Origin of the sequence: Pseudoalteromonas phenolica (genome assembly GCF_005876835.1) — a bacterium.
Lineage (GTDB): Bacteria > Pseudomonadota > Gammaproteobacteria > Enterobacterales > Alteromonadaceae > Pseudoalteromonas > Pseudoalteromonas phenolica_B.
Window position 1 is genome coordinate 1 of sequence record NZ_PPSW01000045.1, and the last position, 42,762, is coordinate 42,762.

General features: G+C 41.1%; 31 protein-coding genes and 1 tRNA gene. 26 read left to right on the forward strand and 6 right to left on the reverse strand.

What is annotated here, in order from left to right:
• Positions 1–37: 37 nt before the first annotated feature.
• The 5 genes from C1E24_RS19490 (at position 38) to C1E24_RS19510 (ending at position 15,378) form a co-directional block, all read left to right on the forward strand.
• Entirely contained in the window at positions 38–7,099 is a 7,062-nt protein-coding gene (locus C1E24_RS19490; protein ID WP_206078147.1) for an SdrD B-like domain-containing protein, read from the forward strand.
• Positions 7,092–11,168 (forward strand): OmpA family protein, encoded by a 4,077-nt coding sequence (locus C1E24_RS19495; protein ID WP_138484378.1) that lies wholly within the window; start codon positions 7,092–7,094, stop codon positions 11,166–11,168. The genes C1E24_RS19490 and C1E24_RS19495 overlap by 8 nt, the downstream gene beginning before the upstream one ends.
• 592 nt (positions 11,169–11,760) lie before the next feature.
• Positions 11,761–14,307 (forward strand): ribonuclease R, encoded by a 2,547-nt coding sequence (gene rnr, locus C1E24_RS19500; RefSeq protein WP_138484380.1) that lies wholly within the window; start codon positions 11,761–11,763, stop codon positions 14,305–14,307.
• A 5-nt stretch (positions 14,308–14,312) separates the two neighbouring features.
• On the forward strand, positions 14,313–15,050 hold the full coding sequence (rlmB, locus tag C1E24_RS19505; protein WP_058028683.1) for a 23S rRNA (guanosine(2251)-2'-O)-methyltransferase RlmB: 738 nt from the start codon (positions 14,313–14,315) through the stop codon (positions 15,048–15,050).
• A gap of 49 nt (positions 15,051–15,099) precedes the next feature.
• Complete coding sequence (locus C1E24_RS19510; protein WP_138484382.1) at positions 15,100–15,378, forward strand: hypothetical protein; 279 nt, start codon at positions 15,100–15,102, stop codon at positions 15,376–15,378.
• 57 nt (positions 15,379–15,435) lie between these two features.
• On the opposite strand, the gene yjjG is transcribed toward C1E24_RS19510, so the two are convergent.
• From yjjG to C1E24_RS19525, 3 genes are all read right to left on the reverse strand, one after another.
• Complete coding sequence (gene yjjG, locus C1E24_RS19515; protein ID WP_138484384.1) at positions 15,436–16,122, reverse strand: pyrimidine 5'-nucleotidase; 687 nt, start codon at positions 16,120–16,122, stop codon at positions 15,436–15,438.
• Between the two features lie 7 nt (positions 16,123–16,129).
• Positions 16,130–16,666 (reverse strand): inosine/xanthosine triphosphatase, encoded by a 537-nt coding sequence (yjjX, locus tag C1E24_RS19520; protein WP_138484386.1) that lies wholly within the window; start codon positions 16,664–16,666, stop codon positions 16,130–16,132.
• A 101-nt stretch (positions 16,667–16,767) separates the two neighbouring features.
• A complete protein-coding gene (locus tag C1E24_RS19525) occupies positions 16,768–17,667 on the reverse strand; it encodes a phosphoribulokinase (protein WP_138484389.1) in 900 nt (299 codons plus the stop codon).
• 224 nt (positions 17,668–17,891) lie between these two features.
• Between C1E24_RS19525 and C1E24_RS19530 the strand changes: the two genes are divergently transcribed.
• The 9 genes from C1E24_RS19530 (at position 17,892) to C1E24_RS19570 (ending at position 25,141) form a co-directional block, all read left to right on the forward strand.
• On the forward strand, positions 17,892–18,758 hold the full coding sequence (locus C1E24_RS19530) for a hypothetical protein (protein ID WP_240722059.1): 867 nt from the start codon (positions 17,892–17,894) through the stop codon (positions 18,756–18,758).
• A 77-nt stretch (positions 18,759–18,835) separates the two neighbouring features.
• Positions 18,836–19,846 carry a UDP-glucose 4-epimerase GalE gene (galE, locus tag C1E24_RS19535; protein WP_138484391.1) on the forward strand — a complete coding sequence of 337 codons (1,011 nt, stop codon included), beginning with the start codon at positions 18,836–18,838 and terminating at the stop codon, positions 19,844–19,846.
• Between the two features lie 177 nt (positions 19,847–20,023).
• Entirely contained in the window at positions 20,024–21,001 is a 978-nt protein-coding gene (dusA, locus tag C1E24_RS19540; RefSeq protein WP_138484392.1) for a tRNA dihydrouridine(20/20a) synthase DusA, read from the forward strand.
• 467 nt (positions 21,002–21,468) lie between these two features.
• Positions 21,469–22,158, forward strand: a complete 690-nt coding sequence (locus C1E24_RS19545; protein WP_138484394.1) for a PspA/IM30 family protein — start codon at positions 21,469–21,471, stop codon at positions 22,156–22,158.
• Between the two features lie 78 nt (positions 22,159–22,236).
• Entirely contained in the window at positions 22,237–22,437 is a 201-nt protein-coding gene (locus C1E24_RS19550) for a PspC domain-containing protein (RefSeq protein ID WP_138484396.1), read from the forward strand.
• 38 nt (positions 22,438–22,475) lie between these two features.
• Positions 22,476–22,799, forward strand: coding sequence for a hypothetical protein (locus C1E24_RS19555; RefSeq protein WP_058028692.1), 324 nt, complete (start codon positions 22,476–22,478; stop codon positions 22,797–22,799).
• Positions 22,800–22,876: 77 nt separating this feature from the next.
• Complete coding sequence (locus C1E24_RS19560) at positions 22,877–23,380, forward strand: copper chaperone PCu(A)C (protein WP_138484398.1); 504 nt, start codon at positions 22,877–22,879, stop codon at positions 23,378–23,380.
• 9 nt (positions 23,381–23,389) lie between these two features.
• Positions 23,390–24,376, forward strand: a complete 987-nt coding sequence (locus C1E24_RS19565; RefSeq protein WP_138484400.1) for a DUF2333 family protein — start codon at positions 23,390–23,392, stop codon at positions 24,374–24,376.
• 3 nt (positions 24,377–24,379) lie between these two features.
• On the forward strand, positions 24,380–25,141 hold the full coding sequence (locus C1E24_RS19570; protein ID WP_138484402.1) for a TIGR04219 family outer membrane beta-barrel protein: 762 nt from the start codon (positions 24,380–24,382) through the stop codon (positions 25,139–25,141).
• A 372-nt stretch (positions 25,142–25,513) separates the two neighbouring features.
• On the opposite strand, the gene C1E24_RS19575 is transcribed toward C1E24_RS19570, so the two are convergent.
• Entirely contained in the window at positions 25,514–26,389 is an 876-nt protein-coding gene (locus C1E24_RS19575) for a TIGR03899 family protein (protein WP_138484404.1), read from the reverse strand.
• The gene (locus tag C1E24_RS19580; protein WP_138484406.1) at positions 26,386–26,880 is read right to left on the reverse strand and encodes a hypothetical protein; all 495 of its coding nucleotides are present in this window, start codon (positions 26,878–26,880) and stop codon (positions 26,386–26,388) included. The genes C1E24_RS19575 and C1E24_RS19580 overlap by 4 nt, the downstream gene beginning before the upstream one ends.
• A 547-nt stretch (positions 26,881–27,427) precedes the next feature.
• Here C1E24_RS19580 and C1E24_RS19585 point away from each other — a divergent pair.
• A complete protein-coding gene (locus C1E24_RS19585) occupies positions 27,428–29,620 on the forward strand; it encodes a bifunctional diguanylate cyclase/phosphodiesterase (RefSeq protein ID WP_138484408.1) in 2,193 nt (730 codons plus the stop codon).
• Positions 29,621–30,056: 436 nt separating this feature from the next.
• Here C1E24_RS19585 and C1E24_RS19590 read toward each other — a convergent pair.
• Positions 30,057–30,132, reverse strand: a tRNA-His gene (locus C1E24_RS19590).
• A gap of 176 nt (positions 30,133–30,308) precedes the next feature.
• On the opposite strand from C1E24_RS19590, the gene C1E24_RS19595 reads away from it, so the two are divergent.
• From C1E24_RS19595 to C1E24_RS19645, 11 genes are all read left to right on the forward strand, one after another.
• Positions 30,309–31,124 carry a mechanosensitive ion channel family protein gene (locus C1E24_RS19595; RefSeq protein ID WP_138484410.1) on the forward strand — a complete coding sequence of 272 codons (816 nt, stop codon included), beginning with the start codon at positions 30,309–30,311 and terminating at the stop codon, positions 31,122–31,124.
• An 18-nt stretch (positions 31,125–31,142) separates the two neighbouring features.
• Positions 31,143–31,919 (forward strand): DUF481 domain-containing protein, encoded by a 777-nt coding sequence (locus C1E24_RS19600; RefSeq protein WP_138484412.1) that lies wholly within the window; start codon positions 31,143–31,145, stop codon positions 31,917–31,919.
• A 125-nt stretch (positions 31,920–32,044) separates the two neighbouring features.
• Positions 32,045–34,627 carry a polysaccharide biosynthesis/export family protein gene (locus C1E24_RS19605; RefSeq protein WP_138484431.1) on the forward strand — a complete coding sequence of 861 codons (2,583 nt, stop codon included), beginning with the start codon at positions 32,045–32,047 and terminating at the stop codon, positions 34,625–34,627.
• 13 nt (positions 34,628–34,640) lie between these two features.
• Positions 34,641–35,558, forward strand: a complete 918-nt coding sequence (locus C1E24_RS19610; RefSeq protein ID WP_138484414.1) for a Wzz/FepE/Etk N-terminal domain-containing protein — start codon at positions 34,641–34,643, stop codon at positions 35,556–35,558.
• A 35-nt stretch (positions 35,559–35,593) separates the two neighbouring features.
• A complete protein-coding gene (gene wecA / locus C1E24_RS19615) occupies positions 35,594–36,631 on the forward strand; it encodes a UDP-N-acetylglucosamine--undecaprenyl-phosphate N-acetylglucosaminephosphotransferase (protein WP_138484416.1) in 1,038 nt (345 codons plus the stop codon).
• Positions 36,632–36,712: 81 nt separating this feature from the next.
• Complete coding sequence (locus C1E24_RS19620) at positions 36,713–37,789, forward strand: glycosyltransferase family 4 protein (protein ID WP_138484418.1); 1,077 nt, start codon at positions 36,713–36,715, stop codon at positions 37,787–37,789.
• Positions 37,790–37,791: 2 nt separating this feature from the next.
• Positions 37,792–38,853 (forward strand): glycosyltransferase, encoded by a 1,062-nt coding sequence (locus C1E24_RS19625; RefSeq protein ID WP_138484420.1) that lies wholly within the window; start codon positions 37,792–37,794, stop codon positions 38,851–38,853.
• Positions 38,850–39,566: a WecB/TagA/CpsF family glycosyltransferase gene (locus C1E24_RS19630; RefSeq protein WP_138484422.1), complete on the forward strand. Its 717-nt coding sequence runs from the start codon at positions 38,850–38,852 to the stop codon at positions 39,564–39,566. The genes C1E24_RS19625 and C1E24_RS19630 overlap by 4 nt, the downstream gene beginning before the upstream one ends.
• Positions 39,560–40,855: a hypothetical protein gene (locus tag C1E24_RS19635; RefSeq protein ID WP_138484424.1), complete on the forward strand. Its 1,296-nt coding sequence runs from the start codon at positions 39,560–39,562 to the stop codon at positions 40,853–40,855. The genes C1E24_RS19630 and C1E24_RS19635 overlap by 7 nt, the downstream gene beginning before the upstream one ends.
• An 80-nt stretch (positions 40,856–40,935) precedes the next feature.
• Positions 40,936–41,790 (forward strand): hypothetical protein, encoded by an 855-nt coding sequence (locus C1E24_RS19640; RefSeq protein WP_138484425.1) that lies wholly within the window; start codon positions 40,936–40,938, stop codon positions 41,788–41,790.
• A 273-nt stretch (positions 41,791–42,063) separates the two neighbouring features.
• Positions 42,064–42,762: nucleotide sugar dehydrogenase (locus tag C1E24_RS19645; RefSeq protein WP_138484427.1), on the forward strand; the 699-nt coding region annotated here is incomplete at its 3' end.

The following is a 42,762-nucleotide window of genomic DNA, read 5'->3' on the forward strand; positions in this document are numbered from 1 at the left end:
GTCAGGTCTGACAAATCATTTAGACGGTAAAGAGTATTTGATTGTTGGTGCAAATCGCACTGGATCGCAAACTGCAAACAATACGGTTGTGGTTGATTTAACTGCAAATACACGTTCAGCAATTGTGGACTTCACAGAGCAACTAGGCACAATTCCTTATTCGATCTCAGGTAGCGTATTCCTAGATACGTTACAAGATGGTGAACTAGAAGCCGCTGAGCTTGATAAAGCTTTAGAAAACATCACAGTAACTTTAACGGGTAAAGACAAGTTCGGTCGTGCGGTGTCACTAACACGCACCACAGATATCAATGGTCAGTACATTTTTGCAGACTTAACAGAAGCAAACAAAGATGGCTATTCAGTCATAGCTACATTCTCAGGTAGTGCAGCGCATAAAGTTGGTAAATACTATATTGCCATTGGCACAAATCGCACTGGCTCAAACGTTGATAGTAGTACTGTAAACGTCGATCTTAGTGGCGCGAACAAGTCAGTGATCGTAGATTTTACTGAAAAACTGAAACCAGTTAATTACGAAGTATCTGGCCGTGTCTTCCTTGATACCTTGCAAGACGGTGAATTAGAAGCAGCCGAGTTAGATGAGGCTATTAAAGACATCGCTGTCACGTTAACTGGTCAAGATATCTTTGGCCGCGCAGTGTCGCTCACCCGAACCACAGATGTGAACGGCTTGTATGCATTCGATAACCTAGTCGAAGCCAATGCTGATGGTTATACCGTATCAGCTGCATTCTCTGGCAATGCGTTGAATGAAAATGGTCAAGACTATCTAAGCATTGGTGCTACTCGAACCAAGTCGAATACGGCAAACAGTATCGTCAAAGTTGATCTAACGGGGGCCAACAAATCAGCAACCATAGATTTTACTGAAAAACTTAAGCCAGTTAGTTACGAAGTATCAGGTCGCATATTCCTAGATACTTTACAAGACGGTGAACTTGAAACGGCTGAGTTAGACAAAGCACTTGAAAACATCACAGTCACGCTGACTGGTAAAGACAAATTCGGTCGCGATGTATCACTGACGCGCACAACAGATGTTAATGGCCAGTACACGTTTGCTGATTTAACCGAAGCGAATGCTGATGGTTACAGCGTGACAGCGACACAGTCAGGTCTGACAAATCACCTAGACGGTAAAGACTACTTGGTTGTTGGTGCAAATCGCACTGGATCACAAACGGTAAGCAATACAGTTGTGGTTGATCTAACGGCCAATACACGCTCAGCAACCGTAGACTTCACTGAGCAGCTAGACACAATTGCTTATTCGATCCCAGGTCGCGTATTCCTTGATACCTTGCAGGATGGCGAACTTGAAGTTAATGAACTAGATAAAGCGCTTGAAAACATCACAGTGACCCTGACAGGTAAAGACAAGTTTGGTCGCGCGGTGTCACTTACACGCACTACTGATGTTAATGGTCAGTACACGTTTGCAGATTTAACCGAAGCGAATGCTGATGGTTACAGCGTGACAGCAACACAGTCAGGCCTGACAAATCATTTAGACGGTAAAGACTACTTGGTTGTAGGTGCAAGTCGCACTGAATCGCAAACAGTAAGCAATACAGTTGTGGTTGATCTAACAGCCAATAAACGCTCAGCAACCGTAGACTTCACCGAGCAACTTGAACCAGAGCAACGCAGCATATCTGGTCGTGTGTTCTTAGATACTCAACAAGACGGTGAGCTTGAAGCGGCAGAGCTTGATAAAGCCCTTGAAAACATCACTATAACGCTGACAGGTAAAGACAAGTTTGGTCGTGCAGTTTCGCACACTCAAGCAACCAAAGTTGACGGTACTTACTCGTTCACTGGTTTAACAGCTGCAAATGATGCGGGTTATCAAGTTGCTGCGGTTGCTGCGGGCTTTATAAATGGTAAAGACTACCTCACCATTGCGGGTGCGACGGTGGTATCAGAAACAGCAAATAACACTGTTTTAGTGCAACTAAATGGCTCGAATGAGCAAGCAAGAGTTGATTTCACCGAGGCACCAAATGTGGGCGAAGGTCAAATCACAGGTCGTGTATTCTTTGATGCTCAGCAAGATGGTGAGTTAGAAGCTGCTGAATTAGATAAACCGCTATCGGCTGTGTCAATCTCACTTGTAGGTACAGATATTTATGGTCGTACCGTAACGTTCCAGACGCAAACCAATGAGCTAGGTCAATTTAACTTCACCAACTTAACTGCTGCGAATAATGCTGGCTACTTAGTTACAGCGGGATCTGGTGGCTTTAGCAATGGTCTTGATTACTTAACCATCGCAAGGTCAACAACCCAGCTAGATGCAGGGAATAACGCCATTGTAGTGAAGCTAACTGAAACAACGCTGACAGCAAATATTGATTTCACAGAGCAACCTAACGATGGCGCTAAAACGATCCGTGGCTCTGTGTTTGTTGATACCGAGCAAGATGGTCAATTAGAGGCTGCTAAAGGCGATGCCGCATTAGCACAGGTGATTGTGACTCTTACAGGTCGAGATCAATATGGTCGTGACGTCAATCAAACTGCGCAAACTGATGTCCAAGGTAGCTTTGAATTTACCCGCTTACATGAAGCAGATAGCGCAGGTTATGTGATCACACATGCACTTGTGTCGCCATATCGTGATGGTTTTGATTACCAAGATGGCGCACGCACAGCGAAACAGCCTGACACTGAGCATACCCATGGCATCCGTTTTGAGTCACAAGAGACGGTTGTGTATGACATGACAGAGCGCTTACCTGCCAATGAAGCGGTTATTTCTGGGCAATTGATTGTCGATATTGATCAGAACGGTCGTTTCGATGAACAGGATATCGCCATTGCTGATGCTCAGATCACCTTAACGGGTAAAGATCTATTAGCGCGTGATGTGTCTCTATCGGTGCAAACAGATGCACAAGGGCGTTTTGAATTTACGCAATTATTTGCATCGAATAGCCAAGGTTATCAACTCGTGCATCAGCAAGTTGCGCCTTACTTAGACGGGCTTGATTATCTTGACGGTAAGCAAGTTGCAACAGTGGATGATGTGATTGCAAATATTACCATCACTGCGGCGTCACGTACGTCATTGTTACTAACCGAGCAGTTGCCTGAAAACACCGCTAAGATATCGGGTCGCGTGTTTGTGGATATTGCTCAAAATGGTGTATTTGAAGCACAAGACGTCGTGTTACCTCAAGTAACCATAGAACTGTCAGGTCAAAATGTATTAGGTCAAAGCGTATCGCTTACTACCCAGACTGATGAGCAAGGTGACTTTAACTTCGAGCAGTTGTATGCATCTGATGCTAAGGGTTATCAAGTAAGCCAAGTACAGCCAGCACAGTATATTGATGGTGCTGACTACTTAAATACGCAACGTATTTCAGAGCAAAATGATTTGATCTCTGATCTGGTTCTGAATGCGGGTCAGCAGCAAACGTCGCTGATTTTCACTGAGCAATTTAATGAATTAGGCAGCATTGCTGCACAGGTTTATTTAGATGCGGATCAGAATGGTGTACCAAGTGACAGTGAACTGGGCCTACCGGCTGTTACTGTGACATTAGTCGGGACTGATATTTATGGTCGTGAGGTTTCGCTTGAACAGTCAACAAATGAGCAAGGTATTGTTAAGTTCGAAGGGCTTGCTGCCAGTGACACGCAAGGTTATGTATTAACTCAGTCTCAACCAGAAGGTTACTTTGATGGTAAAGAGTCTGATCAAGGCGAAGTACTTGCTGAAAACAACGATCAGATCAGTATCACACTTGCGTCTGAACAACAAAAAGCTGGGCTTGCCTTTGCTGAGCTTGAAGCGGGTAGCATTGCCGGTCATGTTTATGTCGATAGTGATAACAGCGGTACATTTGCAAGTGATGCAGATCGTGCAATTGCTTATGTGGCATTAACGCTAAAAGGTAGTGACTTATTTGGTCAGCCGCTAGAGCGTCAGGTTCAAACTGATATTGATGGCGCATACCAGTTTACTGGGTTACCACCAAGTGATGGCAACGGGTATCAGATAAGCCAAGCGCAACCTGAGTTCTACCTCGATGGCTTAGATTATATTGCTGGCGCCTTAGTTGAAAACTCAGCGCAAACAGATGTTATTTATGTTGGCGTATTAAAATCAGCACAGCAGATCAACAACATAGACTTCACAGAAACGTATGGTCTTACGGTGATGGGTTATGTGTTTGTTGATAAACAAGACCAAGGTGTTTTAACACTAGCAGACGATATGTCAGAGATTGCAATTGCCAACAGTGAAATCACGCTAATAGGCTATGACTACCGTGGTAAGTCGATTGAAATGACCACCATCACCGACGAAAACGGTCAGTATCGTTTTGAAAAACTTGCACCGAGTGATGAGCAAGGTTATGCGATTTCGCAGACCACTCAGCCAAGCGATTACATCGATGGTTCTGAGTCACTTAACGAAGAAGTGTTTGCCAACTCGAAAGGCCGCGACGACATCTTTACGGTTGAGCTAAAAGAGTTACAAACCTTCGGTATGTATAATTTTGCTGAGCTACCTCGAGCTTCATTAGCTGGCGCCGTATACGTTGATAGCAACGAAGACGGTGTGCTTAATGATTCTGAGCAGCTACGTGTTGGTAATGTTGAGATCATCTTAGAGGGCACAACCTTAGAGGGTGAAGCAGTGAACCTGACAGTGCGCACTGATGAGCAAGGTGAATACTTGTTCGACTACCTTCGTCCTGGCCAATACAGCATTACTCAAACTCAACCATCAGCATGGCTAGACGGCGAAGAGCAACTTGGTTCATTAGGCGGCGAAGTCGGTCAGGATACCTTCACAAACATCAATCTTGAGCTTGGCGTAAAAGGAGCTGGCTACTACTTTGCTGAACGTGGTAGTCATTTAAGCGGTACGGTTTATGTCGATTTAAATGACAATGGTACTCAAGAAAGTAATGAGCTGGGTCTTGCGAATACACAGCTAGTCATTTCGGGGACCGACTTAGACGGTCAACCAGTGCAACGTGAAGTACTGACTGACGGGTATGGTCGTTATCAGTTTAAGCAACTGCCACTGAGTGGTAGCGAAGGCTTTACTATCACCGAAACGCAACCTGAGAATACTCAAGATGGTCTAGACAGCATCGGTAGTATTGGCGGTGTACAAGAGCAAAATGACGAACTAAAGCACATTCAGATCACCGAGCATGTCACCCATGCCGTAGACTATAACTTCGGTGAGCAACTGATGGACCCTGCAAGTATCAGTGGCCTAGTCTGGCTCGATAAAAATCATAACCGCGCCAAAGACGACAACAACGGTCAATCTGGTTGGATAGTCGAGCTATTACTAGATCCGCAAACGGGTGAAGCAAATCCACTTGATGCTGAGCCACTGGCGACAACAACCTCAGATGAAAATGGTCGCTACACGTTTGCAGGCCTACCAGTTGGTACCTATGAAATTCGTTTCCGCCACCCTCAAGGTGGGGTTATTTACGGCACGCCAGTGACTGATGACCCTGACGCATCGAGCGAAAAAGGCACCATCTTAAACCTTCGTTTAAGTGCCGGAGAAGAGGTCGACAACCAGTCATTACCTATTGACCCATCGGGTGTAGTGTACGATGCGCAAACGCGTAAGCCAATTCAAGGTGCGATCGTGAAGATCATCGGCCCTGCAGGCTTTGAACCAGATCTACACTTGGTTGGTGGCAGTGCGAACGTTGAACAGACGACCGCAGAAGATGGTTTCTATCAGTTCTTATTCTTCGCGCAAGCACCAACGGGTATTTACCGTTTAGAAGTCACCGAGCCGGTTGGTTACTTAGCGGGAGGATCGACACAGATCCCTGTATGTGAAAACACCTTAACCGCAGGTGCGAGTGAGCTACCTATATTGGTGCATTTTGAAGAGTTGGTACCACAGTTAGATGCCCCAATTCATGATCCGAGCGCGTGTGTGGCACATTCAGATCAGATCACTCAAAACAACACCAGTACTCAATACTATATGAGTTTCTATATTGACCCTACGTTGCCATCTGGCAATGTGGTGAATAACCATATTCCGCTCGACCCGTACGGCGATGACATGGTGCAGGTAAGTAAAACCGCATTAAAACAAGATGTGGTGATTGGTGAGCTAGTGCCTTATCAGATCAGCTACAAGAACCGCTCTAGTGAGACATTAGCGCCACTTTCTTTAATCGACCAACTACCAGCTGGCCTGAAATATGTGCCGGGTAGTGCTCGTGTTGATGGTTTTGCCAAAGAACCTGAAGTACTTGGTCGCGTACTACGTTGGCACAGTTACAGCCTGGCTCCTGAGCAAGTGATAAACATCGAGCTGATGGTTGTGGTGGGTAGTGGTGTAAGCCAAGGCACTTATATTAACCAAGCATGGAGCGAGTTTATTGGCGGTCAGCATTCACTCGATAGCGGCTGGCGTATTTCAAATATTGCCACTGCGGCTGTGCGCGTTATTCCAGATCCGGTCTTCGATTGTAGTGACTTAAGCGGTAAGGTGTTTAATGACCTTAACCGTAATGGCTACCAAGACGGCAATGAAAAAGGCCTGCCAGCGGTGCGTCTAGCCACGGCACAAGGCTTGTGGATCACCACCGACGAGCATGGCCGTTATCACTTAGCCTGTGCCGATATTCCAAATGCGGTACGTGGTAGCAACTTCATCGTTAAAGTCGATGAGCGTAGCTTACCGTCTGGTGTACGTATTGTGTCTGAAAACCCACGCGTAGTGCGTTTAACGCGTGGTAAATCACAGCAAGTTGATTTTGCTGCCAATATTCACCGAGTGGCGCGTATTCAACTGACACCAAGCGCGTTTGTTGAAAACCAACTTGCTGATAATTACGAAACACGTTTAGTGGCATTACTTGATGCGCTAGATACGCGTCCAACGGTGATCCGCATGGCTTATCAAGCCAAGCCATCACTACAGACAGATCAAAAACTGAACAACTTAAAGCACTGGCTAAGCGAACAAGCTGAGCTCAGAGAATTACAGCTAACCATAGAAACAGAAATGACCCCAGTAGCAATTCCTACCTTGTCTTCTAAAACGCAGGAGACAAGCCATGACTAAATACCCTTCATTGAGCCCAATTATGCTTGGGCTAGTTTTGGGCCTGCCAGCTTATGTGCAGGCTGAGGAAGCGCAACCCGTACTACCTAAAGCTGGGGTGGCGAAAAACACCGAGCAAGTGTTAGTACAAAAGCACTTTGTATTTCATGGTCTAGCCGCACCGACCCCTAAAACGGTGCAAGAAGATTACACTGAGCAAAGCGATCATAAAGCGGAGTTTATAAAAGAGTCGGCCATTCGCTTCGTATCGGGTAAGCATTACTTAACCGGCTCAACACGTCGTGAAATGAATCGTATTGTGGATTTTTTACGTGGTAAAAAGCAGCTGCGTATTCATTTTATTGGTCATGCCGATTCACAGCGCTTAAGTCCGAGAGCGAAAAAGATCTATAAAACCAACCAAGGTCTGTCTGAACACCGAGCGAAAATTGTGTCGGAGTTCTTCCGTCAGCAGTTAGAACTCGATCCTTCGGTGATCACCACAGAAGGTCGCTCGAACCACGAGCCAGTCGCAGATAACGGCACCCTTGAGGGGATGGCGAGAAACCGTCGCGTAGAAGTCATTGCCGTCTACATTGAAGAAAAAACCAAAACCCGTGAAGTAATGGGCGCAATGCCGAGTCGTGATCTGGTTTGTCAGGGCGCGCTTGCTAATGCAGCACCTATGATGATCACATTAGATGGTGAAGCGTTTTCTGATCAAGACAGCAGTAATAACGCTGATGAACAGCGTTGTGCTGACGTTGCATTAGCCAACATGCAACTGCAACTGAAATACGACCCAATTAATCTTATTCCGCGTTTGAGTGTGCAGCATGCACTCACTAAGTCGGGCAATACCCTGATGATGCACTTGCGTGGTTACAGCAACTATGATGCATTTATTGATTATGCCGAAGTGCAGATCATGGCGCCGGATGGTCGTTCAATTCTAACCAAGGTTAAATTAGACAAAAATCACAATGGCAAATGGCGACTACCGGGCAATTTGTTAGGCATGAGTTTGCAGTATCGCCTGCGTGTATACGACAAACACGGTCGCTACGACGATACACAAATGCAGCAAGTGGACTTTAGACCGCGCTTTGCGGTCGAAGCTGACAAAGTCGATGGCTACTTGATGACCGCCTACGGCGAGTCGCAGATTGCACAAAAGAATATCAAGCTCAATGGCGGCATGTTGACTCTGTACGGTGAGCAAGTGCCAGATCGCCATAACGTGTATTTCTTAGGGCGCACCGTTGCCATTACCCGTGAGCGTAAGTTTGTGCATCAACAAATTGTCCATACCGGTTTCCATCGTGCCGAAGTTGCGGTACTTGATGGTGACGGTAACGGCCATTTAATTCACCGCGACTTGGAGCTGCCAGAAAGCGATTGGTTTTATGTGGCGATGGCTGATCTGACACTGGGTCAAAACAGTCACAATGGGCCTGTTGAGCTACTTTCTAGCGATCACAATAAAGATGACAATTTATTCGCAACGGGTCGTTTAGCCGGTTACATCACAGGTAAATGGCGCGACGAATACAAGGTCACTGCTCGGATCGACACCCAAGAGCAGCCAGTCAATAAACTGCTATCTGGGTTACATGAAAAAGATCCAAATAGCCTGTTCCGTCGCTTAGAAGAAGAGCAACACCCAGCCGAATATGGCGACGATTCAGTAGTGCAAGATGATGCGCCTTCAAACGGTAAAGTGTATTTAAAAATCGCCAAAGATGACTCGCACCTGATGTGGGGTAACTTCTTTACTAAGATCCAAGATACCGAGCTGGCGCGAGTTGAGCGCGGCTTATACGGTTTACAAACTCAGTATCAGAGCGAAGCAAAAACCAGTTTTATGGATGCAAGCACCCAAGCGCAAGTGTTTGTAGCCCAAGCCGAAACCATGCCTGCGTTTGAGTCTCATCGCGCGACAGGCGGCTCACTCTATTACTTACAGCATCAAGATATTGTGCGCGGCTCTGAGCAGCTTGCCATTGAAGTACGTGACAAAACCTCAGGCTTAGTACTCGTAAGACGCTCGTTGATGGCAGGGCAAGATTACGACATTGATGCGTTGCAAGGCCGAGTGATTCTTAATCGTCCGCTGTCTTCATTTGAACAAGACGATCTGGTGGTGCGCGCCGCAGCCATGGATGCCAATCCGGTATTCTTAACGGCGCAATACGAATTTACCCCAGGTTTTGATGAGCTCGACAACCTCTCTTACGGTGCGCGTGTTAGTCATTGGCTAACCGAGCAAGTGAAAGTGGGCGCGACACTGAGCGAACAGCAACTCGATAGTCATGATGACAGCTTATATGCCCTAGATGCCACTTATCGACTGAGCGAGCACAGCTATGTAAAAGTTGAAGTAGCGCAGTCAGAGGGTATTGGCGAAACACTGAACTCATTTAATGGCGGCATGAATTTTAATCCGGTGCAATCGGGCATGTTACCTGTAAAAGCCAATGCGCAGCGCATTGAAGCGGCATTCTCTCTGGCCGACTTATTTACTCAAAATAATGATGAGGCAGAAGAGGCATCGCGTCTGCAATTCTATTGGCAAAAAATGCAAGCTGGCTTCTCGGGTGTGGGCCAAACCAGTCGCACCGATACTACACTTGCGGGTATTAAAGGCGAGTTTGAGCTCAGTGATGACACTCAGTTAATCGTCAAAGCCGATCAAAATAAACAACAAGCCCTTGAACAGCGTCAAGCAGTAGAAGTGAATTTTGCTCATCAGGTGAGTGACAATTGGCAAGCAACCGCGGGGATTCGTCATGACGATAGAGAGCCATTACAGGTGCTTGCTAATTCAACACCTTCGCCGCTCAACCTAGATCAAGGCGCGCGCACCGATGCTGTTGTGCAACTCGACTACCAAGGTGCGACAGATTGGCAGGCCTATGGCTTTGTGCAAGCTACTTTGAATAGTGAGTCGAGCAGGTTGAGTAATAATCGTGTCGGTCTAGGTGGTGAAATTCAGTTGACTGAAAAGCTGGCTCTTAATGGTGAAATCTCTGACGGTAACTTGGGCTTGGCTGGAAAAGTCGGTGTCAGCTATGACTATGCGCCAGAAAGTAACCTTTATGTAGATTTTAGTGATGACCCTGATGGCGGCATTATTACTCAAGGCAAGCAGAAAAATTGGGTAACGGGGGCTAAGCATCGTTTTAACGACAGTACCAGCATGTATGCCGAGCAGTTATGGCAATCACAAGCGCAACAACAGGGGCTAACTCACGCTTATGGTATTGATCATCAAATTAATAGTCGTTGGCTGGTGGGGGTGAACTTTGAGACGGGTGAGCTAGAAAGTGATACCAGCAAAGTGCAGCGCGATGGCACAGGACTGTCACTTAGTTATACCTCGCCGATTTTTCAGTGGCGCAGTGCCATTGAATATCGTGAAGATCAAGACAGCACACAAACTCGTACGTCTTGGTTAACGCGTCAAAACTTACGTGCCAACTTAAACGAAGATTGGCGCGCACAATTGCGCTTTGATTGGGCGAAGAGTGATTCATCTCAACAAGCCGAAGTGGGCGCGTTGAATAGCGACTTTACTGAAGCACAGTTTGGAGTTGCATATCGACCATTAAAAGCGAGCCCTTGGTCGGGACTTGCGTCAGTGACCTATCTTGAAGATTTAGCTCCCGCTGGCCAGTTAAATGGTATTGGTCTTGATAATACACCACAGCAACGCAGCCGAGTTTGGGCGGTGGACGTGAATTATCAGCTCACATCTAAATGGCGTTTTGGCACTAAACTCGCTGAGCGTCATGGTGAAATGCGTATGCGTGATGGCAACAGTCCATGGTTCGACTCAACTGCATCACTCCAAGTGTTTAGAGCCGACTACCATTTACAGCATAACTGGGATGCTACATTAGAATGGCGCCGCCTAGCCGTAGACTTGGCACAAGATCAACGCGAAGGCGCGTTAATTGGTATTCATCGCCACATTGGTGAACACATGAAGTTAGGTGTGGGCTACAACTTTACCGACTTCTCTGATGATCTCACCGATTTAGATTACGACTCAAAAGGTTGGTTTATCAACATAGTGGGTAAATTCTAAGTTTTGAGCGTGGCATAAAGCCAAGCCTACAGGCTTTTAACTGAGTTTGGCGTGTAGGCGCGATTTTACATCGCGCATTTGTAGGTCGTCGTTTACGGCGACAATTTGAATTTATGTTCTCTGTTTTGTTGGGCTAAAGCCACGACCTATAGTTAAAACACGCACTTGAATTGTAGGCGCGATTTTACATCGCGCATTTGTAGGTCGTCGTTTACGGCGACAATTTGAATTTATGTTCTCTGTTTTGTTGGGCTAAAGCCACGACCTATAGTTAAAACACGCACTTGAATTGTAGGCGCGATTCTACATCGCGCATTTGTAGGTCGTCGTTCACGGCGACAATTTAAATTTAGGTTCTGTGCTTTGTCGGGCTAAAGCCACGACCTACAGTTAAAACAAGCACTTGAATTGTAGGCGCGATTTTATATCGCGCATTTGTAGGTCGCCGTTGACGGCGACAACCGATTTCATGACAAAAGCCTATTTATTTTCGCTTCAAACTAAATTGTTTATAAAAGCTTCATCTTGATAGTTAGGTCATTATTCAGAAGTGCGTTAGAATAGAGGTAACTTTATTCGAAAATAGCAGTGAATGACAAAACAGGATCCCCATCTCCAACGAGAGCAAGAAAAATACGATAACCCGGTACCAAGCCGCGAGTTTATTTTAGAGCACATCAAAAAAGCCCCAGCGAAAGCCACGACGTTTAGCCATCTTTGTAGCAGTCTTAATGTATTTGAAGAAGACCGACAAATTGCATTTAAGCGTCGCTTGCGTGCAATGGAGCGTGACGGTCAGCTGCATTTTAATAAATTTAAGCGCTACGTGATCCCAACTGACGATGGATTAGTGAAAGGTCGTGTGATTGGGCATCGTGATGGTTTTGGCTTTTTAGTCGTTGAAGGTGAGCCAAAAGATTGGTTTATTGCTAAACACCAGATGAACTCGGTATTACACGGTGATATCGTACTTGCAAAGGCGGCCAGTCGCGGCAGTGGCGGTAAAGTCGAAGCGCGTATTGTTCGTGTGCTTGAAAGTGAGCGCGCGCCGATTATAGGCCGTTACTTCGTCGAGTATGGCTCTGCGGTGGTGGTGCCAGAAGATCCAAGGATCACGCAAGATATTATTATTCTGCCAGGCTCCGAAGGTGGTGCGCGTCACAACCAAATGGTGCAAGTGGAGATCACACAGCGTCCAAGTCGTCAAATGAATGCAGTGGGTCGTGTGACTGATGTACTGGGTGACCATATGGCACCGGGCATGGAAATTGAAGTGGCACTTCGCAACCATGATATTCCCCATGAATGGCCTGACAAAGTCGTTGACCAAGTTGCAAAGCATGGCGAATTTGTAGAAGAAGCAGATAAAAAAGGGCGTGTCGATTTACGTCACTTACCGCTAGTGACCATAGACGGTGAAGATGCCCGAGATTTTGACGATGCAGTTTACTGTGAGCGCAAAAAGTCAGGTGGCTGGCGTTTATGGGTCGCGATTGCTGATGTCTCGCACTATGTGCCAAAAGGCAGTCCGCTTGATAAAGAAGCGATAGAGCGCGGTAACTCAGTATATTTCCCTGAGCAAGTGATCCCTATGCTGCCAAAAGTGTTATCAAATGGCCTGTGTTCACTGAATCCGAAAGTAGACCGCCTATGTATGGTGGCAGAAATAACTGTGTCAGAAGCCGGTAATTTATCGGGTTATCGTTTTTACGAAGCGGTGATGAATTCACATGCACGACTAACTTACACCAAAGTACACAGCATTTTGCAAGGCGATGAAGTGCTACGTGAGCAATATGTAGAGCAAGTGCTTCATCTCACTGATTTGCACCAAATGTATATGGCGCTTAAGTCTTCTCGCCAGCAGCGCGGGGCGATTGAGTTTGAAACGGTTGAAACACGTTTTGTGTTTAACGCACATCGTAAGATTGAATCAATCGTACCTGTTGTTCGTAACGATGCACACAAACTCATTGAAGAGTGTATGATCTTAGCAAACGTCGCTGCGGCTAAACTGCTTGAAAAGCATGAAGCGCCAGCACTGTACCGTGTGCATGACGAGCCTGATCAAGAGAAGCTGAGCCACTTTAGACAGTTCTTAAATGACTTGGGTATTGAAAGTAATCTTGCTAACGACCCATCTCCATTAGAGTTGACCGAAGCACTTGCACAATTGGGTGAGCGTCCAGAGCAAGAGCTGATTCAAACCATGTTGCTCCGCTCAATGAAACAAGCGGTTTATCAGCCTGATAACATTGGTCACTATGGTTTGGCGTTAAAAGCCTATGCGCATTTTACTTCACCAATCCGACGCTATCCTGATCTGGTTGTGCACCGTGCGATCAAAGCTATTTTAGCATCACAAGGTCAACAAACATCTGGCGAATATGCCTATGAAAATGATGAAGCCGATCAGTTAGGCGAACAGTGTTCAATGACTGAGCGTCGTGCAGACGATGCGACTCGCGAAGTAGCCGACTGGCTGAAATGTGAGTTTATGCAAGATCATGTTGGCAGTGAGTTTAGCGGTGTTGTTTCATCGGTGACTAACTTTGGTTTATTTGTACGACTAGACGAGTTACAAATCGATGGCATGATCCATGTGTCGACACTGGGCAATGAGTTCTTCCATTTTGATGGTGCGAAACATTGCCTTGTGGGTGAGCACAGTCATCAGGTTTATCGTTTAGGCGACAAGTTACAAGTGCAAGTGTCGTCAGTCAGTTTAGACGAACGCCGTATCAATCTGGTGCTTGCGGGTGAGTTAGTGCAAGACCGCTATGCGCGCCGAAGAGCTAAGCCTTCAACAAGTCGCTCGACAGATAAACCGAGTCGTAAACCAAGCGTGCGAGAGCAGCTTAAAGCAGGTAAAATCCCGGGTAAATCGACTAAGTCGGGTGAGCAAGCGAGTGAAACTCGAGGCGAGAGCCATGATGCCAAGCGCAGCTCAAAACGTAACGAACAAGGTAAAAAGCCTAAAAAAGGCAAAAAGACGACGCCTAAAGGCAAACTAAAAAAAGCCAAGAAGGCAGCACTTGATAACCCAACGGGTGCTAAAAAGTCTAAAAAGACCAAAGCAAAGAAAACGCGTCCAGGTAAAAATGCCCGCAAACGCACGAAACCGAGCGCAGGAGAATAAAGACAGTGAGCAGTGAATTAATTTTTGGTTTTCATTCTATCGAAGCAATTTTAGCGAATGAACCTGAGCGCTTTTTAGAGATCTTTGCATTAAAAGGTCGTGAAGATAAGCGTTTGAACCCTGTAATTAATGAAGCGCGTAAATTTGGCATTTCAGTACAATTTATGCAGCGTAAAGCGTTAGATAATAAAGCCAATGGTGAGCAGCACCAAGGCATCATGGCACGTGTAAAACCTGCGCGTCAGTACAGCGAAAAAGATCTTGATGAGATCATTGCCCGTGAAGCAACACCTTTCTTCTTAGTATTAGACGGTGTTACTGATCCACATAATTTAGGTGCATGTTTGCGTAGTGCAGATGCGGCTGGAGTACATGGCGTGATTGTGCCAAAAGATAAGTCTGCAAAGCTTAATGGTACAGCCCGTAAAGTTGCTTGTGGCGCAGCGGAAACCGTACCACTTATTCAAGTAACTAACCTAGCGCGTACATTACGTGACATTAAAGAAGCCGGTGTATGGGTTGTTGGTACCGCTGGTGAAACGGATACCCATGTGTTCGATGCGAATCTAACAGGCCCGATGGCCATTGTTATGGGTGCTGAAGGTGACGGTATGCGCCGCTTAACACGCGAGCATTGCGACGTGTTAGTTAAAATCCCAATGGTTGGTACGGTATCAAGCTTGAACGTATCAGTAGCAACGGGCATTTGTTTATTTGAAGTGCTACGACAGCGTAGCCTTTAAGAAATAAGATAAATATATGAAAAAGCACGATTGATATCGTGCTTTTTTTGTGTCTGCGCGTGGCATAAAGCCAAGCCCACAGATAGTTGTCAGCTTTGGAATTGTAGGCGCGATTTTATATCGCGCTTATGTTTCTATGCGTGGCATAAAGCCAAGCCTACAGATAGTTGTCAGCTTTGGAATTGTAGGCGCGATTTTATATCGCGCTTATGTTTCTGTGCGTGGCATAAAACCAAGCCTACAAATAGTTTTCAGCTTTGGATTTGTAGGCGCGATTTTACATCGCGCTTATGTTTCTGTGCGTGGCATAAGCCAAGCCTACAGATAGTTTTCAGCTGTGGGTTTATAGGCGCGATTTTATATCGCGCAATGTTTAAATCTTTACCTACGCAGCAATTTTATCAGCTAATAACTCTGCTAACTCATACAAGGAGCTAACCGTATAGGTTGGCTCAACCCCGTTTTTACCTTCAACACCCTCGTGTTGTAACCAACAGCTATCAATGCCAAAACGACTTGCACCTAACACATCGCTTTCTAAGGTATCACCCACCATCAGCACCTTACTTTTATCTGGATTCCCCAGTTTTGCTAATGCTGCTTCGAAAGGTTCAGGTGCCGGTTTTGCTTTACCAATTTGCTCTGAAATGATCAAAGCTTCAAAGTAATCTGCAAAGCCGGTATGGGCTAAACGTTTTTGCTGCAATTTGGTAAAACCATTGGTGATGATCCCAAGTTTTACTTTGCCATGCAGTGATTCAAGCAGGGCTTTAGCGCCTAGCAATGGCTGACAGATCTCTGCCATGGCATCCAAAAATGCGTCGTTTAACTCTTGTGGTTTGACGTTGAGCTCTTCCGCTAACTTTGTGAAGCGAGTGACTTGCAACGTTTCAGCATTAATCTCACCATTTTGATATTGCACCCAAAGCGCTGCGTTATCGTCTTTATATCCTTGATAATCTTGCTCACTGAATTCAACACCATAGTTTAATAACATGGTTTTCAAACCTAGATAGGCGTTAAAGCTAAATAGGGTTTCGTCTGCATCAAATAAAATATGTGTGTACTGCATCGTGCTATCACTTATTGTAGAGTTCAGGGTGATTAAATGGCGCCATCGCAAGTAATAAAGCTTGTGTATAGCTACTTTCACGGGTTGCTAGATGATTGGTTAGTAAACCAATTGCACCGCCTTTTTGTTTGATGTTTTCGGTATTGAATAAATCATCCATCACATGGCCCAACTCCTCACCCGCCAGCAATTTATCATAAACCGATTGTGGTAGCGGCAAGTTGCAACTACGACCTATGCTGGTGTGTTTTCCGTTTGAAATTACCACGAAGGCAAAAGTGGCTGGACCATAGCTGAACTGATTTGCACCGCCTTCCATTGCGCAGTAAAAATCTGCCTGATGATGTTTTATAAGATGTTTAACGCGGTTTTCAGCACCGATACGAGTATCGTCTTCTCCTAAAGGCTGATCGGGCACGCCACTTGGGGCATGCATACCTTGGCAATCAAGCGTGTGCTCAGGAAAGTACTGTGTGAAAATTTCTTTGGCAGCGGCCACTTTGACCAGATTTTGTGAGCCAACAAGTATTTTTAAAGAAGGCATTATCCCGTGCTCCTTTTATCAGTTGAGCAACTAGTCTAATGTTTTATGAGCGACTTAACTATGTTTTAAATGTTAGAAATAATGAATCGTTGAATTGCTCTCTAAATGGGTAAATCAACCGGTGCCATATTTTCCAGCGCCCGTTTTTTTACCAGCAGATCTTTTATCAGCGGGGTTAATACAAGCTCCATCGCGAGACCCATCTTTCCTCCTGGAACAACCAAAGTATTGACTCGAGACATAAAGCTGCCATCGATCATTTGCAGGTAATAAGGAAAGTCCACGTTATCGATACCACGAAAGCGAATAACCACAAAGCTTTCATCGAGAGAAGGGATATCTTTGGCGCTAAATGGATTTGAGGTATCAACGGTTGGTACGCGCTGAAAGTTAATGTGTGTGCGAGAAAACTGTGGCGTAATATGGGTAATGTAATCATCCATACTTCGAACAATAGAGGTCATCACAGCTTCACGAGAATGGCCACGCTCATTAGTATCGCGGATCATTTTTTGGATCCACTCAAGGTTAACAATAGGTACCATGCCAATCAGTAAATCAACATGCTTAGCAACGTCGTGTTCATCAGTTACCACACCACCATGTAACCCTTCATAAAACAACATGTCAGAGTTAGGCTCTAAATCTTGATAGGGGGTGAAGGTGCCGGGGAGTTGGTTATAAGGCACGGCTTCATCAAAGGTGTGTAAATAGCGCCTTAGTTTACCCATGCCATGCTCACCATATTCTGCAAACAAGGTTTCAAGACCGGCAAAGTCATTGGCCTCTTGGCCAAAGTAACTGATATGCTTGCCTTCTTGCAGCGCTTCTCGTTTTAATTTGTCCATTTCTGGGCGGGTGAAACGATGAAAACTATCGCCCTCTACAAAAGCAGCATTCGCCTCAAGGCTGCGAAAAATATGTTTAATCGCATTGGTGGTAGTGGTAGTGCCGGCACCTGAGCTACCTGTTATCGCAATGATCGGGTGTTTTTGAGACATATTAACCTGCTAATGATTGTAATTATAAGCGCAAATAGGTGATTTACCCGTTTGATGTTACCTGAAGGTTAAGAGATAGCAAGCATTTCAAATTCAGTGCTCTTAGAGTGCTTTGGTTGTGTTTTGTTTTTGGTGAAATGCAAAAGCCTCGCTATGATAGAGACATATTTCCGCTCATTTGCTAAAAAGAGCAATAAAAAAGCATGACCAATTAAGGGATTTCCATGTATAAAAAAATGGCTTTAGCTGTCAGTTGCAGTTTAGTTTTCACTGGTTCAGTACTTGCAAATACGTTCCCTAGTAGCCAGATTTATTTGGCGACAGAACTTGAAAATGGCATTAAGGTGAAACCAATCACGGGTGCAAAGGGTTATCACAATCAACCCTTAGTGACAGAAGACGGCATCTATTTTACGCAATCAGTCGGTGACGGTGATAAAAGCCAGATGGACTTATTCTTTTACGATTTTAATAAAACCAGCGCTGAGAATTTAACGAACTCGCCGGTTTCTGAGTACTCACCGACGTTATATCCCCATGAGGCGGGTTTATCTAGCATTGTTGTTGAAGCTGATGGTAAGCAGAAGCTATGGTTTTATCCATTCGATAAAAGCAAAGCACCAAAACGCATTTTTGACCATATTGAGCCGGTTGGTTACCACGCATGGGGTAAGACAGAAGATTTAGTGATGTTTATCCTAGGTGAGCCACATACACTGCAATACACAGATTTAACCGGTCATTTACCGAAAGTAGTTGCGGGTGATATTGGCAGGAGTTTGGCGTATAACGAAAAACGTTCGCTTTACTCGTTCACATATCAAGAAGGTAACCAGCACTGGTTTGCGACTTTCTCGCCTAAAACGCAGCAAATTAAACAACACTTTGTGATGCCAAAGCAAGTACGAGATTACACCTGGGTTGATTCAGATACCGTTGCTTATGCCATTGATAACCGTATTTATACACGCAATATTGAGCAGCCTAAACAAGTGTCTCAGTGGCATAACTTTACTTCGTATTGTGATTCACAAATTACCCGATTAAGTTATAAGCAAGGAAAAATGGCATTTGTTTGTCAAAAATTGTAATTCTCAAAGCAATCTTTTTTGATGTTAGTTACAATTAACCCATTATATTTAGGACAAACAGTTTTTAGGAGCTAGTGATGGCAATTTTAGTAACAGGTGGTGCGGGTTATATTGGTTCACACACGGTTTTAGAACTATTAAATCAAGGCGACGAAGTGATAGTTGTCGATAACTTAAGTAATTCATCGTCAGAATCATTGAAGCGTGTTGCTGAGATCACAGGTAAAGAAGCAAGTTTTTACCAAGGTGATATTTTAGATAAAGCATTCTTAGATTCGGTATTTGCAAAGCACGGTGTAGAACAAGTGATCCACTTCGCTGGCTTAAAAGCGGTCGGTGAGTCAGTTCAAAAGCCAATTGAGTACTACCAAAATAACGTACAAGGTACGCTCAGTTTACTTGATGCCATGCGTGATGCGGGTGTATTTAAGTTGGTATTTAGCTCATCGGCTACGGTTTATGGTGACCCAGCAAGCTTACCTATTCGTGAAGATTTCCCGGTGGGTGGTACAACTAACCCATATGGTACATCTAAGCTGATGGTTGAAATGGTACTGCAAGATGTTGCTAAATCTGACCCGCGTTGGGCGTTTGCAATTTTACGCTACTTCAACCCTGTCGGCGCACATAATTCTGGCCGTATTGGTGAAGATCCAAATGGTATTCCTAATAACTTACTACCTTACATTTCACAGGTAGCGGTAGGTAAATTAGCGCAACTAGGTGTTTTTGGTGACGACTACGATACCAAAGACGGCACTGGTGTTCGTGATTATATTCATGTTGTCGATTTAGCTATTGGTCATTTAAAGGCATTAAATAAAATCAACGCAGAAGCAGGCGCACATATCTACAACCTGGGTACAGGTAACGGCTATTCAGTATTCGAAATGGTCACCGCTTTTGAGAAAGCGGCTAATAAGCCAGTTCCTTACGAAGTTAAACCGCGTCGCCCTGGTGACATCGCAGCGTGTTACGCAGCACCAGAAAAAGCACTTAACGAGCTAGGTTGGCAAGCAGAGCGCGGTATCGATGAAATGATGGAAGATACTTGGCGCTGGCAAAGCAATAATCCGAACGGATATTAATGTTTTGCTATAGTTAGCTTTCTACCTAAGTAGAAGTGGCCACATTATGTGGCCGTTTTTATATCTAATAATGAATGGTATAATTTCCCGCTAATTTTAGGCTATGCCTAATTCAAACCCTATACAATCAGAGCAGCTAAATGCTTTGCATTAAGATCATATAGTTAGAGGTAATTTGTGACGACTCAAGCACTAGACCGCCGTTTTTCTGTTGCCCCAATGTTGGATTGGACTGACCGTCATTGCAGAACTTTCCATAGAAAACTGTCTAAACATGCGGTGCTGTATACAGAAATGATCACGACCGGTGCCATTTTGTTTGGTAAAGGCGATTATTTGGCATTTGGTGAGCATGAATTACCTGTGGCGCTGCAGCTAGGTGGCTCAGACCCTGAAGCATTGGCAAAGTGCGCGAAGAAAGCCGATGAATATGGTTATAGCGAGATTAACCTAAATGTAGGCTGCCCGTCTGATCGTGTACAAAACGGTCGTTTTGGTGCGTGTTTAATGGCTGAGCCGCAGCTGGTGGCTGAGTGTATTGCAGCGATGAAAGCGCAAACGAATGTACCAGTCACGGTAAAAACACGTATTGGTATTGATGAGCAAGATAGCTACGAGTTTTTAACCACGCTGATTGAAGCGGTTAAAGATGTGGGTTGTGATGACTTTATCATTCATGCGCGTAAGGCTTGGTTACAGGGGCTAAGTCCGAAAGAAAACCGTGAGATCCCACCGCTTGATTACCCGCGTGTATACCAGTTGAAAAAAGATTACCCAGATTTACATATCAGTATTAATGGTGGCGTTAAAACCATTGAAGAGTGTCAGCATCACTTAACGCATATTGATGGTGTTATGGTCGGTCGTGAAGCTTACAGCAACCCATTTATGTTATCGCAGGTCGATGAGCTTTTGTACGGTGGTGAAGCGTTTACACAAACGCGTCATGAAGTGGTCCGCAGTATGTATGATTACTTTGAAGCGCAAATGAGCGAAGGTGCAAACTTCTGGCATATTGCTCGCCACATGTTAGGTATTTTCCAAAACCAACCGGGTGCGCGAGGGTATCGACGTCACTTATCAGAGAATGGACATAAAAAAGGTTCTGGTATTGAGGTAATGGAAAAAGCACTGACGTTCGTGCCTGAACTGTAAATTTTTAGAGTTTAAAAATGCCTTTGAAGCCGCTTACCTAAGCGGCTTCTTTGTTTTCATATGTGATGACTCTTAGTCTCGTGTAAAAATACGCGGGGTAAACCCGCGCCTACATATCTGGGCTTTGCTGTTGTTGTATTGTCGCCGTAAACAATAACAATACTGTCATCCTGACGAAGGTCAGGATTCATTATTGTTAAAATAGACCCTGAAATAAATTCAGGGTGACGAAGGATTTGGCTTATCCTGATAACTCGCAACTCGCAACTCGCAACTCGCAACTCGCTAATTACTACCTGTTAACTAAATTGACTACTTTTTAGTTTATTTAACGAAATCATGAAATTTGTCTCTTCTATAAAAACTCCTGTAAAACTTTAAGTGCTTGTTTTAATTTGACTTTATCTTTTGGCACAAAGATTGGAATAGCTCTAGTAACCCAATTGCCAAATGCATAGGAGCAGAACATGGCCTTAATCGACAGAATTGAAGATCTTATTAAATCAGAAATTAATGCGTTTTTAGACAAAGCAGAAGATCCACAAAAAATGACTGCGCAGATTGAGAGTGAGTTACAAGATGCCTTGGCTGAATGCCGTTCAACTGCTGCACAGATCATCGCAGAGCAAAAAAGCTTATCTCGCCAGCATGATGACTTTGCAAAAGGTATCGAACGTTGGCAGCAGCAAGCAGAGCTAGCGATAAGTAAAGGTCGTGATGATCTAGCAAAATCGGCACTTATCGAAAAGCAAAAGCTTGTAGACGCTCAGGAAGACAACCAAAAGCAAGCGGCACAATTAGAAGATGCGCTGCACAAGCTGAATGAAGATGCCGCTAGGCTAAGTAATAAAATTGCTGAGGTAAAAGCAAAACAGCAGCAATTTTACAGAGCACAAAATAGTGCAGTAGCAAGATTAAAAGTTCGTAGCACGTTAAATAGTGAAGAAGTACAAAATGTTTGCGCACGCTTTTCACAACTAGAACAGAAAGTGGAGCGCATCGAAGCACAAGTTGAAAGCTACGATATTGGTAAAAATGATGTTTATCAAGAATTCCAACAAATGGAGCAAGACGAAAAGCTAAGTGAAGAGCTTGCTGCACTTAAGCAAAAAGTGTCAGGTAAGCAGGCTTCAGAAGCATCAACTTCTGCGCAGTAAGCAAAGTTTCTAGGTATTAATTCGTTTTGACAGGCTCGGCGCAACGAGGCGCCTCCCTAATTTTTCAGGAGTAAGGTTATGAATATGCAACAAACAACGAAAACATGTCGTCGTATTTTAGCGAGAAAGAAAATTGCAGGTGTATGTGCTGGGCTAGCAGAACGTTTTGATTTACCAGTATGGCTAACTCGAGTATTAACTTTGTTGGTATTTTTGAAGTTCCCAATGATAACGGTGATGGCATATGGATTATGCGCTGTACTGTGGCCAAAGCAGTAATTGCTAGATATTAAGTTGTAAAGACGTAGGAGGTAATTATGAAAACAGCATTGATTTTATTAGCTGCATTACTATTTATTAGCGCATTAAGCTGGGTTCAAACACCTGTTATGTTCTTTGCGATGCCTGAATTTATTTGGGAAATAAGCTGGGTCGGTATCGAGTTATTCGCGCTCTTAGCAGGCATTATCGCTGTGATCGCGCTGGTGGCATTAGTGAGTGTCGGAGTAATTGGACTGGTGTTAGTTGTGCTCATTGGGCTAGTGTTAGCATTATTATTTAATTCCATCTTTATTGCTTTGCCATTGCTTATGTTAGTTGGATTAGCTTGGTTACTTAAGGAAGAGTCTCCAGCATATTAGATCTCTACCAGATCAAAGGGTTTCTTGATTTTTCATGCTATGATGTTGCAAGTTAAACTTTTTTCAAAGGAATAAGCATGTTATTAAGAACCCTTTCTCTGGCGGCGGCACTATTACTTTCTGGTTTATCGCAGGCACATGAAGGTCACAGTCACGACCATAGTCACGTACAAAAAGAACTCATGGTGACAGACGCACAAATTCGCACATTCTTACCAGCGGCAAAATCAACAGCAGCTTATTTCACTATTCATAACCCAATGGACAAATCAGTTTTTCTAAAGAAAGCAACGATTCGTGGTATTGGGCGTGTTGAGATCCATGAGCATGTGCACAAGAATGGCATGATGCGCATGCAAAGAGTCGAGTCAGTTGAACTGCCAGCGAATCAACAAATCGTGTTTCAGCCAGGTGGTTTTCATTTAATGGCTTTTGAGCCTGAGCATAAATTAAAAGTCGGTGAAAAGCGTAAGTTGACGTTATATTTTGATAACGGCGACAGGCTGTATAGTTTTGTAGAAGTCGTATCTTTGAAAGATACTTTTGAAAAGCCAAAAAATTCTCATCATAGCCACCATTAAGGAGGGTTTATGCAACAGCATTTAGGAAAAATTATAAGCGGGTTAGCCGGTTTAGTTGTAATCGGCTATTTAATCGCGGTTTACTGGAGTTTTGAGCCTGCGGCATTCAATGTCGTTGAAAAGGCTAAGCAAACTGCTGAGCAGCAACAAGTTAAATTAGTACCTGGTTATGTTACGTCAACAGCGCTTATTGAAGTGAGCGAAACCTTACTGAATAAGCCTGGTGGGTATTTATCAAATGATAAAATGCCACCTAGTGTGTTAATGGATGATATGCCAGCATGGGAATATGGTGCCCTTGAAATGGTGCGTGACTTGGCTCTGTCGATGCGAAAAGACTTCAGCCGCTCTCAATCTCAATCTACAGAACATCCTGCGCTAAAAAAAGCCCAGCCGCAATTTAATATCAGTTCTACAGCATGGTTATGGCCAAGTGCTGAAGGCGAGTATCAAGTGGGGATTGAGCAGCTAAAGTTGTATCGCGCACAAATTGCTAATCCCCAAGACAGAGAGAGCCAGTTTTATGCTCGTGCAGATAATCTACGCGGCTGGTTAAAAGAAGCTGAAAAACGTTTAGGTAGTTTAAGTCAAAGGTTAAGTGCTAGTGTAGGGCAAGATAGAGTTAATACAGATCTCGCTGGTGATTCTGCTGCAAACCAAGCTACTAGTGTACCTAGTCATCATGTAGTGAAAACATCATGGTGGAAAATTGACGATGTTTTTTATGAGTCGCGCGGCGCAACTTGGGCATTATTACACTTTTTAAAAGCAGTAGAACATGATTTTGCTGATGTACTTGAGAAAAAGAATGCTAAAGTTAGTTTACAGCAAATTATTCGCGAGCTTGAGTCAACGCAAGAATCCGTGTGGAGTCCAATGATTTTAAACGGTAATGGCTTTGGTTTTGTTGCTAACCACTCGCTGGTAATGGCAAACTATATATCAAGAGCAAATGCAGCTCTTATTGAACTCAGTGAACTTCTAGCGCAAGGATAAAAAATGAAAAAGTACTGTTTAGCTGCAGCATTATCAATGGCTTTCTTAGCACCCGTTGCAAAAGCAGATATGTTGTTAGGTTTATACGTAGGGGCTGACGGCTGGCAGAGTGAAAACTCAGGTAGTTTTGCTGGTAAAGGTCAGGCAGAAAATTTCAACTTTGAAGATAAGACATTCTCAAGCTACTATGCAGCGTTCGAGCACCCAGTGCCGTTAATTCCAAATATTAAGCTGAAGTACACACAATTAGAGTTAGACGGTAAAACAACTCTAAATGAAACATTTGAGTTCGATGGTCAAGACTTCACAGTGGGCACTGAAGCAAATCTGATGACAGATTTCAGCCATATGGATTACACGCTTTATTATGAGTTATTTGATAACGATTTAGTGTCTTTTGATTTTGGTGTAACGGTAAAGCATTTTGATGGTGATGCAACAGTACAAGGTACGGTTGCAGGTCAGTCAAGAACGGAGTCGATTGATTTCTCAGCGCCAATTCCACTAGGTTACTTACGTGGTGAAGTAGGCTTACCATTAACTGGCTTGAGCGTTTTCGCGGAAGGCAATCTATTGGCAATAGATGATAGCAAAATTCAAGATTACCAAGTAGGTATCGCTTGGGAAGTGATTGACAATCTAGCGGTTGATGTGGCGATCCGTGCAGGTTATCGTTCATTTATCATTGAGCTAGATGATGTAGACGACATCAGCACTGATTTAGAAGCATCTGGCCCATTTGCGGGTATTCAGGTTCACTTCTAAGGTTTGAAAGCCAAAAGTAACGAGTTAGCGAGTTAAAAGTTAGCGAGTTACGAGCAGTTAATATATGTAGGCGCGGGTTTATCCCGCGCTTTTTTGTGCGTGACATAAAGTCAGCGCCTACAATCGTGCAAAATATACGTTGCGAAGCAAGGTTACTTTTGCGCAAGGTGAAATGAGCAATTTTAGCGGCCGCAATGAAGTGCTCTATTTGTAGTTTTGTAGGACGTTATTTATGGTGTCAATTTAAAAACTTTGTTGCGCTGAAGCACAACCTACAGGAGAGTGAGTTTAGTGTTTTATCAGCCGCTATTTATAGTGAACTTTAAAATCATAATTTGACTCGCAACTCGTATTCTATTATTTGCTTACCGCTTATGCCCACTCAAAGCTAAACTCTTCCTGCATCGCTTGCTCTAATAACAGCTTATACTGCTTATTTAACGGTGCGGTGATCAGGCGTTTTAGCTCTTCCCCTGTTTGAGTCAGTTTGTAATAACTTAAAACCAGCTCATTGCTCTTGGCTGTCAGCGTTAATTTTTGACCTTGAAAGCTTAAACTAAAACTCTGTCCTTGCTTCAGGCTAGGGGACTCTATTTCTTTTCTGTACATCAAACCAATATCCATCAAAGTGAGAATGTTGGGAAAGCTCAAACCTGATTGGGCTAAATTAATAGACTCTTTATTTCCTTTACGTAAAAGGTCAAAGAAAGACGGTTTTTTATAGTAGCCTAAAATAATAAGGTAGCTTCCTTCATGCTCAACAAAACCGCATAAGGGGGCACATTTTTGCAATGCATTGGCTTCTTTTTGGGTCATTTGTTTAAGTGTTTGTAAGCTTTTTATTGAAAATGTACCAGGAGAAAGGGTTTCACCCACTAAAATCTTAGCCCATAAAGTTTGCATAGCCTGGTTGGTAATGTCTTCAGCAAGCGCAATAAAATGCTCGAGCCAATCGGGATCAGGGCGACCTTTACTGATCACATCTGGGCATAGACTTAAGGCGCTAGCCATAATGGCTTCAATGTTAATTTGTCGCTGTATTTTTTGTAGTTGCTGCCTTTTAAGTGCACGTTTGAGTGCTGAATTATTAGATTGTACAGAGTACTCGACGGAGCGTTTTCCTTGTGCTGAGTATTCAGATTGGTCTGACGCTTTTTTAAAAGACGCTTTCTTTACCATTGGGTAACCAAGCTTTTCTTCAATCAGCAAAGCGAGATTTGCTTTAGAATTCGCCTTCTTTACCGTCATTGCATGTCCTTATCAGCAAGTTGAATATGTGAACGTAAATTATTTATGCTGGAAGTAAACATTTTATCGGCCAGTGAACGAATATATAAAACAATAATGCCCCCACTCACCGTAGAATGAATGGTGCCCTTCAATGAGTGGTTTATAGTTAATTCATTATCATTGTGAATGAGGCTTAAGCTTCCAAGCAATGCATGCTCATTGTTGATCAAGATAGAGTACTGTAGTTGGCTTTGAGATATTTCGGTAATAGTGATCTCAATATCAGCGCTCGAGGTTTGTAAAAATACATTTGCGCCTAAGGCGTTGCTTGGAGATGAAATATCAATACTGAGTTTTGAGCTGAACTTATCCCATGCCATAAGCTGAGGCCAGTGTTTCAAGTCAAATAAGAGAGGCCTTACTTGTTCATCAGAGCCTCTGAGGTCACTTGTTTGCTGAATACTAAAATGCCGTGGTAAAAATACCAGTACCAGAAGCACAAGCACCATAGTTAGTAAGCTAAACTTTAACGTTTTGGCACGAATAGAAATAACGGCACTCCTCGAATGATATTGATTAGGGCGTGTTGACCTTTGCTGTGTGCTTTTGCAGCAGTGAGTTGAATATTTAGGCTAGGCAGAGGCTGTGTAGCATAGTTATTCTATGTAAGTCAGCCGATAACGCCGAATAAATGTTCAACTCGCGCTGCTCGAAGAGTTCAATCAAAGGCTTCCACTACTTTGTCATTCGCCACTTACATAACCCATTATGCTTCGCAGCTCATTTCGCGTATTGAAAGCCTTTGATTTGAACAAAACTCATACCTCAAAGATAAACACGCCCTGGTTTTTACTTTTATTTCGATAAGATAGTCTATACTAATTCAATGACCTAAATAAATAAGTTGCAATTAAGCAATTGATGTTGAAGTCATTAGGGTTTACCTCAGCTAACAATTAAGATATACCTTAAAACAAGCGAACATACCCACTTCATTTACGTTTTATTAAAAATAATAAAACTTTAACTAAAGCGGTAGAAGTTGAAGGAATTTGAATGGCGTCTGAGCAAGATGACTTTTTGTTTTTAGATCATGAAGATGATACACCAGAAAATAACGAGCCACAGGGCTTTTGGGATATTCTGGTTGTTGACGATGATCCTGAAATACACTCTGTGACCAAACTTGCTTTATCTGGCGTTGAGTTTTGGGGCAAGGCGTTGCGCTTTCATCATGCTTATTCGGGTGAAGAGGCGATTAACGAGTTAATCCACCATCCTGAAATATGCTTATTACTGCTTGATGTGGTGATGGAGTCAGACGATGCTGGCCTTAAAGTTGTCAAAAAAGTTCGAGACGATCTCGATAATCATAATGTTCGAATAATTCTAAGAACGGGCCAGCCAGGGCATGCGCCTGAAGAGCAAGTTATTCGTGAATACGACATCAATGACTACAAAATGAAAACCGAGCTAACACGGAGTAAGCTAGTCACGTCATTAATGACCGCTTTGCGTTCGTTTCAACAAATATGTGAGCTAGAGGCCCAAAGTGAAGGTTTAACGAATATTCTAAGTGCCTCCAATGCGATTTTAGGGCACAACAATATCAGTGGTTTTAGTCAGGCTGTGGTGATGCAGTTAGCTAATATTTTAGCGAATGACGCTAATGGCTTTGTTTGTGCTCAAGTTTCAGGTACTAATTCATTGGTTTTGTTAGGTGGCACAACGCAATATCACGAGTTTATAGGGCAAGGTGTTGAGCAACTCGATAATGGCCGAGCGATTATGCAGGTCAAAACTTGCATTGAGCAGAAATGTCATCAACAAACGGAACATGACATCACGCTTTTCCTAGAAAAAAATAATGAACAAGCTGCGATTTTTATAGAATTAGTTTTGCCTCCAATGCCGCGGCAAATTCAGTTCGCTGAGATCTTCTTAGCCAACGTTAGTGTGGGTTTAGATAACATAAAGTTATTTAGCCAAATCAGAGAAGTCGCATATAAAGACCCCTTAACAAAGTTAGCAAATCGCACTAGCTTTGTAGAGCATTTAGAGAAAACCCCTTGTGACGAGGGTTTATCTCTAATTTTGTTAGACATTGCTCAGTTTTCAGATATCAATAATGGCTTAGGGCAAGAAGTGGGCAATCAGTTATTGATGGCAGTGATGCAGCGCCTAGAGCAAGATATTCCTAATGCAAAAGCCTTAGCTAGAATTGGCGCTGACGTTTTTGCGTTTTTACTACCGACCAGCTCTTTTAATGAAGAGTTACTCGTTGATGCTCTTAATATTCCTTATCAGTTAAAAGAGCATTTATTGTCTATTCACTTTCATATTGGCTTATGTAAATGTGAAGACTTCAGTGACACAGGTCTAGAAACCTTGAAAAAAGGGTATATAGCACTTAACCAAGCAAAACAGAGCCACAAGGTGTTTGATTGGTATACATCAGACTTAGAAGAAAAAATGGCATGGCGTCTAGGTTTGATCAGGCAATTGAGAAGTGATTTCGAGCAACACAAATTAGAAGTCTGGTACCAGCCACAATTTTCTTTAAAAACGCAGCAAATTATAGGTTGTGAGGCGTTATTACGCTGGCCATCGGGGAATGGGCGCTATATTTCCCCAGGTATTTTTGTGCCACTAGCAGAAAGCTCAGGTTTGATTGTTGAAATAGGACAATGGGTGCTTGAGCAAGCTTGTCAGCAGCAAAAACGTTTTGCTCAGTTAGGGCTTGATATCTGTGTCGCTGTAAATGTGTCGGTACCTCAATTTAAAACGCCTGATTACGCCAAAACAGTGATAAATACACTAGAGCAATATCAGGTATCAAGTAGTAAGATTGAGCTAGAGGTCACTGAAAGTGTGGTGATGGACGAAATTGGAAGCGTCATCGATACCTTAGACGAGTTAAAACGTTATGGTATTGAAGTGGCCATCGATGACTTTGGTACTGGTTTTTCTTCGTTAAGCTATTTACAGAAGCTGCCATTATCTCGCCTCAAAATCGACAGAGCTTTCATTAAAGACATTCCTGAGAGCGATACTGGCGCGATCGCCGAATTAATCGTATCCCTTGGTAAAAATCTCGGTTTGAAAACCATTGCTGAAGGCGTTGAAACGCAAGTTCAGTTAGAGCGTTTACAGCAAATGGGCTGTGATGAAATTCAAGGCTTCTTACTCGGTAAGCCAATGCCGGTTGATGAACTAATGCTGTTTGCTCAAAGTAAGCTTGGCTCTTAGATATTACTTTCACCGCTTATTTTTAAATTATCGAGAAAAATTAAAGGATGTACTTTTAATGTAGGTCGTCATTTATGGCGACATTATCGTGCAAAATACACATTGCGAAGCAAGGTTACTTTTGCGCAAGGTGAAATGAGCAATCTTAACAGCTGCAATGGACTACTTAATCTGTAGTTTTTAGGTCGTCTTATGGCGACAAAGTATTTTTCATTTCGGTAGCACCGACTTTATGTCGGGTAATTTAAATCAGCAAGATTTAAACATTTTGTTGCGCTAAAGCACAACCTACAGGAGCTTGGTTTTGTATTCTGCAGGCCATCATTTATGGCAATAAGAAAATCAGTGTAATACTTTGATGAATTTGATAATTAAAAAAGATGAGAATTAGAAATTTTAAGTAAGATTCTTGAATCTGAAAACACAGAAGAGAAGATGGGGCGACTGATGGGGCTCGAACCCACGACAACCGGAATCACAATCCAGGGCTCTACCAACTGAGCTACAGCCGCCGCAATACCACCTTGTTTGGTGTGGCGCGCATAATACATAAAAAAACTCGACTTGCAAAGCATAAATTCGATTTTATTTAAATTTAATGAAAAAGTACTTTTTCATAAAGGTAAAGTTCATATTCAGCATGTATAATACGCAAAAATTCACTCATCAAAAAAATTAAGGAGAGTGCATGGACGTTCTAATCAACTGGATCAACGAAAATTCAGATCTAATTACTCATTATGTTTTGCAAGGCATTTTAGCCATTGTAATCCTAGTAATAGGACTAAAGGTTGCTAAGCTTTTTGGTAATTTAACCGAGAAAGCATTTGCAAAAAGAAAAATTGATAAAGCAGTTGCCGGTTTTATCTCAAATATTGTTTATGCGCTGGTATTCGCTGCGACGGTATTAATGGCGTTATCGCAAGTTGGTATCGAAACCACATCGTTCGTTGCCATCTTAGGTGCTGCAGGCTTAGCCGTTGGTTTGGCACTGCAAGGCTCTTTATCTAATTTTGCTTCAGGCGTTTTAATTATCATTCTTCGCCCGTTCAAGTCTGGTGACTATATTGAAGCTGGCGGCAAAGCGGGTAGCGTTGAACGCATAGAGATCTTTGCAACAGAATTACGCACGCCAGATAATAAAGTCATCATCATGCCTAACTCAGCAATTATGGGTGGCGCTATTGTTAATTATTCTCGCCAAAAAACTCGCCGTATCGATTTAGTTATCGGTGTGAGTTACGACGCGGATCTTCGCCAAGCAAAAGAAGTATTAAAGAGTGTACTAGACAAAGAGTCTCGTATATTAAAAGATCCAGCCTATACTGTTGCTGTTTCTGAGTTAGCAGACTCAAGCGTGAACTTTGTTGTGAGGCCTTGGGTAAACACTTCAGAGTATTGGCCAACTTATTTCGACCTAATCGAAAACATTAAAATCGCGTTAGACGAAGCTAATATTGCAATCCCATATCCACAAATGGATGTTCACCTACATAAAGATTAATTACAGGGTAATCTATAAATGAAATTAAAACTTTTATCTCTTTGCGTTATTGCAGCAACCTCTTTTCAAAGTTTCGCAGAAGAAGCGAAAGAGCAGAAAACATGGGATGTAACAAGTGAAGTAGGTGCGATTATCACAAGTGGTAACACCTCAACTACTACACTTAAAGGTGGCATCAAAGCAAAGCATCACTTAGAAAACTGGAATAACGAGTACAAACTAAGTGGCATCTATAAAGAAGATGAAATTGATAATGATGCGGGTGAGCGTGAGAAAAAACGTACCAATGAAAAGTATTCAGCATCGGCACAAGGTAACTATAAGCTTAATGAAGATCATAGCCATTTATTCGTCTATGGTTCGTATGACTCAGATTACTTTGGTGCATACCGAAATGAAGCTGTATTATCAATTGGTTACGGCCTTCGTTTGCTTAATCGAAGCGATATGTACTTAAATGCCGAAATCGGTCCTGGTATCAAGCGTTTTGAAGAGCAAAAGAAGTTTGACGAAAATGGTGTGCGTCTTCCAACTGTGACAGAAAATGAAGCGATTGGCGTTGCTAAGTTAGACTATAACTGGCAGATCTCAGACAACGCGCGTTTTACACAATTAGTCGCAATTGAATATGGTGATACCAACACAAAAACGGTATCTGAATCTGCGCTACTGACAAAAATCAACGGCTCATTACAGATGAAATTTGCTTATAACATCACACACAACTCTGATGTAAGTGATGATAAAGAAAATACAGATACAGAAACGTCTTTAACATTAGTTTACAGCTTTTAACATAGCATTGTCGTAAACTTGTAATATAGACAAAAAAAGGGGCGATAGCCCCTTTTTCTATGTATGGTAATTCGTGTAGAATATGCAATCTTTTTGGCCATAGCTTATAGGATTTAAGTTTGAATATGTTTTTTAAACGTGTTTTTGTATTGATTTTAATGCTTTTTTCAAGCATTTCACTGGCATTTACACCAACCCAAGCACAAATTGAACAGTTTAAAAAATTGCCAAGAGCTCAGCAAGAAGCGCTTGCGAAGCAATATGGCGTTGATGTATCTGCCTTTTCTTCCTCTACCGCAAGCTTAAAAACAAACAACGAACAACAGCAATCAGTACAACCTCGAGAGCTTGATGAAGTGCGCAATGATAAAGAGAGTGTATCTGAAAAGCCTTTTGAAAAAGTTTTAAAACCGTTCGGATATGAACTGTTTTCAGGTCAGCCTAGTACTTTTGCACCTTCTGAAGCACCTGTGGTGCCAAACGACTACGTTATCGGTAATGGAGACATGATAACGATTAACCTATATGGTAAAACAAGTGCTGTACATGATGTAATGGTTGACGGAGAGGGGCGTTTAAGTATCCCAGATTTTTCTCCGGTACAAGTAGCCGGTTTAACATACTCTGAACTGAAAAAGCTTATAGAACAAAAAGTCTCAAAAGAAGCTATTGGGTTAAATGTATTTATTTCTATCTCTGGTATGCGCTCATTACGAGTGATGGTTTTAGGTGAAGTTTATAAACCGGGTTCATATACGGTTTCCCCATTATCAACTATAACGCATGCACTTTTTGCGAGTGGTGGCCTTTCTGAAATTGCAAGTTTAAGAAATGTACAATTAAAAAGGCAAGGAAAAACTGTTACTAACTTAGATTTATATGATTTGTTACTGGATGGTAATGCAGAGCATGACATTTCCCTTAAAAACGGTGACATTATATTTGTCCCTTCAGTAGGTGAGCAAATATCTGTCGAAGGAGCGGTAAAGAGGGAAGGTATTTTTGAACTTTCAGACACTGATACGAAGCAGTCGATTGAAAAAATGTTTGGTGGTTTCAAAGAGAATGCTTACAAAAAGCAGGTTCAGCTGCACAGAGTAGACGATAGTTATAGAAGTTTAGCTATCAATGTCGACTTTTCTCAGAGCAATGACTCATTTAAGCCTCAAGGTGGCGACCGCTTTATTGTTCAAGAAGTAAGTGAACGAGTTCTAGACTCTGTAAAAGTAATAGGCGCAGTTGTTAGGCCTGGTGTTTATGAATGGTCTGATGGATTAACCTTCGACAAGGTGATTAAAAGGTTAGAATCTGACTTATTACCACAGGCTGATTATCGTTATGCATTAATTCTTAGAGAGACACTAGATAATGGTAAGTTAGAAGTTTTGCAGTTTTCGCCATTTGAAGCCTTAGGTTCAGGTAACTTATATCTGAAAAAAAATGACGAGGTTTTTATTTTTAGCCGATATAATCAAAAGAAAACAGAAGAACAAGCTCTGACGGAATTAGCATTAACCGAAAACGAGTTAAAGCAACAATACCAATCAAAGTTATGGCATCTCTTTGAGTATCAGGAGTTAAAAAAGCACCTAGACGAAGCAAATAAGTATGCAAGTAAGGTGCTTGATTCTGAATTTGCGCCATTTAGCCGTAAGGTTTTACTTGAATTTGTTAAAAGACGACTTGAAACTCGTTCTGGGTTAAAGTTTGGCGCCCTGAGTTACGAAGTGAGTGGTGAAGTGCGTTTTCCTGGAGTTTACCCTATCTCTAGAAATTTAACTGTTAGTGATGCAATCATTGCTGCCGGTGGTTTACTTGAATCAGCCTTTGAGTCTAAAGCTGAACTGACGCGATTTGTTAATACAGAAGAAGAGCAATTTAAATATATTCACCTTAATCTGAACAATGAGCAGCACTTAAAGCAAAGCATAGTGGATAATGATAATTTAAACATCTTGATGCAACCGAATTGGCAAACTGGCAACAAAGTAACTCTCAAAGGAGAAGTTAAATTTCCTGGTACTTACACAGTAAGTAAAGGAGAAAACTTAAACTCAGTTATCAAGCGTGCTGGAGGGTTGACAGTCTATGCAGAACCAAATGCAGCAGTTTTTACTCGTGAAGCAATTAAAACACAGGAACAAAAGCAGCTCGAAAAACTTTCCGAAGAACTGAGACGTAATATCGCTTCAATGAGTTTGCAACGCACCTCTGGTTTTTCAGCTCAGATGAGCTACGAAGAAACAAATAAGCTTCTATCGGACCTTTCAAGTGTAGAGGTGGTAGGGCGATTAGTGATTGACTTGCCTGACGTGTTAGAAAAAAGAGAAAACGTTATTTTACAGGATGGTGACACACTTTATATTCCAGGTAAGCAAGATTCAATTTCGGTTATTGGTGAAGTTAACTATGCTTCGTCTCATTTATTTAAGAGCGGAATTACCATTGATAAATATCTAGAGATGAGCGGCGGGCTCAAAGAAAGAGCAAACAAAGAGCAGATATATGTAATAAAAGCGAATGGCTCAGTGTTCATACCGCAGTCTTCAGGTTGGTTCTCTGTTAATTACCAGGGGCAGTTGCAAGCTGGTGACACGATTGTTGTACCAATGGATGCAACATATATGGATAATTTGACACTGTGGAATACAGCAACACAAATATTCTTCCAATTAACAGCAGGTATTGCTGCAATAACTCGTTTGTAAATTTAGGAGTAGCATGAAAGGTAATTTAACTGACCCACAAATAACTTCAGCTGTTGATTTAACTGAAATAATTAGTGAGATCTATAAGAAGAAATGGTTGCTTCTATCTTTCATTGTTTTATTTACAGGGGGGGGGGTATTTTATGCCCTCCAATTGCCAAACATTTATAAGTCCTCTGCTCTGGTATTGCCTGTAGGTGATGCCAATAGTAATCCATCATCAATGAAGGGCTTGGGGGGGTTAGCCGGCTTAGCAGGTATTAGTCTTGGTGAGCAAAGTGTTTCCAAAACACAAATGGCAATTGAGATTGTTAAATCTAGAAGATTTGCTAATGACTTTATCGATAAATATGATCTTCTTCCAAAACTGATGGCAGTAAAAGGTTGGAACATACAAACTAGAGAGTTGAATTTTGAAGAGGAAATTTATGATCCAGTAAATCGACGATGGAAATTTGACGAAAATTCTAATATGACACTAATGCCTACTATGCAGCAAGCGTATGAGGTATATAAAAATATAGTGTCGGTAAAAGAGTTAGGTAATGGATTTGTATCTGTCTCTGCCTTACATCAGTCTCCGGATTTGGCTAAAGATATTGTTGGCTATTTAATTGAAGAAGTTAATAAAACGATAAAATCAATGGATATAAGTGAAGCTGAAAATAGAATTTTTTATCTCGAGAGTGAGCTAAAAAACGCCGAAGTTGCTGAAATTAAAACTATGTTTTATCGTTTAATTGAAAAGCACACTGAAACTTTAACTCTTGCCAATACAAGAGAAGAGTATGTATTTAAAACGATAGACCCAGCATTAGCTCCAGAAAAAAAAGAAAAGCCTAGTAGAGGAGTTATAGTAATTTTAGCTGCTGTTTTTGGAGGTTTGTTAGGGTTGATTGTTATTTTTATTAGATATTCTTCAAGAAGATAGTTATTCAGTCACAACTGTTAATAATGTGAATTTTTATGTATTTAGAACCTATTATATTTTGCTTTTCCTTATGTGCTTTTATTAACTTTATTGTACACCCTATTGCAGTGAAAGTTGGCTTGGTGGATATCCCTAACCAGCGTAAGAAGCATGCAGGGGCTATTCCTTTGATTGGTGGTTTAGCCATATTTATTAGTATTGCCATTACGTCTATATTATTCTTCAGTTCTAATACGCAGATCTTTGTATATTTATTTTCAGCAATGACGTTACTTATTCTTGGTGTATTGGATGATAAGAATGATTTGTCAGTTACTATTCGTCTAATTACTCAGTGCGGAGTAAGTATATTTATTTTCTTAGCTGCAGATATGTATCTAACGACATTCGGTAATATTTTAGGTTTTGAAGTAACACTCGGAAAATTTGGTGTTTTAATAACAGTTTTATCTGTAATTGCTGCAATTAACGCATTTAATATGGTCGATGGTATAGATGGGCTAGCTGGAATGTTAAGTTTAAATACATTTCTTTTTATCTCAGTTACCTTTTTACTTGCTGGAAGTGAGTGGCTTTTCTTATCTTCAATTTTTATTGCAGCGATAATCGCTTTTTTAATGTTTAATTTACGCTGGCCAAGTAAGAAGCTGGGTAAAGTGTTTATGGGTGATGCTGGTAGTATGGTAATAGGCTTCACTGTTATATGGCTATTGTTAGTCGGTGTAGATGAAAATGTCTCAGCATTTAGGCCTGTGTTAGCTTTGTATTTGATAGCAATACCCTTAATGGATATGGTTGCTATCATGATCAGAAGAATTAAAAAAGGAACATCTCCTTTCAAGCCAGATCGTGAGCATTTACATCATATTTTTGAGAGGGCTGGGCAATCAAGACGAAGAGCTCTAGTAACTATATCCATAGTGGCATTTATTATTGCTGCTATAGGACTTTGTATGGAGCTTTTAGGTGTAGATGAATGGAAAATGTTTTTAGTTTTCTGCTTATTATTTATGGTCTACAACTATTGTCTAATTCATGTTTGGAAAATATTGAGTTGGATTCGAAAACACTAGCATCGATATTTTAAATTAGCTAGCTGCGTCAAGTAGCATAAGTAACGATACAATTTGTATATAGCTGATATTAGGAATTAAATGAATAGAATTGCATACCTCCTTTCGCATGACATAACTAAAGGAGATGGTGTTGCAAAAAAAGTGGCAACGCAAATAACCGAGTGGAAAAATCAGGGTGTAGAAGTAAAGGTATTTTGTCTAGTACCGACAGTGAAAAACATGGGAGAAGATTATTGTTTATATCCTATGCCTGGTCCATTGGCAGCTAGACTGACTTTAAATTCTCATCTTTTTGAAGATATAGTAAATTTTAAACCAGATGTAGTTTATTATAGATACGATACTTGGAGTGTAACAGTAGCGAAACTTAAAAAGCGCTTCAAATTTATAGCTGAACTTAATACTGATGATTTAGCTGAATCCAAATTATTGTTACTAAAAGAGAAGAGCTTCAAGGCTCTACTTCGATATTGTGCTTTTAAAATGCTCAGAAAACGCTTACTTAGCGGTATGTCAGGCCTTATAGGTGTCACAAACGAGATTACTCATTTAAAAAGTAATAATCTCCCCAATGTAAAACGTTGCTGCTTTCCTAATAGTATTGACCTTGAAAAATACCCCGTCATAAAACAGTCTATTGCTATTGACTCTACTAGGTTAGGGGTTTTTTTTATTGGCAGCCCAAATCAAGATTGGCACGGTGTCGACTTTATCGAACAAATGGCTAAAAATATGCCTATGTTCGATTTTCATTTAGTAGGTATAGAAGGGAATAACAAAGATAATTTATTCTATCATGGCTTCCTTAATGCAGAACAGTACTTGAAGGTACTTGCAAAGTGTACTGTCTGTGTTGGAAGTTTAGCTTTATATAGAAATAATTTATTTGAGGCGTCACCATTAAAAGTTAGAGAGTACCTTGCCTATGGTTTTCCTATTATTTTAGGTTATAGGGATACCGCATTCGAAGGGCTGAAAAATTTAAGTTGGCTTTTAACAATTGATACACAAAAAAAACTCGATTTTTTAGATATTGAGCGGTTTATAAGAAGCAATGCTTCTACAGTTTTGAGCGATAAACATCGAAATTTAGTTTCTAGTAAATCTATAGAGTCTAAGCGTTTGCATTTTATAAGATCGTGCCAGAGGGATTGATAGTGAAGCTGCTATTTGTACTTGAGTCTTTTGAAATGGGCGGTGTTGAACGAGTTACTCTTCAGTTACTAAGAGCATTAAGTAAAAATACCTCAATTTCATTATATGTGTTATGTGAAAATCCTGTAGGAGAATTTGCTGATAGTTTCGACTCTGAATTTAAGTGTTTCCATTTGAAAGGTATGCATTACTTTTCAAAAGCAAAAGCTTTCTCCGGATTAGTTAATGAAATACAACCTGATCATGTAATTTTCACTAAAGGCGGGTTATCTAAATATCGTTTTAGATTTAGTAATCCTAAAAAGATAAAATATACTGCTGTACAGCATGTGCCGATAAAGCTTCCAGAAACAAGTGTAATTAAAAATATAGTAAGAAGACTTGCTGCAGTAATTTTTTACCACTCTATAGACAAAGTGGTTTCAGTATCTGAAGGTATAAGAGAAGGGTTAATTAAAAGCCTTTTTTTAAGTACAGAGAAAGTGATTACTGTTTATAATCCTGTATTGGACAGTAATATCACAATCTTAGCAAACGAAGACGTTGAGTATAATGATTTTTATGTCTGCGTGGGAAGGCTACATTTTCAAAAAGGTTATGATCTATTAATACGTATAGTTTCTAAATTAAAAATCACAAGGCCTTCGATCAAAGTAATAGTACTTGGGGATGGACCGGAAAGAAATTATTTAAAAGCGAAAATATTGAGCGAAGGATTGCAAGACAACATAATTCTTCACGGTAGTACAGATAATCCATTCAAATATATAAAAGCTTCTAAAGGGATCCTTTTACCTTCTCGATGGGAAGGGTTACCAACTGTTTTGGTTGAGGCTGCATATTTAGGTAAGCAAATGGTTGCTTTTGATTGTAAACACGGCCCTAAAGAGCTGACTAATAATGGAAAGGCTGGATACTTGATAAGTCAAGGTGATGTAGATGGATTTGTTAATGCAGTTTTAAAAATTGAAAATAATGAGTTTTTACCATCCCCAAACACTCAAGATTTCATGTTAGCAAAAGCTGCAAGTAACTATATTAAAGTTTTTGAGAAAATTAAATGAAAACGTATTTAGATCAAAAGATAAAATGTGGAAGTCAATTTGATAAAACGTTTTCTGAAGCTGTTAAATCAAATAGATGTGTAGCTATTTCGTTTTTAAACCCTTTTTCATACTCTGTACTGATGAAGGCTAAATTTGAGCAAATAGCAAATGATATTGACTTTTATTTTTCAGATGGGGCACTGCTTTGTAAGTTGCACTCAATCAGATATAAGTATATTGAAAGAGCAAGTTTCGATTTTAGTTCAATTGCTGAAAATGTTTTAGTTTTTGCTGAAAAAAATAACTTGCCGATTGCACTGATAGGTGCTAAGGGGCCTGAAATAAATGTAGCTAATCAAAGGCTAAAGGAGATTTACCCCGAACTTAATATCATGTTTTATAGAAATGGATATGTTGATGATAGGCAAAAACTATTAGAGGATTTAGATGCAGTTAAACCGAAGTTAATAATTCTTGGAATGGGGACTCCTTATCAAGAAGATATGGCATCATTTTTAAAGCGTAACTTAGAATTCCCTTGCGTTATGATAACGTGTGGTGGCTTTTTGACTCAGACATCCATAAAGGCTGATTATTACTATCCTATTATAAAAAAACTTGGGTTGAGATGGCTACAAAGGGTAGTGATGCATAAGCATGTCAGAGACAGAGTACTTAAGGATTATCCTAGTTTCATTTATAAATATGTAACGCGTAGAACCGAATGGTAATTCAAGCTTTAAGAGTACATCAAGTTGTATGGCTTATGGTGTTCACTTTTCCAATACTTTCTTTTAATGATGGTTTTGCTCAAAAGCTACTTCATATTATTGTATTATCAGTATGTATAGCTGCATTGTATTTTGACAAAGTTAAGCCAAAGGTACCTGTAGCTTTTTTCAAAGTATTTTTCCATTACTTTATTGTTGTTATTTTATATTATATTTCGATATCTTTATATCAATGGAAGGGTCTTTCCAGTAGCTCAATTCCTGATTTGGTTCGACCGGTGATTTATGCTTTATATTTTATTTTTCCTATCTTCTTCTTGTTAAGAGGAAAAGATGATGTTGAAAGGCTTTTTAAGCTTCTAGTTCTTGCCGCCGTTATTCAAATTGCTTTTTCATTTTTAGTATTTATTCCTGAAACATACTCATTAGTTGATATCTATAAAGGTAGAAAGAGTGATGATTCTGTAATTATGCACTTCTATCGATTTTCAGGCACTTATATTTACCCATCAGATTTTTCGATGTTTTTATCTTTGTTTGTTTACTTTTACTTTTTTAAGTTTGTCGCTTTTAATGGCCTAAGAGTAAAAGAATGGGGAATTACCTTTATAGTTTTACTAGGAATAGTAATGACTATTTCGAGAGGCGGAATTGGATCAATTGGTATTATGTTGATCTTTTGTTACTTTTTCTCGAGTGCTAAATATAACTTTAAGGTTAATATTGTTATTCTCATTTTCTTATCTATGCTGAGCTTGCTGATTTTATATCTATTCTCAAACGATCTTATTAATGAAGAAAGCCTAGGGGGGATGTATTATATTTTCGCGATGCTAGATTCTGGCGAGGGTGTTGATGGCTCTACATTACACCGACTAAATGAGTTTTCACTTGGCTTGCAATTCGCAGCCAAGTATTTTCCCTTAGGTGGAGGGGCTGATCGTGATGCAATCAGCCTTGTGATTCCTATTGTTGAGAGTTTTTACGGACATCATTTAATTAAGTGGGGGTTTACTGGGCTTATACTTGCCATTTTGTTTAATGTGTTAGTAAGTATGTTTTATTTGCAAACATTAAAAAAATTACCAAAGACAAGCTTTGAAGCGATTTTTCTTAAGTCGATATTTGTTTATATGTGGTCTGTGCCCTTGATATTTGGTTTTTCTTCAGCGATGTCAGATAGATTTAAAACTTTGCCTACTTATTATCTTTTGGTTGGATTAGGTATGGCTATATGTTATTTGACAGAGAAAAGTATAAATGAATCAAAGAATCAGCGTGCTCCTTAAATACAACTAAATGGTAGAAAACTATTCATATTCCAGTAAATGAGCTATACGCATCTTGTAGTGATTCCTTAGCCATTAATTTGTTGCACGAAAAAACTCAAAATTTTCAATATGATGTACTAAAAAGTTCAGCTAAAAAACTAAAATATCTAGAGAGTCAAGATAAAATTCATAATAGCTTTATTAATGAAGAAAAAGTTTTGATAAAAAACTTTTATAGTTCAGCATCTAAGGAAAGTAATATAAAGTTGTTAAAAACTAGTTATTTTAATTCTAAAGAAGTTGAAAAGCTTTTTGCTAAAATGTTTACAAAGTCAAAAAACAAAAATACAAGTGCTTCTAGTAAAATGCTTTTAGAACACTTCTCACAAAATGAGAATATTAGCTTTTCTCATATCGGTGTTTCTATTCTGGCGAAAACTTCAGATGATTATCTCGTAGTTTTGAGGCAAGGAACTGACCAATTACAAAGCTCAGGTTTAATTGCTCCATCAGGCTCAGGTTCAGTTGATTGGAATGATATTGAAAACTCAAAATCTGATAATCTGATCGATTTACTTAAGCACGCGATGTGCAGGGAGTTGTCAGAAGAGTGTAATATTGATTATCGACATATAAGAAGAAATAAAGTTAAGTTGATCGGTCATTTTCAATGGGTTATTAGAGCATATAAGCCGGAGTTTATAGGTATTTGTCAATTAGATTGCCCTCTCAATATGATTAGCCCTAATCTGGATGAAGTTTATTACTTTAAAGGCATTAATTTGAGGGTTCAGAATGATAGTCAGCTCAGAGAATTTTGTGATGTTCTGTTGAAAAGGTTTGATTTGAGCTTACCGTTCCAAGTGCTATTAAAGCAACTGCTCCGAATTATGACAGAAAGTAAGTATTCTGAGTGCAAAAAAGAAATCCAGAAGCTGTGGTTTTCCGACTGAGACCACTTTTTTTATTTGATAACAATAAATAACAAATCATCCCATTAAAGTCGCTCATCATAGGTTTCAAAAAAGCGAAATATATATTACAATTCCGCGCTGTTTTATTTGCTTGCTAGCTGTCTCATGAGTGTATTCTTTGAAAGTTTTTAGGCTACCTGAATTACAACTTTAAAGTTGTCTGCACTAGTTTTGTTTAAACTCGTTATTTATTAGCGTAGTAAAGCATTTATAAGACTCAGTTATATTATGGTTTTTTAGGAAATACAAAACATGAATTTAAGTTCAGGCACAAATATTGCCATCATAGGTTTAGGCTATGTGGGTTTGCCTTTGGCAGTTGAGTTATCAAAGAAATTTAATGTACTAGGGTTTGATATCAACTCTGCGCGAGTTGAAGAGTTACAGTCTGGTCATGACTCAACATTGGAAGTGTCAGATGATGAGCTTCAAGCGGCGACATCGCTACGTTTTGCGAGTAACAAGAGTGAACTTGCAGACAGCACTGTATACATAGTTACAGTACCTACTCCAATCGACGACAATAACGCACCAGACTTAACGCCACTACAAAAAGCTTCAGAAATGCTGGGTGAATTTGTAAAGAAAGGTGACGTTGTAATTTATGAGTCAACAGTTTACCCAGGTGCGACAGAAGAAGTTTGTTTACCAATCATTGAGAAGGTGTCAGGTTTAACATTTAACCAAGACTTCTTTGCTGGTTACTCACCAGAGCGAATTAACCCGGGTGATAAGGTTAATACCCTTACCAAAATCATGAAAATTACGTCGGGTTCAACACCTGAAGTGGCTGACTTTGTCGATGCGCTTTATGGTTCAATCGTCGAAGCTGGTACGCATAAAGCTAGTTCGATTAAAGTAGCCGAAGCTGCAAAAGTTATTGAGAATACTCAACGTGACTTAAATATCGCGATTATTAATGAGTTTGCTAAAATCTTTAATCGTTTGCAT

Excerpts from the sequence above, each read along its gene's own strand:
- C1E24_RS19585 (WP_138484408.1), top strand. The coding sequence starts at position 27,428 with ATGGCGTCTGAGCAAGATGACTTTTTGTTTTTAGATCATGAAGATGAT.
- C1E24_RS19630 (WP_138484422.1), top strand. The coding sequence starts at position 38,850 with ATGAAAACGTATTTAGATCAAAAGATAAAATGTGGAAGTCAATTTGAT.
- C1E24_RS19555 (WP_058028692.1), top strand. The coding sequence starts at position 22,476 with ATGAAAACAGCATTGATTTTATTAGCTGCATTACTATTTATTAGCGCA.
- C1E24_RS19525 (WP_138484389.1), bottom strand. The coding sequence starts at position 17,667 with ATGTCTCAAAAACACCCGATCATTGCGATAACAGGTAGCTCAGGTGCC.
- C1E24_RS19580 (WP_138484406.1), bottom strand. The coding sequence starts at position 26,880 with ATGGTGCTTGTGCTTCTGGTACTGGTATTTTTACCACGGCATTTTAGT.
- C1E24_RS19605 (WP_138484431.1), top strand. The coding sequence starts at position 32,045 with ATGTTTTTTAAACGTGTTTTTGTATTGATTTTAATGCTTTTTTCAAGC.
- C1E24_RS19495 (WP_138484378.1), top strand. The coding sequence starts at position 7,092 with ATGACTAAATACCCTTCATTGAGCCCAATTATGCTTGGGCTAGTTTTG.
- C1E24_RS19570 (WP_138484402.1), top strand. The coding sequence starts at position 24,380 with ATGAAAAAGTACTGTTTAGCTGCAGCATTATCAATGGCTTTCTTAGCA.
- C1E24_RS19620 (WP_138484418.1), top strand. The coding sequence starts at position 36,713 with ATGAATAGAATTGCATACCTCCTTTCGCATGACATAACTAAAGGAGAT.
- wecA (WP_138484416.1), top strand. The coding sequence starts at position 35,594 with ATGTATTTAGAACCTATTATATTTTGCTTTTCCTTATGTGCTTTTATT.
- galE (WP_138484391.1), top strand. The coding sequence starts at position 18,836 with ATGGCAATTTTAGTAACAGGTGGTGCGGGTTATATTGGTTCACACACG.
- C1E24_RS19545 (WP_138484394.1), top strand. The coding sequence starts at position 21,469 with ATGGCCTTAATCGACAGAATTGAAGATCTTATTAAATCAGAAATTAAT.
- C1E24_RS19595 (WP_138484410.1), top strand. The coding sequence starts at position 30,309 with ATGGACGTTCTAATCAACTGGATCAACGAAAATTCAGATCTAATTACT.
- rnr (WP_138484380.1), top strand. The coding sequence starts at position 11,761 with ATGACAAAACAGGATCCCCATCTCCAACGAGAGCAAGAAAAATACGAT.
- C1E24_RS19530 (WP_240722059.1), top strand. The coding sequence starts at position 17,892 with ATGTATAAAAAAATGGCTTTAGCTGTCAGTTGCAGTTTAGTTTTCACT.
- C1E24_RS19565 (WP_138484400.1), top strand. The coding sequence starts at position 23,390 with ATGCAACAGCATTTAGGAAAAATTATAAGCGGGTTAGCCGGTTTAGTT.
- C1E24_RS19635 (WP_138484424.1), top strand. The coding sequence starts at position 39,560 with ATGGTAATTCAAGCTTTAAGAGTACATCAAGTTGTATGGCTTATGGTG.
- yjjX (WP_138484386.1), bottom strand. The coding sequence starts at position 16,666 with ATGCCTTCTTTAAAAATACTTGTTGGCTCACAAAATCTGGTCAAAGTG.
- C1E24_RS19600 (WP_138484412.1), top strand. The coding sequence starts at position 31,143 with ATGAAATTAAAACTTTTATCTCTTTGCGTTATTGCAGCAACCTCTTTT.
- yjjG (WP_138484384.1), bottom strand. The coding sequence starts at position 16,122 with ATGCAGTACACACATATTTTATTTGATGCAGACGAAACCCTATTTAGC.
- C1E24_RS19560 (WP_138484398.1), top strand. The coding sequence starts at position 22,877 with ATGTTATTAAGAACCCTTTCTCTGGCGGCGGCACTATTACTTTCTGGT.
- C1E24_RS19575 (WP_138484404.1), bottom strand. The coding sequence starts at position 26,389 with ATGACGGTAAAGAAGGCGAATTCTAAAGCAAATCTCGCTTTGCTGATT.
- C1E24_RS19610 (WP_138484414.1), top strand. The coding sequence starts at position 34,641 with ATGAAAGGTAATTTAACTGACCCACAAATAACTTCAGCTGTTGATTTA.
- C1E24_RS19550 (WP_138484396.1), top strand. The coding sequence starts at position 22,237 with ATGAATATGCAACAAACAACGAAAACATGTCGTCGTATTTTAGCGAGA.